The sequence below is a fragment of the Nostoc sp. FACHB-190 genome (genome assembly GCF_014696905.1).
In the GTDB taxonomy this organism is placed as follows: Bacteria; Cyanobacteriota; Cyanobacteriia; order Cyanobacteriales; family Nostocaceae; genus Nostoc_B.
This window is the reverse complement of the sequence record NZ_JACJQW010000002.1, coordinates 288,358-346,028: the sequence shown is the minus strand read 5'-3', so window position 1 is coordinate 346,028 and position 57,671 is coordinate 288,358. Positions and strand designations below refer to the sequence as shown.

51 protein-coding genes and 1 pseudogene (1 of these 52 running past the window's edge) are annotated in these 57,671 nt (G+C 41.1%); 31 read left to right on the top strand and 21 right to left on the bottom strand.

The annotated features are described in order from the left end of the window. The first annotated feature begins 64 nt into the window (after positions 1–64). Genes H6G28_RS04515 through H6G28_RS04505 form a run of 3 tightly spaced genes read left to right on the top strand, consistent with a single transcriptional unit; the run spans position 65 to position 2,711 of the window. The gene (locus H6G28_RS04515) at positions 65–430 is read left to right on the top strand and encodes a response regulator (protein ID WP_190589494.1); all 366 of its coding nucleotides are present in this window, start codon (positions 65–67) and stop codon (positions 428–430) included. A gap of 6 nt (positions 431–436) precedes the next feature. Next, positions 437–1,060: a chemotaxis protein CheC gene (locus H6G28_RS04510; protein WP_190589493.1), complete on the top strand. Its 624-nt coding sequence runs from the start codon at positions 437–439 to the stop codon at positions 1,058–1,060. 34 nt (positions 1,061–1,094) lie between these two features. After that, on the top strand, positions 1,095–2,711 hold the full coding sequence (locus tag H6G28_RS04505; protein ID WP_190669225.1) for a hybrid sensor histidine kinase/response regulator: 1,617 nt from the start codon (positions 1,095–1,097) through the stop codon (positions 2,709–2,711). Positions 2,712–3,010: 299 nt separating this feature from the next. Here H6G28_RS04505 and H6G28_RS04500 read toward each other — a convergent pair whose 3' ends face one another. The 4 genes from H6G28_RS04500 to H6G28_RS04485 all read right to left on the bottom strand — a co-directional run bounded on the left by H6G28_RS04500 (position 3,011) and on the right by H6G28_RS04485 (position 7,519). Beyond that, positions 3,011–3,502 (bottom strand): hypothetical protein, encoded by a 492-nt coding sequence (locus tag H6G28_RS04500; protein WP_190589491.1) that lies wholly within the window; start codon positions 3,500–3,502, stop codon positions 3,011–3,013. 129 nt (positions 3,503–3,631) lie between these two features. Further along, positions 3,632–5,182 (bottom strand): bifunctional aminoglycoside phosphotransferase/ATP-binding protein, encoded by a 1,551-nt coding sequence (locus tag H6G28_RS04495; RefSeq protein WP_190669223.1) that lies wholly within the window; start codon positions 5,180–5,182, stop codon positions 3,632–3,634. A gap of 594 nt (positions 5,183–5,776) precedes the next feature. Continuing rightward, positions 5,777–6,076 carry a 50S ribosomal protein L25 gene (rplY, locus tag H6G28_RS04490; protein ID WP_190589489.1) on the bottom strand — a complete coding sequence of 100 codons (300 nt, stop codon included), beginning with the start codon at positions 6,074–6,076 and terminating at the stop codon, positions 5,777–5,779. Positions 6,077–6,175: 99 nt separating this feature from the next. Next, positions 6,176–7,519 (bottom strand): adenylosuccinate synthase, encoded by a 1,344-nt coding sequence (locus tag H6G28_RS04485; protein ID WP_190669221.1) that lies wholly within the window; start codon positions 7,517–7,519, stop codon positions 6,176–6,178. A gap of 664 nt (positions 7,520–8,183) precedes the next feature. Here H6G28_RS04485 and H6G28_RS04480 point away from each other — a divergent pair. The 4 genes from H6G28_RS04480 (at position 8,184) to H6G28_RS04465 (ending at position 12,537) form a co-directional block, all read left to right on the top strand. Continuing rightward, positions 8,184–9,227 (top strand): adenosine deaminase, encoded by a 1,044-nt coding sequence (locus tag H6G28_RS04480; RefSeq protein WP_190589487.1) that lies wholly within the window; start codon positions 8,184–8,186, stop codon positions 9,225–9,227. A 373-nt stretch (positions 9,228–9,600) separates the two neighbouring features. Beyond that, entirely contained in the window at positions 9,601–10,773 is a 1,173-nt protein-coding gene (locus tag H6G28_RS04475) for a sigma-70 family RNA polymerase sigma factor (protein WP_190589486.1), read from the top strand. 80 nt (positions 10,774–10,853) lie between these two features. Continuing rightward, entirely contained in the window at positions 10,854–11,996 is a 1,143-nt protein-coding gene (locus tag H6G28_RS04470; RefSeq protein ID WP_190589521.1) for a DUF1822 family protein, read from the top strand. A 73-nt stretch (positions 11,997–12,069) separates the two neighbouring features. Further along, on the top strand, positions 12,070–12,537 hold the full coding sequence (locus H6G28_RS04465; protein WP_190669219.1) for a DUF4870 domain-containing protein: 468 nt from the start codon (positions 12,070–12,072) through the stop codon (positions 12,535–12,537). A gap of 69 nt (positions 12,538–12,606) precedes the next feature. Here the strand turns inward: H6G28_RS04465 and H6G28_RS04460 are convergent, their stop codons facing one another. Continuing rightward, positions 12,607–14,256, bottom strand: a complete 1,650-nt coding sequence (locus H6G28_RS04460) for a sensor histidine kinase (RefSeq protein ID WP_190669310.1) — start codon at positions 14,254–14,256, stop codon at positions 12,607–12,609. Between the two features lie 409 nt (positions 14,257–14,665). Continuing rightward, positions 14,666–17,827: a PAS domain S-box protein gene (locus H6G28_RS04455; protein WP_190669217.1), complete on the bottom strand. Its 3,162-nt coding sequence runs from the start codon at positions 17,825–17,827 to the stop codon at positions 14,666–14,668. A 198-nt stretch (positions 17,828–18,025) separates the two neighbouring features. Between H6G28_RS04455 and H6G28_RS04450 the strand changes: the two genes are divergently transcribed. The 3 genes from H6G28_RS04450 (at position 18,026) to H6G28_RS04440 (ending at position 21,535) form a co-directional block, all read left to right on the top strand. Further along, complete coding sequence (locus tag H6G28_RS04450; RefSeq protein WP_190669215.1) at positions 18,026–19,135, top strand: Gfo/Idh/MocA family protein; 1,110 nt, start codon at positions 18,026–18,028, stop codon at positions 19,133–19,135. A 169-nt stretch (positions 19,136–19,304) separates the two neighbouring features. Next, positions 19,305–20,570 (top strand): AAA family ATPase, encoded by a 1,266-nt coding sequence (locus H6G28_RS04445; protein ID WP_190669214.1) that lies wholly within the window; start codon positions 19,305–19,307, stop codon positions 20,568–20,570. Positions 20,571–20,581: 11 nt separating this feature from the next. Further along, positions 20,582–21,535, top strand: a complete 954-nt coding sequence (locus H6G28_RS04440) for a hypothetical protein (RefSeq protein ID WP_190669213.1) — start codon at positions 20,582–20,584, stop codon at positions 21,533–21,535. A 540-nt stretch (positions 21,536–22,075) separates the two neighbouring features. Here H6G28_RS04440 and H6G28_RS04435 read toward each other — a convergent pair. Then, complete coding sequence (locus H6G28_RS04435; RefSeq protein WP_190589480.1) at positions 22,076–23,320, bottom strand: DUF4912 domain-containing protein; 1,245 nt, start codon at positions 23,318–23,320, stop codon at positions 22,076–22,078. 494 nt (positions 23,321–23,814) lie between these two features. Between H6G28_RS04435 and H6G28_RS04430 the strand changes: the two genes are divergently transcribed. Both H6G28_RS04430 and H6G28_RS04425 read left to right on the top strand, forming a co-directional pair. Beyond that, positions 23,815–24,174: a VOC family protein gene (locus H6G28_RS04430; protein WP_190589479.1), complete on the top strand. Its 360-nt coding sequence runs from the start codon at positions 23,815–23,817 to the stop codon at positions 24,172–24,174. Positions 24,175–24,189: 15 nt separating this feature from the next. After that, entirely contained in the window at positions 24,190–25,506 is a 1,317-nt protein-coding gene (locus H6G28_RS04425; RefSeq protein ID WP_190669212.1) for a recombinase family protein, read from the top strand. 8 nt (positions 25,507–25,514) lie between these two features. Here H6G28_RS04425 and pcrA read toward each other — a convergent pair whose 3' ends face one another. The 3 genes from pcrA to H6G28_RS04410 all read right to left on the bottom strand — a co-directional run bounded on the left by pcrA (position 25,515) and on the right by H6G28_RS04410 (position 28,907). Continuing rightward, positions 25,515–27,848, bottom strand: a complete 2,334-nt coding sequence (pcrA, locus tag H6G28_RS04420) for a DNA helicase PcrA (protein WP_190589477.1) — start codon at positions 27,846–27,848, stop codon at positions 25,515–25,517. 109 nt (positions 27,849–27,957) lie between these two features. Beyond that, entirely contained in the window at positions 27,958–28,410 is a 453-nt protein-coding gene (locus H6G28_RS04415; protein ID WP_190589476.1) for a DUF4365 domain-containing protein, read from the bottom strand. Next, positions 28,410–28,907, bottom strand: a complete 498-nt coding sequence (locus H6G28_RS04410; protein ID WP_190589475.1) for a DUF4365 domain-containing protein — start codon at positions 28,905–28,907, stop codon at positions 28,410–28,412. Before H6G28_RS04410 ends, H6G28_RS04415 begins: the two co-directional genes overlap by 1 nt. Positions 28,908–29,088: 181 nt before the next feature. On the opposite strand from H6G28_RS04410, the gene glgA reads away from it, so the two are divergent. Next, complete coding sequence (gene glgA / locus H6G28_RS04405) at positions 29,089–30,567, top strand: glycogen synthase GlgA (RefSeq protein ID WP_190669211.1); 1,479 nt, start codon at positions 29,089–29,091, stop codon at positions 30,565–30,567. 302 nt (positions 30,568–30,869) lie between these two features. Then, positions 30,870–31,355 carry a hypothetical protein gene (locus tag H6G28_RS04400; RefSeq protein ID WP_190669210.1) on the top strand — a complete coding sequence of 162 codons (486 nt, stop codon included), beginning with the start codon at positions 30,870–30,872 and terminating at the stop codon, positions 31,353–31,355. Between the two features lie 21 nt (positions 31,356–31,376). Here the strand turns inward: H6G28_RS04400 and H6G28_RS04395 are convergent, their stop codons facing one another. The 3 genes and pseudogenes from H6G28_RS04395 to H6G28_RS04385 form a co-directional block, all read right to left on the bottom strand. Continuing rightward, a complete protein-coding gene (locus H6G28_RS04395; protein WP_190669209.1) occupies positions 31,377–31,676 on the bottom strand; it encodes a putative quinol monooxygenase in 300 nt (99 codons plus the stop codon). A 135-nt stretch (positions 31,677–31,811) separates the two neighbouring features. Continuing rightward, a pseudogene (locus tag H6G28_RS04390) lies at positions 31,812–31,988 on the bottom strand (class II aldolase/adducin family protein); the annotation flags it as partial. Between the two features lie 484 nt (positions 31,989–32,472). Further along, complete coding sequence (locus tag H6G28_RS04385) at positions 32,473–32,907, bottom strand: BON domain-containing protein (RefSeq protein WP_190669208.1); 435 nt, start codon at positions 32,905–32,907, stop codon at positions 32,473–32,475. A 428-nt stretch (positions 32,908–33,335) separates the two neighbouring features. Between H6G28_RS04385 and H6G28_RS04380 the strand changes: the two genes are divergently transcribed. Then, positions 33,336–33,680 (top strand): DUF760 domain-containing protein, encoded by a 345-nt coding sequence (locus H6G28_RS04380; RefSeq protein WP_190669207.1) that lies wholly within the window; start codon positions 33,336–33,338, stop codon positions 33,678–33,680. A gap of 152 nt (positions 33,681–33,832) precedes the next feature. On the opposite strand, the gene H6G28_RS04375 is transcribed toward H6G28_RS04380, so the two are convergent. After that, on the bottom strand, positions 33,833–34,327 hold the full coding sequence (locus H6G28_RS04375; protein ID WP_190669206.1) for a pentapeptide repeat-containing protein: 495 nt from the start codon (positions 34,325–34,327) through the stop codon (positions 33,833–33,835). Positions 34,328–34,478: 151 nt separating this feature from the next. On the opposite strand from H6G28_RS04375, the gene gcvT reads away from it, so the two are divergent. The 6 genes from gcvT to H6G28_RS04345 all read left to right on the top strand — a co-directional run bounded on the left by gcvT (position 34,479) and on the right by H6G28_RS04345 (position 42,361). Continuing rightward, positions 34,479–35,594, top strand: a complete 1,116-nt coding sequence (gcvT, locus tag H6G28_RS04370; RefSeq protein WP_190669205.1) for a glycine cleavage system aminomethyltransferase GcvT — start codon at positions 34,479–34,481, stop codon at positions 35,592–35,594. Between the two features lie 149 nt (positions 35,595–35,743). Then, positions 35,744–36,133 (top strand): glycine cleavage system protein GcvH, encoded by a 390-nt coding sequence (gcvH, locus tag H6G28_RS04365; RefSeq protein ID WP_190590401.1) that lies wholly within the window; start codon positions 35,744–35,746, stop codon positions 36,131–36,133. 159 nt (positions 36,134–36,292) lie between these two features. Next, on the top strand, positions 36,293–39,211 hold the full coding sequence (gcvP, locus tag H6G28_RS04360; RefSeq protein ID WP_190669204.1) for an aminomethyl-transferring glycine dehydrogenase: 2,919 nt from the start codon (positions 36,293–36,295) through the stop codon (positions 39,209–39,211). Positions 39,212–39,518: 307 nt separating this feature from the next. Beyond that, positions 39,519–40,478, top strand: a complete 960-nt coding sequence (locus tag H6G28_RS04355; protein ID WP_190590399.1) for an AEC family transporter — start codon at positions 39,519–39,521, stop codon at positions 40,476–40,478. A 324-nt stretch (positions 40,479–40,802) separates the two neighbouring features. Beyond that, positions 40,803–41,708 (top strand): M23 family metallopeptidase, encoded by a 906-nt coding sequence (locus H6G28_RS04350; RefSeq protein ID WP_190669203.1) that lies wholly within the window; start codon positions 40,803–40,805, stop codon positions 41,706–41,708. A gap of 110 nt (positions 41,709–41,818) precedes the next feature. Continuing rightward, complete coding sequence (locus H6G28_RS04345) at positions 41,819–42,361, top strand: late competence development ComFB family protein (RefSeq protein ID WP_190590397.1); 543 nt, start codon at positions 41,819–41,821, stop codon at positions 42,359–42,361. Positions 42,362–42,437: 76 nt separating this feature from the next. Here H6G28_RS04345 and H6G28_RS04340 read toward each other — a convergent pair whose 3' ends face one another. Next, a complete protein-coding gene (locus tag H6G28_RS04340; protein WP_524538606.1) occupies positions 42,438–43,217 on the bottom strand; it encodes a L,D-transpeptidase in 780 nt (259 codons plus the stop codon). 277 nt (positions 43,218–43,494) lie between these two features. Here H6G28_RS04340 and H6G28_RS04335 point away from each other — a divergent pair, with 277 nt between their 5' ends. The 3 genes from H6G28_RS04335 to H6G28_RS04325 all read left to right on the top strand — a co-directional run bounded on the left by H6G28_RS04335 (position 43,495) and on the right by H6G28_RS04325 (position 45,705). Continuing rightward, positions 43,495–43,644 (top strand): QAALIT motif small membrane protein, encoded by a 150-nt coding sequence (locus H6G28_RS04335; protein WP_190590395.1) that lies wholly within the window; start codon positions 43,495–43,497, stop codon positions 43,642–43,644. 613 nt (positions 43,645–44,257) lie between these two features. Continuing rightward, on the top strand, positions 44,258–44,914 hold the full coding sequence (gene sigG / locus H6G28_RS04330; RefSeq protein ID WP_190590394.1) for an RNA polymerase sigma factor SigG: 657 nt from the start codon (positions 44,258–44,260) through the stop codon (positions 44,912–44,914). Between the two features lie 167 nt (positions 44,915–45,081). After that, positions 45,082–45,705, top strand: a complete 624-nt coding sequence (locus H6G28_RS04325; protein ID WP_190590393.1) for an anti-sigma factor family protein — start codon at positions 45,082–45,084, stop codon at positions 45,703–45,705. Positions 45,706–45,785: 80 nt separating this feature from the next. Here H6G28_RS04325 and H6G28_RS04320 read toward each other — a convergent pair whose 3' ends face one another. Continuing rightward, positions 45,786–46,232 carry a gamma-glutamylcyclotransferase family protein gene (locus H6G28_RS04320; RefSeq protein ID WP_190669202.1) on the bottom strand — a complete coding sequence of 149 codons (447 nt, stop codon included), beginning with the start codon at positions 46,230–46,232 and terminating at the stop codon, positions 45,786–45,788. Between the two features lie 10 nt (positions 46,233–46,242). Then, on the bottom strand, positions 46,243–46,605 hold the full coding sequence (gene folB, locus H6G28_RS04315) for a dihydroneopterin aldolase (RefSeq protein ID WP_190669201.1): 363 nt from the start codon (positions 46,603–46,605) through the stop codon (positions 46,243–46,245). 815 nt (positions 46,606–47,420) lie between these two features. Between folB and H6G28_RS04310 the strand changes: the two genes are divergently transcribed. The 5 genes from H6G28_RS04310 (at position 47,421) to H6G28_RS04290 (ending at position 52,736) form a co-directional block, all read left to right on the top strand. After that, positions 47,421–48,530 carry a sodium-dependent bicarbonate transport family permease gene (locus H6G28_RS04310; RefSeq protein ID WP_190590390.1) on the top strand — a complete coding sequence of 370 codons (1,110 nt, stop codon included), beginning with the start codon at positions 47,421–47,423 and terminating at the stop codon, positions 48,528–48,530. A gap of 85 nt (positions 48,531–48,615) precedes the next feature. After that, complete coding sequence (locus H6G28_RS04305) at positions 48,616–48,948, top strand: P-II family nitrogen regulator (RefSeq protein WP_190590389.1); 333 nt, start codon at positions 48,616–48,618, stop codon at positions 48,946–48,948. 221 nt (positions 48,949–49,169) lie between these two features. After that, positions 49,170–50,582: a cation:proton antiporter gene (locus H6G28_RS04300; protein ID WP_190669199.1), complete on the top strand. Its 1,413-nt coding sequence runs from the start codon at positions 49,170–49,172 to the stop codon at positions 50,580–50,582. 221 nt (positions 50,583–50,803) lie between these two features. Next, on the top strand, positions 50,804–52,519 hold the full coding sequence (gene menD / locus H6G28_RS04295; RefSeq protein ID WP_190669197.1) for a 2-succinyl-5-enolpyruvyl-6-hydroxy-3-cyclohexene-1-carboxylic-acid synthase: 1,716 nt from the start codon (positions 50,804–50,806) through the stop codon (positions 52,517–52,519). Positions 52,520–52,589: 70 nt separating this feature from the next. Further along, entirely contained in the window at positions 52,590–52,736 is a 147-nt protein-coding gene (locus H6G28_RS04290; RefSeq protein ID WP_190669195.1) for a hypothetical protein, read from the top strand. Positions 52,737–52,988: 252 nt separating this feature from the next. On the opposite strand, the gene H6G28_RS04285 is transcribed toward H6G28_RS04290, so the two are convergent. Together H6G28_RS04285 and H6G28_RS37595 are read right to left on the bottom strand one after the other, a co-directional pair. Next, positions 52,989–53,657: a hypothetical protein gene (locus H6G28_RS04285; RefSeq protein ID WP_190669193.1), complete on the bottom strand. Its 669-nt coding sequence runs from the start codon at positions 53,655–53,657 to the stop codon at positions 52,989–52,991. 153 nt (positions 53,658–53,810) lie between these two features. Then, entirely contained in the window at positions 53,811–53,942 is a 132-nt protein-coding gene (locus H6G28_RS37595) for a DUF4351 domain-containing protein (RefSeq protein WP_313949889.1), read from the bottom strand. Between the two features lie 203 nt (positions 53,943–54,145). Here H6G28_RS37595 and menB point away from each other — a divergent pair, with 203 nt between their 5' ends. After that, positions 54,146–54,979: a 1,4-dihydroxy-2-naphthoyl-CoA synthase gene (gene menB, locus H6G28_RS04275; protein WP_190590386.1), complete on the top strand. Its 834-nt coding sequence runs from the start codon at positions 54,146–54,148 to the stop codon at positions 54,977–54,979. 125 nt (positions 54,980–55,104) lie between these two features. Here the strand turns inward: menB and H6G28_RS04270 are convergent, their stop codons facing one another. Together H6G28_RS04270 and H6G28_RS04265 are read right to left on the bottom strand one after the other, a co-directional pair. Next, on the bottom strand, positions 55,105–55,440 hold the full coding sequence (locus H6G28_RS04270; protein WP_190590385.1) for a hypothetical protein: 336 nt from the start codon (positions 55,438–55,440) through the stop codon (positions 55,105–55,107). 1,129 nt (positions 55,441–56,569) lie between these two features. Further along, positions 56,570–57,112 (bottom strand): DciA family protein, encoded by a 543-nt coding sequence (locus H6G28_RS04265; protein ID WP_190669191.1) that lies wholly within the window; start codon positions 57,110–57,112, stop codon positions 56,570–56,572. A 126-nt stretch (positions 57,113–57,238) separates the two neighbouring features. On the opposite strand from H6G28_RS04265, the gene H6G28_RS04260 reads away from it, so the two are divergent. Further along, positions 57,239–57,671 carry the beginning of a hypothetical protein gene (locus H6G28_RS04260; protein ID WP_190669189.1) on the top strand. Its footprint extends 791 nt past the window's final position, so the window shows 433 of its 1,224 coding nt (coding positions 1–433); it begins with the start codon at positions 57,239–57,241; its stop codon lies off the right edge, out of view.

The following is a 57,671-nucleotide window of genomic DNA, read 5'->3' as shown; positions in this document are numbered from 1 at the left end:
CTAGGCGAAATCACAAATTTACAATAAAGAAATATAAGCAAATAAATTTTTCAGGAACAGGCTGATGAGCTTAGTGTTAATTATTGATGATGCGGCTTTTTCTCGCAGAATGATTCGGAAGTTTCTGCAAGTAGATGGATATGAAATATTAGAAGCCAGTAATGGACGTGAAGGATTAGAAATAGTTCATCAATCTCAGCCTAATTGTGTGTTGGCTGATTTACTAATGCCAGAAATGAACGGGTTTGAATTTCTCCAGGCTTTACAAGATGAAGGCTTAAACATTCCCACAATTATCATTTCCGCAGATATTCAAGAAAGCGCCCGCAATCAAAGTTACAGCTTAGGAGCAGTTAATTTTATTAATAAACCACCCAAAGAACAAGAATTACGCGCAGCAGTACAGCAAGCTATTAAAACCAAGGAATAAATTCCGATGAATGTGACAGCAGATCAACTAGATGCTTTACAAGAATTAATCAATATTGGAGTTGGTCGAGCCGCCAGTTTACTCAATGAAATGGTGGATTCCCACATTCACTTAGAAATTCCTTTTGTAAAAATTTTAACAGCAACGGCAGCTTACCAAGAATTAAATAGCCGATTTAATGATACGAGTTTAGCATCTGTCAAACTAAACTTTACAGGCTCATTTTATGGCACTGCTGGATTAATTTTTCCTACAGAAAGCGCCTCAGCATTAGTGTCAGTTTTGACTGGTGAAGAGCCTGGATCAGATGATTTAGATGCAGTAAAAATTGGCACACTTACTGAGGTTGGTAATATTGTGATTAATGGTGTGATGGGTTCCATTAGTAATGTGTTAAAGCAACACATGAATTACGCTTTGCCTGTATATTTAGAGGATAAGATTGATAATTTATTATTACCTGCTAATGCTAGTGAGGCAACTAAAATTCTACTAGCGCAAGCCCGGTTTACAATTGCACAATTAGAACTGATTGGTGATATTATTTTAATTTTTGAAGTGGGAACATTTGATGCGTTAATCCATGTGATTGACGAAGAAATATCACTATTGGCGGACAATTCCTATTAGGTTGAACAGCACCAAATAAAAACAGTGTGAGCAGATGAACAGAATTGAGCAAGCCCAAGAAAAATATAGCTTGTTAGACCAAATTCCTTTGGGAACTTTTATATTAGATTCGGAACACACCGTTTTATTTTGGAATTGTGCTTTAGAAGAATGGACAAAAATCCCCAGATATCAGATTTTAGGCAACTCGATTAATGATTATTTTCCCCATTTGCATCAACCTCGTTATGCAATTCGCTTAAAGCAAATTTTTGAAGGTGGGCCGCCGACAATTTTTTCTTCACAACTGCATAAATATGTGATTCCTGTAGCGTTACCGCAAGATAAATACCGCATTCAACACACAACCGTAACGTCTGTACCTGCATTAGAAGGGAATGGGTTTTATGCCCTGTTTTCAATTCAAGATGTGACTGATTTAACTTTTAGAGTCCAAGAATACAAGCACTTACGAGATCAAGCTTTAGCCTTAGCCGCAGAACGTCAGCAAGCCAAAGAAGCCGCAGAGTCAGCCAACCGCATTAAAGATGAATTTCTAGCTATAGTTTCTCATGAACTGCGATCGCCCCTCAATCCGATTTTGGGTTGGTCAAAGCTACTCCGTAAACGCACCCTCAACGAAGCCGCCAGTCTTCGCGCCTTAGAAACAATCGAACGCAACGCCGAATTGCAGGTGCAACTCATTGATGATTTATTAGATATCTCTCGCATTCTGCGCGGTAAATTATCACTGAATTTAGAAAATGTTAACCTTGCTTCGACCATTGAAGCAGCCTTAGAAACAGTGCAATTGGCCGCAGAAGCCAAATCAATTCAAATTCAACTGCATCTTGATGCCAACATTGGACAAGTAAAAGGTGATAGCAGTCGTTTGCAACAAATTGTTTGGAATTTGTTATCGAACGCTGTCAAATTTACCCCAGATGGCGGCCAAGTGAATGTGTATTTAACCCAAGTAGGTTCCCAAGCCCAAATCCAAGTTCAGGATACAGGTAAAGGTATTAGTGGGGAATTTTTACCATTCGTATTTGAATATTTTCGTCAAGCAGATAGCAGCATTACGCGCAGATCAGGCGGACTAGGGCTAGGCTTGGCAATTGTTCGCCAATTAGTTGAGTTACATGGTGGCAGAGTTTGGGCAGAAAGTCCAGGGGAAGAACAAGGCGCAACATTTACAGTTTGTTTACCAGCCCAGCCAGCAAATCAAGAATTAGTCATAACCGAAAAAAAATTAGTGGGTAATTCCTATCCCTTTTCTTTGATTTCTCAGCCCCTGGAAGGCATCAAGCTGTTAATTGTGGATGACGATGTAGATACAAGGGAATTTATGGCATTTTTTTTGGAACAGCAAGGAGCCATCGTCACCACAGCTGCATCTGCCCAAGCCGCCTGGGAAGCCATCGCCCAGTCGCCCCCAGATTTACTCTTAAGTGATTTAGGGATGCCCGATGTTGATGGCTATGCGTTGATTCGCAAAGTGCGATCGCTGCCGGCTGATCAAGGTGGTACAATTCCTGCGATCGCCCTTACTGCTTACGCTGCCGAGACAACACAACAACTAGTCTTCGCAGCCGGATTTCAACTGCACATCGCCAAACCCGCCGATCCTGCCAAATTAATCACCGCCATTGCTGGACTAGTTCATAAGTAATAGGACTTATACCAATTCTGTATGAAGATGCACTGAATTAAAGAACGAACCACAAAGGGCGCATAGACGCGATAGCGGCTTCCCGTTCGCGTAGCGTCTCCCTTTGGGAGAAGGGTAGAACACAAAGAAAGAAGAAATATGAAGGTTAAATGCAGACTCACATAGAATTGGTATTACGCAGTGAGTGGTGATTCCGAGAATCTGTGCAGAAACCTTAAAACCTTCTCCTCTGCACCTCTGCTTCCTCTGCGGTCTGGATGATAAGTCTTTGACTGGACACGATATAAGTTCCCATCGCACTACCTCTGCCAAAATCTTAAATTAATCCCTCTAGCGCGACGGAAGCGGCGAGTTGGTCTTCTTTTTTGTTGTTTAGTGGATCTTTCACCTACTGTTTCCTCTCCCTCAATTAAACTTTGCGGTAGCTGAGTTCTCGTTTCTTCTTTGCTGCCCCACCAAGCAATAATCCAACCGCCACCAACAGCACCTATTCCCCCTAGTAAAATACTCATTGGTGCTGAATAGCCCAACCACACAAAGCCCAGCAAGAACAATAACCAATATTTCAGCCCCGCATCAATACCATCAGAAGAGGCTATGGTTGGCGCTTGGGGACTAGTTTTACTGGCACTAGTAAGCCAGCCCAAGCTAAATCCACCCAGAATGCCCAAGAAAATACTCAGGGAGGTCGGGGAACCCGTCAATATCAAGATGAACGTTAAAAATGACCCAAAAATTAATTGAGAAATAAAGTCAGGGGTGAAATTAAATAAGTTGTTATTTTTCGCCATGAGTTTACTAAGGGTGTAAATGTATAGGGGTGTACTTCTCTGCGAGACGCTCCGCGAACGACTGCGCTCAGTAACCAGGGGGTAGGGTAGGGAGAAAATTTTTACAAATACCTTTTACCCCCTTGCCCTTTAAACCCTTTTCTCGCGCAGAAGTTTTAATTGTGCCTCGTTTGCTTGAGTTGTATCCCAAGTATGGACGTAAGGTGTTTCTGCTGCACTAAAAGTTTCCACTTGCTTGAGTTGTGATGCTAATAAATCTACCGTAGCATCAGCAATATCACCAGTACGATGAATGAGACGTTCTCGAATTACTTCTACGGGCGCTGTACAGTGAACAATTTGCAGAGGCAGTTGGTACTGTTGCGCTTGGGAAATAGCTTCTTGTCGCTGTTGTTGTCGGTCATACTTAGCATCTAAAATCACCGTGAAACCTTGATTAGCTAGTATAGTTCCCAAGTTTAACAACCGTGCATAAGTTTTTTGCGTCATTTCCGGCGTATACAAATCATCACCACCCCGTTCCGCCAAAGAAATGCCGCCCAAATGCTTCCGCACTGCATCAGAGCGAATATGAATGGCGTTCAATTGTCGCGCCAAATATTTTGCGGTTGTACTCTTCCCTGAACCCGACAAGCCCGACATTAAAATTAGGCTTCCTTGTTTGGGTTGAGTATATTCCCAAGCCAGCTTGTAATATTTGGCGGCGGTTTGTGCTGCTTCTTGTTTAACTTCTGCTGGTACACCAGGATCATCTAATAAAAATGACGTGACTTTCGCCCGGACATAAGACTGTCGGTTTAAATATATTGGTAATACCTCTAAGCCTTCCCAGTCGCCAGTCTGCTCTAGATAGGTATTTAAATAAGCATTACTCAAGTCTGGACGTGCTTGCGCTTCTAAATCCATCACCGCATAAGCAATATCGAACATGACATCGACAAAGCGAAACGGTTCGTTAAACTCTATGCAATCAAATAAGAGAATTTTATCTTGCCATAGACAAATATTCCGCAGGTGTAAGTCACCATGACATTCTCGAATGCGGTGATTTTGCATTCTTGTGTGGAATAATTCTTGTCTGTCGGCAAAAAATTTATCAGTATAAGCTTTGCTGTCATCAAACTGCTGTTGTGTCTGGGGGCCACCGATATATTTTTCCGTTTGCTCGTAGTTTTCATCAAACGCCGCCCTTATTTGCGGAACTTCGCCAAAACTGCGAATGTAATCATTTGTCTCGGTTTTAGCATGATACTGCGCCACAACCCGACCCAATTCTTCTAAATGCGCTTCATTTAACTTGCCTTGGGCAAACAAGTTACTTAATAGTGTTTCTTGGGGAAACTCGCGCATTTTGAGTACATACTCTACAGGCTCACCTGCGCCGCCTAAATGATATTTTTCGCCTTCTTGGGTGATGGGTAAAACTTCCAAATATAATTCAGCCGCGCCCCGTTGATTGAGTCGTAATTCTTCCTGACAAAAATGCTGTCGTTTCTCCAAAGTCGAAAAATCCAAAAACCCAAAATTCACGGGTTTTTTCAGCTTATAGGCGTAGTTTCCTGTTAACAGCACATAAGAAACGTGGGTTTGGCTGAGTCGAATTGGTTCTGTTACAGGGTGGGGATAAAACTCAGGCTGTAACATCTGCTGAATTAAAGGTGGAAGAGTTACTTCTGTCATATTTTTGTTGGTAGAGGCTAGGGGCTAGAGGCTAGGGGCTGGGGGCTAGAACGAAGGAAAAAGATATGTTTATGTTTGTGAAAAAACTAACCTCTAATCTCTAACCTCTAAGAGAATGTCTGAAAACTTTTTGGTGTTGTACTTAAGACTTGTAGATCCCCCTAAACCCCCCCTTAAAGAGCTACCGTGTACACACAAGTCAAAAATTTGTAGTATGAAACCCTATCCCGCCTTGAACTAAAGTTCCAGGCTCATAGCCAAAGTCCACTTAAGTGGACTGGAATACATTTTTAGTTGAGTCATCTTCAGATGACTTGCGCTATGAGACTCGGAATTCATTCCGAGGCGGGACAGATACACTACACGAATATTTGTGTGTACACCGTAGCCTTAAAGAGGGGGACTTTAAATCCGGTTGGGGGATCAAGCGCAATATTTAATACTTCTCAGACATCCTCTAGACCCTAATCCCTAGCCTCTAGCCCTTTTTTCATCTAAATTAGTAGCTTAACAAAAAACCAGGGTTTTACCCCTGGCATCATCAGCAATTATTTCACAGTTAAACTATCTAGAAAAACAAATAATGCAATTGTTCTAGCGTTTTGCACCAGCATAGAAACTCAAGTGATAAGGTGTACCCTTAGCTGGGTGGACTTGAACTTCTTTTAAAACTGTTTTACCAGTCCATTGCAGTTCAGGAATGTTGAGTTCAATTTCGGTTTTGTTCACAGCTGCTTTTTTGAGCAGGCGTTCAACTTCTTTGGCATCAACTACCAAAGAAATAGATTCAGAACCGTTATGTCCGTATAAGTTGGCGGGGATTAAACCAGAACGACGTAAAGCATTTGGCTTACTGCCTTCTGGGCGTTTTTGAGATTCAACTGTCACAGTCATGTTATTTGTCCTTTGTCATTTGTCCTTTGTCATTTGTCCTTTGTCATTTGTCCTTTGTCATTTACTAATGACGAATGACCAATGACGAATGACTAAATACTATGCACTCAGCAAGGAGGCAGGTGTGCCGTCAGCGTGTAGTAATGCACGTTTGGGGCCGTGAATGGGGTCTTCTACAATTATGGTTTGATCGCGGCTTGCGCCTAAAGAGACGATCGCAATTGGGACTTCCATTAATTCTGCTAAGAATTTTAGGTAGTCTAGGGCTTGCTGTGGCAAGTCTTCTAAGGTACGGCAGTCACTTGTAGACTGCTGCCATCCTGGTAAGGTTTTGTAGATGGGGCGACAACGGGCAAACTGACGGGAACTGGTGGGGAAATGTTCGCAGCGTTCGCCATCTATTTCATAGGCGACGCAAACTTGAATTTCCTCTAATTCGTCAAGCACATCAAGTTTGGTGATGGCCATACAATCCATCCCGTTAATGCGGACGGCATAGCGACCAATTACGGCATCAAACCAGCCACATCGCCGCTTACGTCCGGTGGTTGTGCCGAATTCTGCGCCGCGATCGCACAAATGTTCGCCTAAATCTCCATGCAACTCTGTGGGGAAAGGCCCTTCTCCCACACGGGTTGTATAGGCTTTAGATACGCCAATTACCCGATCTATCATTGTCGGCCCTAATCCTGTACCTACGCAAGCTCCACCTGCTACGGGGTTAGAGGAGGTAACATAAGGATAAGTGCCATGATCTAAGTCCAGGAGTGTACCTTGCGCTCCTTCAAACAAGATGTTGCGTCTTCGCAGAATGGCATCGTATATTTTCAACGATGTATCAATTACGTAAGGACGCAAGCGATCGGCATAACCCAAATACTCGTCAATGATTTTTTTTGGGTCTAAAGGCGGCAGGTTGTAAAGTTTTTCTAAAATGACGTTTTTATAATTGATTGTCCACTCTAACTGGTCGCGCAGACCTTCTGAGTCCATCAAATCTAAAACTCTGATGCCTGTACGCTCTGATTTATCAGCATAAGTTGGGCCAATTCCTCGACCGGTTGTCCCGATTTTATGGCTTCCCCGCCGTTCTTCTGATGCCTTGTCAATCAACCGATGGTATGGCATCGTGACATGGGCTGTTTCAGATATCAACAGTTTGGCAGTGGAAATATTGAGTTTTTCTAGTTGGTCGAGTTCTGCAATCAAAACCTGTGGATCAATGACTGTCCCACAGCCAATGATGCACTCGGTATCTGGATACAAAATACCAGAGGGAATCAGGTGGAGTTTAAAAGTTTGGTTCTGAGCTACGATTGTATGCCCAGCATTGACACCCCCTTGGTAACGTACCACTACATCTGCGGAACGGCTGAGTAAGTCGGTGATTTTACCCTTCCCTTCGTCGCCCCACTGAGCACCTATGACAATGACGTTAGCCAAGCGTTTATATTATGAGGTAAAGTTTCCACAAATCGCTATTCTATACATATACGGCTAAATATGTCAAGTCACTCAAGAAACAAACTCTAGGAGTGGTGACTTGTTGCTAATACTGAAAATAATATCGAGTATAAATTCACACGTAATATTTTTGTCAAAAAAAGTGGGTAGTGATCGCACTTTCTCTAGCAGCTTTTACCTATTAATATCATATCTGTTATCTGTCAAATTACTTGTGATGACAAACGTTTAGGCTAGGAGCTATAGGAATACGGTTTGATTCCTGAATCTAGTTGTGTAGGTAGGGAGTAGGAAAGAAGCCTGATCTGGGTGTACCGATTTTTTCTCAGAAATCAAATATGAGTCCTATAGAACTAGAAAAATTTACTTGACTGAGATGAAAACTGCTGTAGTTATCATCCTTAATATCGTTAAGTTTTGACTTAAGACTTCTGTATACAGAAGTCTTAATTGTTCTGTACGGAATTTATTCAAAAATCAAATCAAATGCTGATTGCTTTTCTGCTAGTTATTAACTATAAAATTCGCAATTTTTGCCTAAATTCTAATAATTAACCGTAGCTTTACAGAATCTTACTCTCCGTATAGAGGTTTCTTTTTAATGTTTTTGTTACCATTAATAAAATTTTCTAAAGAAACTACTATGGCTTTACATGCTGAATTACACAGACATTTGGGCGGTTCCGTTGTACCGCGCGTTTTATGGCGATATTTTGAGCGACATTCTACAGAATTAATTTCTCGCTTTCCTAACTACGGGGAGTTTGAAGATTTTTATACCAGACCTCGTAACACTTTAGATGAATATTTGGAATTGCATACTTTAGTGGAAAGTGTGCAAACTGTGGAGACTTTGCCTTACTTTATTTATCGCTTGGTGCGGGGTGCTTATATATTTGAAAATTTGGCTTATCTGGAACTGCGCTATACTCCATACCTACGCACACCAGAACATCTGAGTCAATCACAACGAATTGACAAAATGGCAGAAATTGTCGATGTGGTGGGTAAAGCTAGTCATATTCAAGAATGTCCGATTGTGACGAGTCAAATTCTGTGTATGCACTCGCGCTTGCCGTTTGAGGTGAATAAGGCGATTATTGATTTGGCTGTGGAGAACAGACAATATGTGTGTGGAATAGATGTGGCTGGGGGTGATAGCTATTATGCCGATCGCCTGCAAGAATGGATTAGTTTGTATGATTATGCGCGATCGCAAGGTGTGAACACTACCGGACACCTTTACGAAACCACGGCTGGTTGTTACCCAGAACTTTTACCTTATCTCAAACGCATTGGTCACGGTATCCAAATTCCGTTATTGTCTCCAGAGTTACTTCCAGAAATTGCCAGACGCGGACAGTGTTTAGAAGTTTGTCCAACCACATACATTAAAACAGGTACTTTACAGGATATCCGCCAACTCAAATTAGTTTTTGACCGTTGTTTTGAAGCTGGGGTAGATATTGCGATTTGTACAGATAATGCTGGGTTACACAATGTCCGTTTGCCATTTGAATATGAAAATCTCTTGACTTACGACATTATTAGCTTTGCACAGTTACAAGCTTGTCAAGAAGCGGCTTTTCGCCACGCTTTTGCTTGGCCTTATACCCACCGTCCAGCATCACTGTTAAATGGCTTACTACAACCAGAAACTCCCAAAGTTATGGCGATGAAAGATTAAACTCTTCAATAGCTACAGGACTTACGCCAAAGGTTTTCAAAGTCACATTATTTAGGCCATCAAGGCAAAAAAATCCCCTAGTTGGTATAAACCAGCCAGGGGAATTAGTTATCAGGGTGCATCTACCAATTACTTGTTCTATTGCTACTCCCCTGAAACCGGATAAAATTTTGCTGATTTAGGAAATCAAGGCAAAAAAAATCCCCCAGTTGGTGTAAACCAGCCAGGGGAATTAGTTATCAGGGTGCATCTACCAATTACTTGTTCTATTGCTACTCCCCTGAAACCGGATAAAAATTGTCCAAAATTTCCTAGCCTTGTAGTAAAGTTTGTGCAGGCTTCGTTATTTTATCGGTCGACTTGTAATTTTTTTATGCAACCTCGACAAAGCATTATTGAAATTTTTTCAACTTTTGTGCAGTTTGAAGGCGATCGCTTCAGTCGGTGGGCGACGGAATCACGCTTGCGTCGCAGCATCCAAAGTTGTCTTCAGCAAATACCAAAAGAAAATTCGGAATATTTTTGGGTGCTGTATTGGTATAAGTTTTGGCAAGATTCAGCCGCCGCCGCTTTAGCGAGACAACATCTCACAGCTTATTTACAAGAACCTTGTTATTGGATATCGCAAAAAACCAGTGCAGCTTTCACCAGTAGCCAGTTTAAATTGGCGGATTGTTTCCAAATTGCGATCGCTCAAGTTGAACTTGTCTTAAAAAATTTTAATCCTTCCCAAAGCAGTACCTTAAAAAACTACGCCAGTCTGATTTTTAGTACTGCTATCCGCGAAACTTTGCGCCAGCGTCAAGAAGTTGATATCTGTAGCGATTGGGGTTTGTTACGCAAAACCAGTCAAAAGCGGTTGGTAGAATCTTTGCAAAATGCTGGTTTATCTCCTGAGACAATTCACGCCTATGTTTTGGCTTGGAATGGGTTTAAAACTTTGTATGTTCCCAGCAAAGCAGGTAATTCTCGCCAATTATCTCGCCCAGATGATGCCACTTGGGAAGCGATCGCCAAATTCTACAATTCCCAAACCAGCCAACCTGCTAATTCTCCAACTCTGGAAAAATGGTTACTCAGTGCGGCAAAAGCTGTCCGTAAATATCTTTATCCCACCCCCGATTCTCTGAATGTTTCTCTAGGCGGTGATGATGGATTTGAGTTATTGGATAATTTACCGGGGACACAAGAATCGTTAATTAACGAAATCATCGCCCAAGAAGAAGCCCAAACTAAAAGCCAACAGCAAGGCGAGATTAACCAAGTATTATCAACTGCGATCGCTCAATTAGAAGCCCAAATTCAGGAAATATTGCAACTATACTACGCAAAGCAACTCAATCAAGATGCGATCGCCAAACAATTAGATATCAAGCAGTATACTGTTTCCCGGCGACTGACGAAAGCTAAGGAGGTTTTGTTGCGGTCTTTAGCTAATTGGTGCCAAGATAGCCTGCATATTTCTCTGACATCAGACTTACTTAAAAGTATGAGTGCTGTGATGGAAGAATGGCTACAAAATTACTACAGTCCATCTTCTAGCTAAATTCTTTGTAGCCTGTGCGGGAAAGAGAATGTTCCCTAGTAGCGCCAAAACAAGCCAAACCTTTCCCTGGAGAAACCGCTATGACTGTTACTTTTGCTAATTCTACAGACTTAATTTTAGAGATTTCCGAATTTACCCAAGGTAGTCAGGCTTTTTCTCATCCCACTGCGGAATATCAAGCTTATTTGAATGAACTTTGCCTGAATGCTGTCTTACCTTGGTTACAGGAGGACTTTACACCACAGGCAAAGGTTTGGCCAACTACCACTGCATTATCCAGTTTTTGGGAACTGGTAAATGGAACTGCTGTTACAGTAGATGCAACAAGGTTTATCTTAGTTCCCAGTGAAAATATTGATTTCAGTGAATTACGTGTACCCCAAGAATGGATAGATTTACCGAGTTGGGTGGGAGATTATTATTTGGCGGTGCAAGTAGAAGCAGATGCAGGTTATGTCAGGGTTTGGGGTTATTGTACTCACACCCAACTCAAGCAGCAGGGTAATTATGATCCAGGCGATCGCACCTATTCTCTCAATGCTAGTGAGATAATTACTGATATCAGTGTTTTAGCTGTGGCGCGGGAATTTTGTCCAGCCGAAGCAACACGCACCACTGTTGCGGTAATTCCCACCCTACCACAAGCCCAAGCCCAAAACTTAATTAACCGCCTCGGTAATGCGGAAGTCATCACCCCTCGGTTAGCGATTCCTTTTCAACTGTGGGGTGGGTTAATTGAACATAGCGGTTGGCGACAAAATTTATATGAACGTCGGATTAATTTACCCGAACAGCGTTCTGTGTTGCAATGGTTAGAAAGTGGTGTATCGCAACTTGCTCAAGCAATTGGTTGGGAACGATGGAATTTAGAATTAAGTGCGGCGGCGCGGAGTGTCGAAGATAGAGCAACTGAGGCAAATATATCACGGCAGTTAGCGATCGCCGGACAAATCTACGAACTGACAATTATCCCCCAAGGCGAACCAGACTCACCTTATTGGCGGTTTGAGTTGCGTAACGCCACAGTCGGCGCAGCCATTCCCGGCGGTTTTAAACTGCGCCTGCTAACAGAAGACTTACAGCCATTTCCCAACAACGAAGATATAGCTACAACCGCAGTCGAACAACTGTTTGTTGAAGTGGCTTTAGAACCAGGGGAAGGTATCGTCTGGGAAGTAGAACCTTTACCCGAAAATTATGAGCGAGAAATACTTAAATTTTAAACTTTTCTCCTGCTAGTTTAACGGTAGTGTGGTAAGTAGAGATTCTATTTATCCATCTCCTCATTCACAAGCCATGAGAAAACAAGTCCAAAAACAAATGCGTACATGGGCGATGTTATGTCATATTTCGGCTTTAGTCGCATGGCTATTGTTATTTGGATTAGTTTTTCTGGGTATTCCCTTGTATTTACCATTGAATATTCTATTACCCTTGGTCATTTGGCGACTGAAAAAAGCTAAATATCCTTGGATTGACTTTCAAGGTAGAGAATCTTTAAACTTTCAAATTTCCTTAACTTTATATACTTTAGTGGTGATTATTTTTTCTTTACTACTCGTTTTGGGTAGCTGTGGTATTGCCATCACAACTAATGGTGCAGTCAATGAAGTCAAATCGGTGTTAGATGGGTTACTTCTGGTCTGGACATTTTTAATTATTGCCTTATTTTTATTACAATCATTTTTAGTTACATTTGCTGGTATCAAAGCTTATCACGGAGAACATTATCGCTATCCTTTGACTATGCGAATTTTAAGATGAAAGTAATAAATTAACCCTGGGAACTATATTTTATTTAAAAAAATACTACACCCAGATAAAGCTTCTTTCCTATTCCCTATCTACACAACTAGATTCGGAAACAAAATCAGATTCCCATATATGCTTGATAGGAAGCTCAATCACAAATTCTGTACCATTACCTGATGAAGAATTACAGATAATATTTCCTTTGTGCTTATCTACAATAATTTGATAACTAATAGATAATCCTAAGCCAGTACCTTTACCCACAGGTTTAGTAGTAAAAAATGGGTCAAATAGTTTACTTTTAACTTCCTCTGGTATACCAAAACCGTTATCTTTAATGCGAATAATTATATATTTTTCGTTTTTAACTTGTGTTTGGATCTGAATATAACTAGTCTGTTGTTTAATTTTTTGCTTTAATTCTTCAACTTCCTTTTCTCTTAGGGCATCAATAGCATTATTTAATATATTCATAAACACCTGATTTAACCCACCTGCATAACATTCAATCTGAGGTAAATTCTCACAATAGTCTTTAATGATTTTAATTTCTTGCTGACCAGTCTTACCTTTCAGGTGATACTGTAAAATTAACAAAGTACTGTCAATACCTTCATGAATATCTACAGGTTTCATTTCGGCTTCATCAAGACGAGAAAAGTTACGTAATGTTAGTACAATCTCGCGGATACGATCAGCACCAACTTCCATTGATGATAAAATTTTAGGCAAATCATCCAAAATAAATTCTATATCCAACTCTTTAAATTTAGTATTTATTTGCGAATTAGTAACCGAATATTCTTGTCGATATAAATTCATTAAATCCATTAATTGCTGAGTATATTCCCGCGCATATTTTAAATTACCGTAAATAAAATTAACAGGATTATTAATTTCATGAGCCACACCAGCAACTAACTGACCAAGAGAAGACATCTTTTCAGTTTGAATTAAATGTATTTGAGTACTTTGTAGTTCTTGCAAGGTATTTTCTAGTTCTATATTTTTCTGGTTTAATGTTTCTGTCCTGGCTGCAACTTTTGTTTCTAGCGCCAAATTAGTTTCTTCTAAGGCAAGTTGAGCAATTTTTTTGGCTTTTAAATATTCTTTTAATAATCTCAATACTAAAAGCCATGAAGGGATCAGCAATATTAAACTGATAATAGAACCTAAAATTGCCCAAAATATTTTTTGGCGATAATAAACAACTTGTTGTTGTAATTCTAATGCTATATTCAATCTTCTTTTGGCAACACCATCAGCATAAATTTGCTTTTGATTTTCATATTCACGGCTAGAAAGTAGTTGTTGTGCTGCTTGTTGTTTATTATCCTTCACTAAATCAAAAGATTGATATTCCATTTTCACTAACTTCTGATTAGCCACATCAATTTTTTTAGCATCTTCACTGTTATATGCTTGAGGTGCTAATTTAATAGATTCTTGAATAGCTCCATCTAGTTTTTGTTCAAATTGACGATATCGTTTTTCCCACATTGTGTTACCTGTGGCAGCATTCATCCTGGCCGACATGGTTAATACTTCATCAAGATAAACAATTTCATCACTTAGTTTTTGTAATCTAAATTCATTTTTAGTAATATTATTAAAATTATAATATGCTTGCCAATTCAGCCAAATTTGCGGAATAAATAAAAGTAAGGTTAGTAGTACTGTGATAGTGACTAAGTGTGAGGGAGAAAATTTCAGTTTAGTAGGCGCATACATTCGTCTATACACAATATTTTTAGATAAATTTTGGGATGGATTATGTATTGTAAACCATGTCATTGCATGATTACTCTACGGTAATCTAATTTTATAGATATTGGTTTTTCGAGTATTTGTCCAGGTTTGTTGAGAAATATATTCTGATTTTTATATACAAAAGAATAAAAATTAATTTTTATAAAGTTTCGGTAAAATTACTAATATGAAAAAATCTATTTTAATTAATCAAACAAAATATAGCAGTTCTCGACTCAGCGAGGTATAAGAAAAATAATTAACCGCAGATGGACGCGGATAAACGCGGATAAATTTGTATTTTACCCAAGTGAAAATCACTATAAAATACATTAGATACAATGTTGTAGCATTTCACTGTTGTACTAGGCTCAAATTAATTCGAGGAATGTCAAGTGATTAATGTAGCGATCGCATCTAGTAGTAGTTGCGGTTCAATTGGTTTAGCGAGGTGTGCTTGAAATCCCGCCGCGAGGATTTGACGTTTATTTGTCTCCCCAACAAAAGCAGTCAAAGCGATCGCGGGAATATCTCGGTTAAATTGGGGTACTAGATGACGCACTTGATGAATAAAAGTGTAGCCGTCCATGTCTGGCATTCCAATGTCACTGATTAGCAAATCGAATGGTGTTTTAGCTAACAAAGGTAGGGCTTTAATCGGAGATAATACTTCTTTGACAAGTGCGCCTTCTTGTTCCAGTATCACCTTCAGCAGTTCGAGGGAATCGGCCTCATCATCAACCACCACCACGCGGAGATTTTCTATACTCAGTTTTTGAGAGTCGGAATCATCAGGAGTATGGAGATTTAATGCAGACATTAAAGGTAACTGTACCGTAAAGGTTGCCCCTTGTCCTTCTCCGGCACTGGCAGCATTGATACTCCCCCCATGTGCTTCAATAATTTTACGTGCGATCGCCAACCCCAACCCTAACCCACCAAAATTCCGAGTTGTGGAACTATCCTGTTGTTGGAATAACTCAAACACGAATGGTAAAAATTCTGGTTGGATGCCTTTACCAGTATCACTCACTTGAATTTGTGCATGGTTATTAATACAAGTGAGTTGCACTGTTACCTGTCCACTGTGGGGGGTAAATTTGATGGCATTTGAGAGTAAATTCCAGATGACTTGTTGTAATCTGCCTGCATCCCCTCTGACATAAGCCTTTAATGGCTCTAGTAACACATCTAATTTAATCGCTTTTGCCTGTGCTGCTAAATTCACAGTTTCTAAAGCCGCAGCGATTGGTTCCGATAAATTCACAGCCCCAAAACTGAGGGAGAGTTTACCACGAATGATGCGGGAGATATCAAGAAGATCATCAATTAGTTGCGCCTGTTGTTTGGCATTCCGCTCAATCGTAATTAAGCCATGCTGGAGTTTTTCGGCATTCATCTTGGGTGATTGCAGCATTTTTGCCCAACCCAAAATCGGGTTTAAGGGCGTTCGTAATTCATGAGAGAGAATCGCCAAAAATTCATCCTTGATTTGATTGGCGCGTTCGGCAGCTTCTCTGGCGGCTTGTTCTTGTTGGAGTAATTTTTCTCGTTGGGTTTCTATGGCTTTGCGATAACTAATATTCTTAAATAAAATGGCAACTTTACGGTTTTCTGCCCGTTCAATGGGGAAGGCATAAACCTCAAACCAGCGATTCATAACCTCAGAGCCATTTTCAAAGCGCACAGGTTCACCGGTGAGGGCAACTCTGCCATAAGTTTCAAACCAAAATTCTTCTAAATTAGGAAGAAGTTGCCGGGCTGTTTTACCAACTGCCTGTCGAAGTCCGGTTTCTCGCTCAAAAGCAGGGTTAATTTCTAAAAAGCAATAATCAACTGGTTTGTTGTTTTCATCAAACAACATTTCAATTACACAAAAACCGTCTTCCATCGTCTTAAACAGGGTGCGATAACGTTCTTCTGAACGACGCAAGGCTAACTCGGATTTTTTGTGTTCGGTAATATCGCGGTTGGTTTCTAAAACTAGTTTCTGTCCGTTCGTCTCAATTAGTTGCTGACGGCTTTCTACAATTACCTGCTGTCCTGTATGAGTAGTATGCTTTAACTCTCCTGTCCATTGGCGATCGCGTTCTAAGATGGTAAGCAGTTCCGCTAATGGTAAGGGGTAAATTGTTTGAAGCAGAATATGGGTATTCTGCCCCATGACTTGTTCTCTTGTATAACCGTACAGTTGCTCACAACCCTGATTCCAACTGATAATGCCTTGCTCAAAACTCCATACCAGTATCGGTTCATAAGATAACTCAATCAGCAAGTTGAATTGACGTAGTTGTTCTTCGGTGCGTTTGCGTTCAGTAATTTCTTCACACACAGTACTGACACCAATCACACGTTCTCCGTCCTTCAACGGCAAAAATTTTTCTAACCAAACCCTTTCTACGCCCGGTTGTGCCGGAGTTTCCCCGCGAATTTCAACATTCAGTAATGGTTCTCCTGTGTCAAAAATCGGACGGATTAATTGTTCGGCAGTATCGGCAATGTCAGGTAACAACTCGCGGATGGTGCGCCCAAGATGTTCTTCTACAGAAAACCCATTAATTTCCGCCAATTGCTGGTTAATTCGCACAAAACGCAGGTCAGGATCGAGAACATTTAAGCCAATGGGGGCAGATTGGTAGATAGTCTCAATTTCTGTTAGTTGCTGTTGCAAGGTTGCCCGACTTGATTCTAATTCGGCTGCTAGTCGCTGACGTTCTGTAATGTCTGCCACCATCCCAATTAGGCGAATTAATCTTCCTTGCTGGTCAAAAAATCCGCGTCCACTTTCTTCTAAGGTGACGATTTGTTCATCTGGGCGCAGGAGTCGATAGGTAATTTTGTAGCTGCTATTCTCAGGTTTGAGTGTTTGTATAATTCCTTTGAAGCGATCGCGATCATCAGGATGGACACGCTGAAAAAAATTTGCGCCTGTATCTTGTTGCGCTGATGATGGGCTTAACCCTAAAATCACACCACATTGAGGCGATCGCTTGACTGCATCGGTGATTAAATCCCATTCAAAAGTAAAGATCCGGGCAACTTCCATTGCTAATTGATTGCGTTCTTCACTCTCCCGCAGTGCGGCATTTACCTGTTCTAATTCGGCAGTTCGTTTGGCAATGCGCTGTTCTAGTTCCTGGTTGATGTTTTGTAGAGTAACTTCCGTCTGTTTTTGCTGGGTAATATCTCGCGCTACGCAGTAAATCACACCCCTGCTAATTTGTGGTGATGCTGTCCACTCTAGCCAGCGATCATCGCCATCCTTTGTCCGGTAGCGATTCTGGAAATTGAGTGTGGGTATACCTGCCTTGATTTTCTCCATTTCTGCCAAGGTGGCAATATGGTCATCTGGATGCACAAAGTCCAAGAAAGGACGGGCTAAAAATTCTGCTTCTGAGTAACCCAGGATTTGAGTAAATGCTGGGTTGATTCGCCGAAAGTAGCCATCCAGACCAACTACCGACAGCAGATCAAGCGATCGCTCAAAGAAAAAGGCTTCTTCGGATAATACCAATTCATTTACAGGTGAGAAAATATGATCTTCAGCAGTCATAACATAAATCACGCTGGAGACACAGCGAAATAAAAGCCAAGCCAAAATCTAAAACAAGTATTCATTACAGAGCGATCGCTGACGTTTCCTCTGTAATGAAGGTCATCACTATCGTATTATATGGTGATAATTATTCAAGATGATTAATGTAAATAGTCTTGCTATTGTTAAATTTAATTTAGAGGTGCAGAATTAACCATGAATCAAAATGTAGTTGGTGTGGCTGTAGTTGGGACTGGATTTGGTCAAAAAGTTCATATCCCTGGGTTGATTGCCCATCCTCGAACTAATGTAGTTGCTGTTTATCATCGGGATATTCATCAAGCCCAAGTTATTGCTGATGCCCATAATATTCCTCATGCTTGTACTAATATTGCCGATATTGTCAACATCCCAGAAGTACAAGCAGTTAGTATTTCCACACCTCCATTTTTACATTATGAAATGGCTAAAACTGTACTAAAAGCAGGTAAACATTTATTATTAGAAAAACCCACAAGTTTAAATGCAACTGAAGCTAAAGAATTATATCAATTAGCAATTACAAATCAAGTAACTGCGGTAGTAGATTTTGAATTTCGCTTTGTTCCCGGCTGGCAATTATTTGCAGATTTATTAGCATCAGGTTATGTCGGTAACAAACGCCTGATTAAAATTGATTGGTTTGGTTCTTCTCGCGCTGATACTTCTCGCCCGTGGAATTGGTATTCGTCTCAAGCCCAAGGCGGTGGTGCTTTGGGGTCTTTGGGTTCCCACGCCTTTGATTATATTTATTGGTTATTTGGGCCTGTCCGCAGATTAAGTGCTTATTTAAGTACCGCCATCCCCAACCGCCTTGACCCCAGCACCAATCAACTCAAGCCAGTGGAAACCGATGATAATTGTTTGTTGTCCCTGGAATTAGCCGATGGCACACCTTGTCAACTGAATATTAGTGCGGTAGTTCACGCACCGCGCACTCATTGGTTAGAGGTGTATGGCGATCGCGGTACATTAGTCTTAGGCAGCGAAAATCAAAAAGACTACATCCACGGTTTTCGCGTTTGGGGTTCCCAAGTCGGACAACCACTCACAGAAATTGAAATTCCTCAGTCGTTAATGTTTACCCAAAACTTCACCGACGGACGTATTTCTGCATTCATCCGCGTAGTAGACCAATGGCTACAAGGAATTGACCAAAAACAGTCAGTTGTCCCATCTTTACGAGAAGGGGTTTATTCCCAATTATTAATGGATTTATCCCATCAATCTCATCAAACTAGCAGTTGGATTGATGTTCCCAACTTAGATGCTTATCTGCAAAATTAAGATTAGCCGCATTCACATAACTTATGCAGATGTTGATAGATAATGATTTTTTCCCAATGATTACCACTGCATAAGTTTTCATCAGCCATAATAGAACATATTCGAGAGGAGATGAGCAAGTATCTTTTTATTTTCAAGCATTAATCAATACTAAAAAATAGGAGTTTTTATGTTTTTGCAGAGAATTCGAGTTCCTGATTTTCGTGTTTTAAAAAATGTTGATATTTCTTTTGAAAAAGAATTCACCCCTAGTATATTTCCACTGGGTAGCTTGAATGGTGCTGGCAAAAGTACACTATTGCAATTAATTTTTGTGTTACTCCATTGTTCTATTCATAAAGATAGAATAATTTTTCTAAAAAATTTAATTGAAGGTTTTAAGATTGATAAAGACTCTGATAAGCGAGTTTTAGCAATAATTGATATTTGGGATGGCAAACAAAATATAGAACTTGAGTTTTTTACTTGCAAAGAATCTTTTATATTAGATAACTATGAACAAGAAAATAATGATAATGAAACCAATGAAAATATTTTTTCTGTAACAGATGTCTATGATGAAACAAACAAGGCGAAATCAGAATCTAGTTTTGAGGAAATGCTCTCTTTAATAAATGATAAAAACCGGAGAAAAGAATATTTCAATAAAATATTTTCAAAATATCTTAAGAGTAGTAAGACAATATATATATGTGATATATCTTCTGACAATTTTGATTATGACAAAGAAATGTTACTGTGCCATTTTGATAATTTAGATATAACCGATATAAAACATATAAAATCATTTTTTATTAATTTATCAGATAAAGTATTCTTGGCAGCACATATTTCACAGATTTTTCTATTTCTTTCAGCTAAATCTAGGAAATTATTATTTAATAACCAAGGTGAAAATAGTTATTATGTGAACTTAAAAGAGGATAAAACTCAATTACCTAATTTTTTCACCTATGATTTTATGGCTATGGATATTCTGATTAAATCTTTTACTGATGCTCGTGATCAAGATTTTAGACAAGCTATAGAAACAGGAAGTTACGGAGATAATTATAAAACATTATTAAAGGATTTAAATTCTGTATTAAATAATAAAAAAATCAACCTAAACAAAGATTTTACTGGCGTTAATTTTAAAAGAGATAACGATAATGTAGAACTTTACCCAGAAGATTTAAGTCACGGTGAACTCAAAAAATTATGTATCTATGTATGGATTAAATCTAATAAAATAGAAAATGCAATTGTTTTAATGGATGAAATTGAAATAGCATTTCATCCAGATTGGCAATATCAAATAGTTAGGGATTTAGAAGAATGGTCGCCTAGCAATCAATATATTTTAGCAACTCATTCTTATGAGCTATGTCAAGCAGTTACCCCTGCTCATGTTAAAGAATTACCACCAAAACTTATCAAGCCAAACAAATTATAAAATAACTAAATATGGGTCTTAGTGAAGCAGAGCTAGAAGAGCATTGTCGATATATTCTAGAAGATAGAAGAATCCTCAACAAAATAGTTATACTGTGTGAAGGCGAAATTCCAAAAACGTCAGGTAGATTATCGCCTCAATCGTACAGAAATATGGATAAAATGCCTGATGCTAACTTTTATCATGCTTGCGTTCCAAGATGGTGGAAGCAGTATAGACCTCAGTTTATCAATTGCGGCGATCGCCAAGATGTATTAAATACATTTTTTAGTATTTTAGACTTACATAATCAAAATCCTGCCAACTCTTATCTCAGTCCCCATCAGCTATTTGCCATTGTAGATTTAGATATTCAAATAGCCAGCATAAAAAACGATTACGCTTTTACAGATACCGATTCTATTTTCTACAATTTATATGAGAAAGCTAAAATTAATGAAGGGAATTGTATAAATCATCGTATATGGGTGACTGGCTTAGTTCACAAAGAAGCATACTTTTTAACACCTGATATTCAGTCAGTCTTGGACAATTACTCAAATACACCTGTCTATCAAGATTCAGTTGTGAATATTGAGCAAGTTTATCTTGATATAGTTGATAGTTTGCATGAAGATATAGATTTACAAAATAACTTAGAAAAAACATTTAATCGAATTAACTACTGTTCAAATTTAGATTTTGATGATATCAAAAATTTTCAAACTTCTTGGAAAATAAATTTTATAAATAGTCAAAATAATTTCGATAAAAACATCTTAAGTTTAGCTTTACTGACAATTGCTAAAGCCAAAAAATATTGGAAACAGATTCAACCGCCTCAAGGATGGACTAGTTCAGAACGGGCGTTTAGAGATGGATTAACGCTAGAGATAGGAAAATTTTATTCAGAACAAGAATGTGATGCTAAAAACCACATTCCTTTTTTCTTCAAAATTCTATATGGTTTGATTGAGCAGGAGTAATCCCAAATCGATATGAAGAAGCGTATATGTTTGATAGCGCCAGACTTCCAGTGTGATACCATTTCACGAAATTACTGATAGAAATCGCTTCCTCTGCAACTCTGCTTCTGGTCGCCGAGCGTTCGCGCAGCGTCTCCGTCAGGAGAAGTCGAGGCGCTACTTGCATATCCGTATCATTTTTAAAGTGAAATGGTATGAGGGGTTTATTTAGCGCGTATGAAATTCCACGGCCAATACGGTTCGGATAAGAAACTTACTTGTGTAGGCAAGCAAGGGTGCAGGGGTGCAGGGGTGAAAGGGGGAACGAAGCTACGCTCTCCCCTGCACCTGAAGCTCCTCCGCCCCCCTGCTCACCTCAACAGATACATTTGTTAACCAAACCGTATTGATTTCACGACTGTTTGTCAAATTTTGATGTCATAGTTACCAAAAAAATCGAGGCTCAGATCCCCGACTTCTTCAGTTACGAAGATAATAAAAACCCGCTATAGAAAGACTTACTATAGCGGGTAATAATTCAAAATTCTAATTGTGGATTATTTAGAAAATCCATTCGGGAATAGCTTCTTCTTTGGTATTCGTATTGCGAGATGGTGTTTCACGATTGAACTTCATGTGAATTGAGCGTGTTTGCTCACCATCAGCAGCCACAGCCAAAATTGGGTAGTCAATTAAACCATCTTGGAAGGACATCTGGAAGCGGAATGTCCCATCGGGATTCAGTTTAATTTCACGACCGCCGATTGTTACAGTCGCATCAGGTTCAGTTGCACCGTAAACAATCAATTCCGCATCAGCAATTAACCAGAACTGGCGGGGACGAATGGGTGCGGCGGAAGCTGAGAAGCCAACACCAGACATTCCTGCACCAGACATGGTTAAACCAGACACGGTGGGAACAGCCCACATACCAACACCAGATGGGAAGACGTAGGAACTGATAGCCTGTTCGGGGCGTACAGAACCAGCTACGTGCTGCATAGAACCAAACAGAGAACCTGCAACCCGTTGTGCTTCGGCAGATTCGGCTAAACCAAAGATGTGGTCGTAGATGGGGTTTCCATTTGTACCAGTTGCTGTTGGCAGTTTCTTAGCTGGTGGTACTAGTTCGTACAGAGTTCTACCGCGCAGGTCTTCTTCAAAATTAACAGTGATGAAGACATCTTCAATCCAGTCAGATGGGTACACAGGAGGAATGTGTACTTGAGCAGAACGCGCCAAAACTAACCAACGACCATCAAAAGTCCGATAACCAATATCGATAACATAATCGCGATCGCTCACAGGAATAGGTAAATACCATTCTCTGGCTAGTTCATCAACAGGATATTCTTGGATGCTGTGGGGGCTTTGATAATCAAGACTGATGTCGGTAACATCATAAATCCGCAGTGCTAATTGCTGTCCGCCCTGACGACGCAGTTCTTCTTTATGATCATTGGGAATATCCCAATAAGTGTAAGCCCATTGGGGATCACGGGGTAAAAGTACAATCCGGCTTTCACCATAACCACCCGGTAGATCGGCGAGTCCTTCATCAACATCAGCCAGAGAGCCACCTGTACGGTCTTCTTGACCCAGTTCAAATTTTGCTGCTTCCACGGTTTCCTGTGCCTCAAGTGAACGAGATGGACTAAGGGACGCTTTGCTGCGCTGCACCTCTTGAATTGCTGCCAACAACTGTGATTTACGCATTCGGCTATAGCGGGAGACGCTATACTCACTGGCAACTTTACGTAGTTGTCTCAGTGTCATCTCCTCTAGCGGTGGGCGTTCTTTTGCCATTAATTTGGCCTCCAGTAGTTTGAAAGGTAATTATCTCTCTGAGTTAGAGAATGTTTGATAAAAAAGTCATTCTTCTCAGATGAATTTCTTATTCCTGACTCCTGGTTTTGCCCAGTTTTTAAAGTTTTTTAATTCGCTTTTAAAATGAGGGTCACTCCCTTTCAATTTCCTTGAATGCTTGGGTAAGCATTTTTCGGGATCGGAGGAGTCGTTTTGTTAAGTAAATATTAACCAGTAACCCTCGGTATTGATCAAGGGGTCTAAAGGTACTTTTTTCGGGCTTTTACGAATTTAATAGCTTTGGCGGGATCATATTGTTATGATTTAATGACATTTGAGTTTTCTACTCCTCAGTATTGTCAAATTTTCATGACTTTTGGAAGGCTCAAGCTATCAAACCCTTGCCCAGATGTGATCTCATCTCCAATTCTGGGATTTAATCTAGTTGCACAGCTAATACGTCAAAATCTAAATAAAAGCGAACTTTAGTAACTATGCAGATTACCCAAAGCCTTCATACAGCCATTCTCGTTACCGACTTAGAACGCGCTGAAAACTTTTACACTCAAGTGTTGGGATTATCAAAAATTGACCGTTCCCTAAAATATCCTGGTGCATGGTATCAAGTCGGCGACTATCAAGTTCATCTCATAGTCGCATCCACAGTACCAACCGATAACCCCAACGAAAAATGGGGACGTAATCCCCACATTGCTTTTGCAGTAGCTGATTTAGAACAAGCTAAACAAGAACTGCTAAGTCAAAATTATCTTATTCAAGCCAGCGCCTCTGGTCGCTCCGCCATCTTTACTCAAGATCCCGACGGAAATGTGATTGAGATCAGTCAGCAGTGATTGAATGATTAACTGATGAAAGTTATTGCCTACATTTATTGTGACCCTCTCCTAGACTCTGTTCCACAAAACATTAATTGGCAATGGGAGGTAGAACGGATTTATGAAGATTTGGCTAAGAGAAATGCTGATGGATGTACTGTCCGATCGCAATTACAACAATTACTCACAGACTGTCAAAATGAACCAGTAGAGTATTTGCTGGTTCGTCGTCTGGAAGAATTAGGTGATACTGTAGAGGAAGTCAGCGATCGCTTAAATGAATTAGAAGCGATGGGTGTAGCTGTAATTGCGACTGAACAATCCTACACATCAGAGCAATCCCAGTTTCGGGCTGAATTACTCAAACTAATCCAAGAAATTCAATATCAACAAAGAAGTCGGCGTATCCGTCAAGGACACGCTCGGAATCGTCTTGAAGCCGCACCGCCACCCGGAAAAGCACCTTATGGTTATCGCCGTGGTCAAGGAAAATATATTATTGACCGCAGCACCTCCCCCGTTGTGAAAGACTTTTTTGATCACTTTTTACTCTACGGTTCCTTGCGGGGCGCAGTGCGTTACTTAGCAAAAAAATATGCGAAGAAAATTTCTGTTACCACTGGGCGACGCTGGTTAACAAATCCTGTTTATCGGGGAGACACAGCTTATCTCAACGGTGAAATTATCTCAGATACTCATACAGCGATTCTTTCTAAAGAAGAAGCAGCCCAAATTGACCGACTATTACGCCGTAATAGCCGCTTACCATCTCGAACTGCAAGTGCGCCCCGTTCTTTAGCTGGGTTAGTTGTCTGCGGCGAATGTCAATCTCATACAACAGTCACTCGCGTTACCCGTCGCTACCAAGACCAAGAGTATCTTTATTTACGTCCGATTAATTGTCCTCGAAGTCCCAAGTGTCGCGCCATTCCTTACCAAGACATTTTAGAATCGACGATCGCTAAAGTTTGTCGTGATTTACCATTAGCAGTAGCCGGGATGAATTCTCCAGAGTTGGATACTGTCAAGAATAGTTTAGGCGATGCGATCGCACGTCAACAAGAAATATTAGCTCAGTTACCTGCTTTAATTGAAACTGGTATTTTAGATGCAGAAACAGCAAAACTCAGAGAATACAAACTCCGCACAGAAATTTCTGCACTCCAAGCCAAGTTAGCCACACTTCCCCCTGTCAATCTGCGTTCTGTCGCCCAAGCCGTTTCTATTCCACAATTTTGGTTAGATTTGTCAGAAACAGAACGACGCTTTTACCTGCGAGAGTTTATTCGCCAAATTGAAATTAGCCGTGAAGATAAACAATGGGATTTACGAATAGTGTTTATTTTTTAGTAAGTCATTTAAGGCTTTCCATCAACTTTTTGCAACTGTGCTACTCTGGGGTCAATAATTTTTTGACCTAAACTAGCAAATTTAATCGCCACAGATATTTTATTTCCTGAACCGAAAACGTGAGTTATTTCGCCAATTCCAAAGGTTTTGTGTAGGACTTGATCCCCAACTTGCCAATTGTGAGATCCTTCTTGTTTTTCGTTATTTGTTGCAGCATTCCTAGGATAATTTTGCCGAACTTTACTTTGACTAGTTAATAATTCTGGGGGTAATTCGTCCAGAAATTGCGATCGCAGTGCGGGTTCTCGTGAACCATATAAACGGCGTTCACGGGCGAAGGATAAATGTAACCGTTCTTGGGCGCGGGTAATTCCTACATAACACAAGCGGCGTTCTTCTTCTAAGGATGCGGGATCATTCATTGAACGATAGTTAGGAAATAACCCTTGTTCTAATCCCACCAAAAAGACTACGGGAAACTCCAATCCTTTAGACGCGTGTAGAGTCATCAAAGAAACGGCTGTTTGTCCTTCTTTTAAATTATCCAAATCAGAACTTAAGGCGGTACTTTGCAAAAAGGCTGTTAAGGAAACATCCTCATTTTCTTCTTGAAATTGCAAAACGGCGTTATAAAGTTCCTGGACGTTTTGAATTCTGTCTTCTGCTTCATCTGTACCTTGACTGTGCAAGTCTTGGACATAACCAGATTCTTCTAACAAACCCATAACAATTTCCGAGACTGGAACCGTTGCGACTTGTTCTTGATAACGGCCAATCATTTGTCCAAAATTATTCACCGCTTTTGCTGAACGCCCAGCTAATGTATTAACAGATGTTTCATCGCTGAGAATTTCCCATAAGCTGACACCTAATTGCTGGGAGGCGTTAATTAAGTTATCAATGGTGGCTTTACCGATTCCCCGTCGGGGAGTATTAATCACCCGCAATAAACTCACTGTATCAGCAGGGTTAGCGATCGCTCTGAGATAAGCTATCACATCTTTAATTTCTTTGCGGTCATAAAATTTCATTCCGCCCACAACTGTATAAGGAATTTGATTCCTCACCAACAATTCTTCAAAGGGGCGAGATTGGGCGTTAGTGCGATACAAAATTGCAAAACTACCCCAATTTAATTCGGGATGTTGATGTTCTAAGGTACGAATTTGCCGAATCACAAAATCTGCTTCCGCCAGTTCATCATCAGCTTTGTGACAATGAATTTGTTCACCACTTCCCCGCGTTGGTTTTAGGACTTTATCAATTCGTTGGGTGTTATTTTCAATTAATTCATTGGCAGCCTGTAAAATATTTTCACAAGAGCGATAGTTTTCTTCTAACTTCACCATTGTGCGGGTATCTTCATCCGGTAAACCATCACCGAAATCATTTTGAAATTCCAGCAGAATGGTAAAGTCTGCCATGCGGAAACTATAAATTGATTGGTCAGCATCGCCTACGACAAAGACTGAGCGATTTTGCCAATTCCATTCACTTTTTCTATCTTCTCCATTAGTTACTAACAACCGAATCAAATCATATTGCGTGCGGTTGGTATCTTGATATTCATCAACTAAAATATGACAGAATTTGCGATGCCAATAACCTAAGACTTGCTCGTTTTGTTGAAATAATTTGGTAGGGACAAGAATTAAATCATCAAAATCTAGGGCGTTATTTTCTGCTAGTTTATCTTGATAGGAACTGTAGACTTGAGCAATTACTCGTCCGCGATAATTTGGCTGTTCTTTTTCAAAGTCTTGGGGTGATAAACCTTGGTTTTTGGCGTTACTGATGGCGTAGCGAACAGAACGCGGCTCAAACTTTTTATCGTCGAGGTTTAATTGTTTGGTGACAATTTCTTTAACTAAAGATTGGGCATCTGATTCGTCAAAAATCGAAAAATTTCGATTCCATTTGCGCCCTTTTTCATCTTGATATTTCTCAATATCAAAGCGCAAAATCCTTGAAAATAAACTGTGGAAAGTACCGCACCACAAATCTTTGATGGTTGTGCGGTAAACTTGCGATCGCAGTTTTGTTTGTTCGTGTTCTGGTAATAAATCAAATTTTGTCCCGTGTTGCGTCATCGCCAATTGTTCCGCAAACAGCTTTTGAATGCGTTCCTTCATTTCTCGTGCAGCTTTGTTGGTGAAAGTCACCGCCAAGATATTTTCAGGATTCACACGGTGTTTGAGAATCAAGTTAGCGATACGATAAGTCAAAGCGCGGGTTTTCCCGGAACCAGCGCCAGCCACAACTAACAACGGGCCACAATAGTGTTCTACGGCTTGACGTTGGCTAGGGTTGAGGTGACTGAGAAAGTCAATAGTTGTAGTCATGGCTTGTGAGGTGTGCGGGTTTGTCGCTGCTAGTCATAAGGTATTTTAGCAGCGTCACCTGTCAAGTTTTTATTTGGGGCGATCGCACAAATATCAAGCCAGAGTATTTTTATGCAGCAAAATGACTCTTTGCATCGTACCAAGCATTTACATCGTCAACAATCTGTCTAATTCCATTCTCATCTAGAGAATGCCATTGTAGAGATACTTGGTTAGAGTCAGCAATAACATGATTTAGCCATTTGTAATATCCTTTGTCATCCTCCATCGTAAACAAGAATAAAAATAGCGGAAACGGCACATTATGAAGATATTCAGTTGTTTTTTGGGTAATAGATAGTGAAAAATCTTTTAAATTTCTGATAGCTGTGTCTTGTGCTTTAACTTCCACACCAAAAACTCTTCCAGTCGGCAGGTTATCTCGTAGTATCGTTACAAGAATATCAAAGCCATAATCAGCCGACTTCATCCTTTCAATCACTAAATCGTTGCGACGAGTCAGGTACATAACTGCAAGATATTCGGCGCGTTCTGCAATAAAATTTTGTAGATTCTGCTTCATTACTTCCTCCATTTCGGATCGCAAAAAATTGATCGGAAGGTTGCGTGGTGAGGAGAAGTCCAGTATGCTTTCACCTCATCCCATAGTAATGCCAATACATCGGGGTTGAGGGGATAATCTGTACACAAACTGGAAAACCCTGTGGTACTTTCGCCGTTACCTGACAAAATATAACCCTGCTCTGCTTGCTCATCAATACCAATAACATAAGTAGGCGCAGGATAGGCTGCAAGACGCTTCATATCGCTGTCATTAACTTTGACTCTTAATCGGCGATCGCTTTGAGTGTAACCTTGGGATGTTGACTTTACTTGCACAAAAAAGAAAGGTATCAAAGACTCATCATGAAAGAGTTCTACGTAAAAATCGATTGCTCGCTTTTTTTCTCCTAAAAATCGCGGATGCTCAAATAAATAACCACGACTAGGATGTTTACGTGTGATGAGAACTCGAAAAATTGATTCGCCACGTTCTCCGATAACTTCTCTTGTATCCACTACACTAAATACCCCTCTAATCTCCTCAGTATAAGTCTGCCCGCAGATGAAATACCCCGACTATCTACCGCTTGTATTAAGCTTTCGTGATTAACATTGGCTTACTTACTTGTCAATGAGTACATATTGCATATACTGAACAGTATAGTTAATATAAATTTTTGTATAGCGAGGACTAGGAATGTACATAGTACAGATTGCCTCGGAATGCGCTCCTGTAATCAAAGCAGGCGGTTTAGGGGATGTTGTTTACGGACTGAGTAGAGAATTAGAAGGCAGAGGAAATTGCGTCGAGATCATACTACCCATGTATGATTGTATGCGCTACGACCATATTTGGGGTCTGCATGATGCCTACAAAGACTTGTGGGTTCCCTGGTATGGTGCAGCAGTTCACTGTTCTGTATACTGCGGTTGGGTGCATGGTAGGCTGTGCTTTTTTATTCAACCCCACTCCGAAGATAATTTCTTTAATCGCGGCTGTTATTACGGTTGTGATGATGACAATATGCGCTTTGCCTTCTTTAGCAAAGCCGCTTTAGAATTTTTAAATCAAAGCAATAAGCGCCCTGATATTATCCATTGTCATGACTGGCAAACAGGCTTAATTCCTGTTTTGCTGGCTGAGATTTACAAATACAATGGTATGGAATATCAGCGAGCTTGCTACACCATCCATAACTTTAAGCATCAGGGAATAGGCGGTGTACAAACTCTCTGGGCGACAGGTTTAAATCGAGAAGATTACTATTTCCAATACGATAAGCTGCGTGACAACTTTAACCCCTTTGCCTTGAATTATATGAAAGGGGGTATTGTTTACGCCAATGCAGTCACCACAGTTTCACCCAACCACGCAGAAGAAGCGCGATTTACAGAAGTGGGTTGTGGTTTAGGTCATACACTGCATTTAAATCAAGATAAATTCTCTGGGGTACTTAACGGTATTGATTACGATTTTTGGAATCCTGAAATTGACCGTTACATCCCCAATAACTATACCTACGAAGATTTTGAACAAAAAATATATAACAAAAAAGCTTTACGCGAAAGGCTCTTGCTTGATGCAGCCGATAAACCAATCATTGCTTATATTGGTCGGTTAGATAATCAAAAAGGTGTGCATTTAGTACATCACGCGATTTATCATGCACTCAATAAAGGCGCACAATTTGTATTACTGGGTTCAGCCACAGAATCAGGAATCAATGCTCATTTCCGTCATGAAAAAGCATTTTTAAATAGTCACCCCGATGTGCATTTAGAATTGGGCTTTAATGAAGAATTATCCCATCTCATCTATGCAGGGGCAGATATGATTGTGGTTCCCAGCAATTACGAACCATGCGGTTTAACTCAGATGATTGGTTTAAAATATGGTACAGTGCCAATTGTGCGTGGTGTTGGTGGGTTAGTCAATACGGTATTTGATCGAGATTACGACCAAAATCTACCACCAGAAAAACGCAATGGTTATGTATTTTATCAAACAGATAATTACGCCCTAGAATCGGCAATGAATCGGGCAATTGATTTGTGGTATCAGTCACCTGATGAGTTCCGCCAATTAGCGATTCAAGGGATGAAATATGACTACTCATGGAACATTCCAGGAGCCGACTACTTAAAGATTTACGAATGGATTAGACATCGTTGGTAAGTCAGCATAAACAGATTTATCTTGGTTTAATTTAATACAATTTTCATACTAAAAGGTGCGGTTTGCTATGGCGATCGCACCTTTACTAATTTATACATACCTACATATAAATTGATAAATATTTGTTGCTGATTTTGTGGATTTTCTAGAAATTTCAAACTTGTCTTGTTAACAATTTTTTATATAACGTGAAATGTCAAAGTTACTCTTTAGCTAATTGGATCTCTTAGGATAGATGTCAGAATTTAAACACAAGCTATAAATCAAAATATCAGGTTTGATTCATATTTTGAGAGGTAACTATGCTCCACCATATTTCCATTGCTGTCAAAAATCCTCAGCACGTAGCTAATGTTATGGCAGAAATTATGCACGGTCGAGTGGCACCATTTTCACCTAATCCCGGTGGGTATATGATGTTCGTGGGGGATGAGTTTGGTACTGGAATTGAATTTTATCCCTTGGGTAGTGAAATTATCCCTGATGTATGGCAAGGACAAGCAGGATTTCAAATAAATGAACATCCTGCAAATTACACGTCAGTTCATGCAGCAATTTCTGTTCCCGTCAGCCTAGAAGAAATTGAGCGTATTGGCGCACAGGAAGGTTGGCGAGTGCTTGCTTGTAGCCGTAATGGTGTGTTTGATGTGGTGGAATTTTGGATTGAAAATCGTTTGATGTTGGAACTCCTGACACCGGAGATGGCTGCGAAGTATCTGGAAGTAACCAGTCCGCAAAAATTAGAACAGCTGGCTAATTCAGTGGCGGGTGTGAATGTGGGTGGATAAGGGAGATAAGGGAGATGGGTATTACGCTAAAAGATTGTAGCGGCTAATATCTGGTGCAGCAGCTAATAAACCTTCTAGTTTGCCTAATGCTGCTTGGATATGAGGTGTATTTAAATGAGTTTCCAATGCTTCCGCAGAAGTCCATTCTTCAACAAATGTGAAATCTGTTGGGTCAGACTGGTTTTGCAGAAGTTCGTAACTAATTACACCTGCTTCTTGTCTGGTAGGTTCAACTACACTGAGTAGTAAAGCTTTGAGTTCTTCTACTTTATTTGGTAAGGCAATAAAACGAGCCACAACACGCAGATTTTGATTAGACATTTTGTACCTCAGTTAATAGTTAATAGTCATTTACAGCACTTTTGTTAAGTAGTGAGTCATAAGTAAATTTCGGACTCATTACTCATTACTTTTTTCAATCAGTTGCTGTACCTCATAAACATCGAATCTGCTGTATTAATTGTTATTGTCTCCCTCAAGTCCCAGTTGTCTTACAGCTACCATATAACGGAAGATGTAGTCTATCAACTCTATGTAGTTACGGGCTGTTTGCCAAGAAGATGCCCAGACTGTGATACCGTGGTCACGGATGAGTAAGGCGGGAATTTTGGGTGAATTAATTGTAAAGCGATCGCTAAAATATCATTGAAAAATCTAGCTATAAACCTTAAAAACCCTACCTGTTATTTTGGTTTGTCTGTCAATGCGTAAGTCCTATCCTCTTTTTAAACCGAACGATGAACTGAATTTTCTCCGTTCGTTGTCAGGTAATCCCTCTATTTTATTAAGTATTTATACTTATTCTTCCCTACATCTGTTTTTTTAGCCATAGGTAATTCCTGAAAAAATAGTACAAAGTAACTATTTTTTGAACTCCAAAATCGGGGTTAATACTCTATTTTTTTCAAAATGAGAATTGCTGGGATAAAATACAGTAATTATCCCTGTCAAATACAAATTAGTTGAATCTGGTAATGATTCTTTACCAGGACTTACTCAAAACGCTCAATTCTCCTACTAAATATAATTAGCCTGCGTGGTGCGCCAATCGCAATAGGCAGGCTTTGTTTGTATAGCCCCAGACTTCCAGTCTGAGGGGTTTACATACAGGCTAAAGTTAAATCTTATTAGGTATTAGCACTTTCGCTTCTACTTTGACACTCTTCACACCTTTGACTTCCTTAACTAATTTTTCAGCTTTTTTTAACTCTGCATTCGATGTCGCCGTCCCTTTAATTACGATATTCCCCGCTTTAGCTTCTACCTCTAATTTATTATTTGGTAACTCGGCTTTCAGCTTTTTAACAACTTCACTTTTTAATGCACCCTCAGATTTTGTAGTTACAGGAGTATTTTTAGTTACTGCTGTTTTCTCAGTTGTATCTTTAGGTGTTTTATCTGTAGTTTGAGTAGTTTGAGAAGCGGGTTTTGCTGATGCTTGGGAAGTTGGGTTATTAGTAGAACTTTTAGCAGCATCTTGATGATTTTCTTGACAACCAACAGCACCAACTAACAAAATGCTACTGATGATCAACGGCAATAATTTTTTCATATCTGTCTCCAAATTGAATACTTGCAACGGTCAATAGAGATAGATGCGATTCTGAAGAGAAAACTTAACAACAATCTAATAGGCTATAGCAAGTTGCCAGCTATTAAGCAATATAGATGCCTAAGATATTTTTTCGACTGGTATCCTAAGCAATTTGATAAGGGTTTTATGATGTTATCAAATTAATTAGATATTTGCCTATATTTTGTCAAAAATTTATATTTTTATAGAATAAATCACTAGTTATTTTTGATACATATATATAGAAAATAATATTTTTATTCCTACATAGAACCTACTTCTTTCTAGCCAAGCAAGATTTATCAGAAGTAGAATAAACCAGATGTGAGATGTTCGGTTACTTTGAATCTATATATTGCAAAAATCTGATAAATTCAAGATATCGCAGCAACAAAATAAATCATCCTATGAGTAATCTTTCTCCTCACCAGCCAGACAACTTTATGCCGGAAGATATTAAAAATAATCAGTTTTGGCAATATCTACAATCTCTCAATCGAGATACAGTTGTCCAACTATCTAAACCAGATTCCCCAGAAGTATTACACTTAATTCAACAGACAATTGTGGCAATCTTAGGCAATTTGCCCCATGACAGATTTAATACTATGATTACTACTAACCGCGAAGAATTAGGCAGATTACTAGGTTCAGCTATGGTAGATGGCTATTTTTTACGTAACGCCGAACAAAGACTGCAAATAGAAAAAACTTTTCATTTAGCAAATGAACAATCTACAAATCCTGAATAATTGTTCTGCTGATTAATTAAAACCCTCCAAATATTTGGAGGGTTATTTTTATCAATATGATTTATGTTGTAAAGTGTGAAGGGGGTATAAGATTATAGGTGTTCAAAATCCTTACACCCTCACACCCTCACACCCATTCTTCACCGACCAATTTACCTACAACCCAAAGACTCCCGTGTATCTACACCTGTTTTAGAATTGACACCACTAGCTTTAGCACAGAGTTTTTTCACCTGTGTCCCGTCTAACACGGCATTCGTAAAATCTGCACCTGTAATCTCAACATTATCAAAGGTCGATCGCAGCATCATCGCATCTGTCAAAATTGCATCAGTCAAATCAGCATTTTTGAACCTAGTCAAGTAAGCTATACCATTACTAAAATCTACACCATGCAGATTTACACCTTCTAGGATAGTGCCGTTAAACACACCGCCGCGTAAGTCAGCATTGCTAAAGTTAGCATTCTCCAAATCAACGTTGGTAAACTCACTACCCACTAAACTTTGACCAGAATAATCCTTTGCTATCACTTCATCCCCAGCCGAACGGGTAATACTCGAAGAACTAGCAGCCTCCGCCGATAAGGGGAATAACAATAAAGCCATTGCTAAAACAACACTCGCTAGTATGCGCCAATTTTTCATAACTTATTCTTAACAAAACTCAATACTCCTACAAATAACATTACTAGGTTAAAGTCTGAAGGGTGAAGTATGAAGTCGGAAATTTTATACTTCAGACTTCAGGCTTCATCCTTGACTTAGGATATATAGCAGTTGAAGAGCATAACTACCTGTGGCTAATCAAGAAAACATCGCCGCATCCTTGGCGCGAACTCCTTTATATCAACTGGGTGTAGAACTTAAAGCCCGCTTCACCAGCTTTGGTGGTTGGGAAATGCCTGTACAATACAGCAGTATTACCAGCGAACACGAAGCTGTGAGAAATGCTGCGGGGATGTTTGATATCTCCCACATGGGCAAATTCACCTTGGAAGGTAAAAAAGTCATTGACCAACTCCAGGGTTTAGTCCCTTCTGACTTGAGTCGCTTACAAGCGGGTCAAGCGCAATATACAGTATTGTTAAATCCCCAAGGGGGAATCATTGACGATATTATTGTTTATTATCAAAGTGAAGAAAAAGTAGCGATCGTTGTTAATGCAGCAACCACAGCCAAAGACAAAACCTGGCTATTGCAAAACCTCAACTTAGATGACATTCAATTTCAAGACCTCTCACCCGAAAAAGTCTTAATTGCCTTGCAAGGGCCACAAGCTGAGAAATATCTCCAGCCATTTGTAGAACAAGACCTACAACCAATTAAAGCCTTTGGTCATTTACAAGCAAATATACTCGGTCAACCAGCCTTTATCGCCCGTACAGGTTACACCGGCGAAGATGGCTTTGAAATTATGGTAGACCCAGAAGTAGGCATAGAATTATGGCGTAATTTCTACAATGCTGGTGTCGTTCCCGCAGGACTAGGTGCTAGAGATACCCTACGCCTCGAAGCCGCAATGGCACTTTATGGACAAGACATCGACGATAACATCACACCTCTAGAAGCAGGTTTAGGCTGGTTAGTTCACCTCGATACCAAAGACGACTTTATTGGTCGGTCAGTCTTAGAACAGCAAAAAGCCAACGGGGTGCAACGCCGACTTGTAGGTTTACAAATGCAAGGGCGTAACATCGCCCGTCACGGCTACCAAGTTTTATCCGCAGGTCAAGTTGTAGGAGAAGTTACCAGTGGGACGATATCTCCAACACTGGGTTATCCTGTTGCTTTAGCATATATTCCCAGCAAACTAGCAAAGGTTGGTCAACAGTTAGAAGTGGAAATTCGCGGTAAAGCCTACCCCGCATTAGTAGTCAAACGCCCCTTTTATCGGTCAAAAACAAAAGGATAAAGTGACATCACATTTTTTACTTCATCCTTTGCTGCTTTTTAAGGAATAATGTGTTGTGAACTACTCAAGCTACAGTAAACCTGATTATTAAACATGACCAGCATTACTGTGAGAACAATAATTTTAGTGAGAATTGGAGGGTAAGTAATATGTCTCAATATCCTGATGATTTAAAATACCAGGATAGTCATGAATACGTACGGCTAGATGGTGACATTGCTACCATTGGCATTACCGAATTTGCCGCCAGAGAATTAGGGGAAATTGTATTTGTAGAACTGCCAGAGATTGGTCAACTTTTTGCTAAGGGTGATGAATTAGGCACAATTGAATCAGTCAAAGCCGTTGGAGAAGTTTTTTCACCCGTAACCGGTACAGTGGTAGAAATTAACCCTGTTGTGGCTGATGATCCCGAACTACTGAACGATGACCCTTATGGCGAAGGTTGGTTACTGAAAATACGTGTTGATGACCCCAGTGAACTAGATGATGCCTTAACTGCCAGTCAGTACAGCGCACTGGTAGAAGGACAAGAGTAAAAAGTGTGAAGTATGAAGTGTGAAGTATGCAGACACCCTTTGGGTGGCTTATCGCAGAGTAATTTCAGCCTTCATCCTTCATCTTTTTTATTTACCGCCGACTTGTTAAAAGTATTTTTTATTGCAAAATATTAAATAGTTGCGTCCGGAGTTCGATTTGTGGTATTCCATGCCCCTCAAACCCAGTCTACCCTTCCTGAAAATACAGCGTACTCTAATTTTTTAGAACGACATATAGGCCCCAACACCAAAGACATTCAGCAAATGTTGGAAGTTCTGGGTTTTGCCAGCCTAGACGAACTCATCGATCGCACAGTACCACAAGCCATCCGATCGCAGCAAACACTACAATTACCCGACGCACAAAGTGAATATGCCGCCTTAGCAAAGTTAAAAAACATTGCGGCTAAAAATCAAGTGTGTCGTTCCTACATCGGTATGGGATATTACGACTGCGTTACCCCGCCTGTAATTGGTCGTAATATCTTAGAAAATCCTGGTTGGTACACTGCATACACCCCCTATCAGCCCGAAATTGCCCAAGGCAGGTTAGAAGCACTGCTGAATTTCCAAACCATGATTATTGACTTAACAGGTTTGGAAATTGCCAACGCTTCCTTACTCGATGAAGCCACCGCCGCCGCCGAAGCCATGAGTCTGAGTTATGGTGTCAGCAAAACGAAAGCCCATAGCTATTTTGTTTCCCGTGACTGTCATCCCCAAACCATTGATGTCTTACAAACACGAGCAAAACCTCTAGGAATCAATATTATTATCGGCGACCATCAAACTTTTGATTTTGCTGAACCGATTTTTGGCGCAGTCTTGCAATACCCAGCCACCGATGGCACTATCTACGACTATCGCGCCTTTATCGAAAAAGCCCATACAGTCGGGGCGTTAGTTACAGTCGCCGCCGACCCCCTCAGCTTAACTTTACTCACCCCGCCCGGTGAATTTGGTGCGGACATTGCTGTAGGTAGTACTCAACGCTTTGGTATTCCCTTGGGGTTTGGCGGCCCTCATGCTGCTTACTTTGCCACCAAAGAAGAGTATAAACGCCAAGTTCCAGGGCGCATTGTTGGGTTATCTAGAGATGTCAACGGTAAGCCTGCATTACGTCTAGCACTGCAAACCCGCGAACAACACATCCGCAGAGAAAAAGCCACCAGTAATATTTGTACCGCCCAGGTACTATTGGCGGTAATGGCTGGTATGTACGCCGTGTATCACGGGCCAGAGGGACTGAAGAATATTGCCGAAAATATTCACCAGTTAACTGTAATTTTGGCAGCAGGCTTAAAGCGTCTGGGTTACAAAATTAGTTCAGAAAATGTCTTTGATACGTTACGAGTAGAGTTAGGTACACAAAACCTCGAAACTATTCTTGCAGGTTGCCAAGGTAGGAATATCAACTTACGAATTTTTGATGAGACTGCTGTTGGTATATCTTTAGATGAGACAACTACAGCAGAAGATTTAATCGACCTGTGGCAGATTTTCGCTGGTCAAGATGAATTATCTTTCTCTGTAGAAGAATTAACAAATTCCACTACCGATATTTTGCCACGCCGTCAAAGCAGCTACCTCACCCATCCCGTATTTAACCGCTATCACTCCGAAACAGAGTTGTTACGTTATCTGCACAAACTAGAAACCAAGGATTTATCCCTAACAACATCGATGATTCCTTTGGGTTCTTGTACCATGAAACTAAACGCAACCGCCGAAATGATTCCGGTGAGTTGGGAGGAATTTGGCAAGATACACCCCTTTGCACCACCATCACAAACACGCGGTTATCAAATTCTGTTTCAGCAACTTGAAGCGTGGTTAGCGGAAATTACTGGGTTTGCGGGAATTTCTCTACAACCAAATGCAGGTTCCCAAGGAGAATACGCCGGACTGTTAGTCATTCATGAATATCATGCTAGTCGCGGCGAAGCACACCGCAACATCTGTTTAATTCCCACCTCCGCGCATGGAACCAACCCAGCAAGTGCGGTGATGTGTGGGATGAAAGTCGTAGCCGTTGCCTGTGATGCTGACGGTAATATTGATGTAGAAGACCTCAAAGCCAAAGCCGAAAAGCACAGTAGTGAACTGGCGGCGTTGATGGTGACATATCCTTCAACTCACGGTGTATTTGAGGAAGCCATTCAAGAAATTTGTCAAGTTATACACCGTCACGGTGGACAAGTATACATGGATGGGGCAAACATGAACGCCCAAGTCGGGTTGTGTCGTCCCGGCGATATTGGTGCAGATGTTTGTCACTTGAATTTGCACAAAACCTTCTGTATTCCTCACGGTGGCGGTGGCCCTGGTATGGGGCCAATTGGTGTCGCATCCCATCTCGTACCCTTCCTCCCCGGACACGCCGTAGTTCCCATAAATAAACCCACTCCCCACTCCCCACTCCCCACTCCCCACTCAACAGGCGCAGTCGCCGCCGCACCTTGGGGTAGTGCCAGCATCTTGGTAATTTCTTGGATGTATATTGCCATGATGGGGGCGGCTGGTTTAACCCAAGCAACGAAAGTGGCAATTCTCAATGCTAACTACATTGCCAAGCGACTAGAAAACTACTATCCAGTGTTGTACAAAGGCAAAAATAACTTAGTTGCCCATGAATGTATTTTAGATTTGCGATCGCTCAAAAAATCCGCCAACATCGATATCGATGATGTTGCTAAACGATTAATGGACTATGGTTTCCATGCGCCGACAGTCTCCTGGCCTGTGGCGGGAACTATCATGGTAGAACCCACAGAAAGCGAATCAAAAGCAGAATTAGACCGTTTTTGTGATGCTTTGATTGCTATTCGTCAAGAAATTGCCGAAATTGAATCAGGCAAAATAGATATTGAAGATAATCTTTTGAAAAACGCACCCCACACCGCCGAAAGTCTCATCGCTGGCGAATGGACTCATCCCTATTCCCGCGAACAAGCCGCCTACCCCGCACCTTGGACGCGCGACGCAAAATTCTGGCCTAATGTCGGTCGTATTGATGCTGCTTTTGGCGACAAAAACTTTGTCTGTGCTTGTTTACCAATGGAGGCCTACGCAGAATAAATAACGCCGTGTGCGACTTTCTCTCAAACCTAACCCCCAACCCCTTCCCTACCAGGGAAGGGGAGCAAGATTCAAAGCCTCTCTCCGTTTCGGGGAGCCAGCGCGTTGCGGAGGTTCCCTCCGTTGTAGCGACTGGCGTGAGAGGTTTGGAGAGGGGTTTCAAGAATAAGTCGCACATCGCGTTAAATAATAATGTAAGAGGCTGTGCTGAATTTTAGATTTTGAATTTTAGATTTGAGATTCAATCCAAAATCTAAAATCCAAAATCCAAAATTTCTTGACACCTCAACCAAGGTGCCACTCTATCATGATTGAAAGTTTGATTCATGCTTACACCCCGCTTTTCCTGTGGATTGGGATAGGATTATTAGGTTCTCGATTAACTTCAGATAATTTTCTCAAGTGGCTGGGGAACAGCTTGTATTGGGTGGGAGTGCCATTACAACTTTTTGTTTTAGCACGTCATACTGATTTATCTCACGGCTTCCTCATCCCTGGAGTTGCAGTTGCAGTATTACTGCTGAGTTTGGTTTTAGCATTGTTGATTTGGCAAGCTATACGGTGGTTCCGACATCATCAACAGCCAGCCTCAGAATCAGCCGTGGACATGCCATTGATGCAAGCCAGTTTAGGCAGTTTTATTCTCGCTACCATTTTAGGGAATACTGGTTTTGTTGGACTCACCCTCACCCAAGTCCTTACTAGTCCAGCCAACAACGACTGGGCAGTATTATTCAGCGTTACCAACAACGTCATCGGCACTTATGGTATAGCAGTCTTAATTGCCAGCTATTTTGGTAAAAGCACAATCAATCAGCACTGGTGGACTCAGCTACGCGATTTAATTACAGTTCCTAGCTTGTGGACATTTTTTCTGGGCTTGAGTACTCAATTTATCCAATTACCAGCAGTTGTTGAGTCAGGATTAGAACAAGCTGTTTGGGTAGTCATCGCCTTGGCTTTGTTACTCGTCGGTCTGCGTTTAGGTACAATTACAGGCTGGAAAAGTATTAAAATTGCTTCTATTGCCAGCGTCCTGAAAGTCTTTATTGTACCTGTATTAGTGGGATTGATCGCCACCTTTTTTGGTGTAACTGGTGAACAACGTTTAGTACTAGTGTTAATGTCAGGTACACCTACTGGTCTTTCTGTATTAATTTTGGCAGAAGTTTATGATTTAGATCGCAACTTATTAGCCAGCAGTATTGCCTTGACATTTATTGGCTTATTTATAGCACTGCCTTTGTGGCTTTTGTGGTTTAGTTGATTTTGATAACCACTTTAATAATTTTTGATACAACTTCTATTTGAGTAATCAATCTTAGGACACTATAATGTATCGGCAAAACAAGGGTTGGCAACAACAACGCTTAACCATGTTTTAGCTTACTGTTTGCTTGACTGCCTAGAGTATTTCATGGAAACAAATGATGATTATTGGCGATCGCATCCAAATCGGTATAGCTTATTCATTAGAATGTTTATTGACATAATATTATGGTGTTCAAAAATAATTACATTGCGGACAAAGCCCTAGCAATGATCATTTAGGCTAGATGTTCACAAAAGAAAGGAATTATATTATATTTCTATGATTATCGAGAATCATACTAAAAGTTCTCAGAGTCGGCTAGTAACTCGCCACACAAAAAATCTTTTCTACGGGATATTTATCTCTTTACCTCTGGGATTGGCATTACCAGCAGCAGCTTTACAAGTACAGTTATCTCCAAGTAATCCCCAGTTGGGAGACACCCTGTCGGTAATGATTGATGTTACCCAAGAAAATAATCAGCAGCCAACGGTAGTGGTAGGGGAGAAAACTTACCCAGCCTTTGCTGTTGCGCCCAACAAATATCGTGCCTTCATTCCCACCACTCCCCTAGAACCAGCAGGAAATCGAACCTTAAAAATTGCGGGAGATGGTCAAGTTAAGAATTTAACAGTCAAATTGCGATCGCGCAAATTTCCCATACAACGCATCACCCTCCCACCAGGGAAATCCGCCGATGGAGCCACCGAACATGAACTCAAGCGTGTCGCTGCCTTCAAAGCTTTGCAAACCCCTGAAAAATATTGGGACGGCAAATTCCTCGCACCCAGCAAAGCCCGGATTAGTACAATCTATGGCGTACGTCGTTACTATAATGGTAAATTTGCAAAGGATTATTATCATCGGGGTGTAGACTACGCCGGAGCCGCAGGATCACCTGTAACCGCCCCAGCATCTGGAAGAGTTGCTTTAGTGGGTACAGTTTCACAAGGCTTCCGAGTTCATGGCAATGTAGTCGGGATTGATCACGGTCAAGGAGTAACCAGCATATTGTTACATTTAAGTCGCATTAACGTTAAGGAAGGCGACTTTGTGAAAGCTGGTCAATTAATTGGCGCAGTTGGTTCAACAGGCGCGTCTACAGGGCCGCACTTGCACTGGGGCTTGTATGTCAATGGCCAATCTGTTGACCCTGTACCCTGGCGAACACAGATTTTTCAATAAAAAATGTTAACTAATAACCTGTGTGCATAATTTGTAGATTATGCACCGATAATTGGGCAAGATAAATTGGATTTGTACCGTCCTTACCTTACTTGGGTGGCTTAAAAAAGATGAGCGTTATGAGTATTGAAAAAATTGTAGAACAAGCTCTTCAGGATGGTTATCTCACACCAGCAATGGAAGCAGAAGTTGGGCGAATTTGTGATAACGCATCGGAACTCTCAATAGAAGAGTATATGGCCCTGGATCGATTAATGGGAGCTTTATTAACAGGTGAAGTAGTGGCGGTACCTCGCAAACAATTTATCAACGTCATGGAAGAATTGGTGTTGACAGAAGCGATCGCCCGTGTTGCCGAAATTGAAGCCACCAGCGAAAGTTCTCTGGATGTGGGTGATATCGCTGCCTATGCCCTCAACCGCCTGCCACCTTTATATGCCACAACAGAAGAAGGTGCTAACTACCAACGACAACGTGCCAGGGCCGAATTACAAGAGTTGATTTCTCAGCAAGTCGGCGAAGCAATCGGTCGCAACCTCGACCAACCCAACATCGGAGATAACAGAACACCATTTTTGGTAAAAAGCAATGAAGTGCTGCGTCAAGTTAGTAGCTTACTCCAAGTCTACGCCCCTAGCTTCGAGCAGAAATAAATTTTGGTCAATAGTCAATAGTTGATGGTTAGGATGTTTTAACACAAACTCTTGACTATGGACTTTTGACTCTTGATTAATCACGCACTGTTACCAATGTGCCGACTTTAACTTGGTCATATAACAAACGGACATCAGAATTACGCATTCTCAAGCAACCGTGAGAAATGGCAGTTCCTAACAAATGGATATCTGGTGTGCCATGAAACCCAATTTCATTGCGTCCATCTGTCCAAAAGCCAATCCAACGCTCCCCCAAAGGGCTGTCACTACCAGCAGGAAACACTTTACCAGTAATGGGGTGTCGCCAAATCGGGTCATGCTGCATATTCATGACTTGAAAAGAACCCGTAGGTGTTTCCCAGCCTTTTTTCCCTATAGCAATTGGATAACTAGCGATAACCAAATCTCCTTGATAAACATAAGTGCGGCGATCGCTTAAATCAACCACCACTTGCATTTTCATCCCCCCCAGTTTACTAGCCGTTTTTTGTTGAGTGGAAAACTGGGTAAAAAATGATTTTGGTTGGGTATCAGTATTGCGACTTTCTTTTGATTCTGACTCAGCGCCAACAAATCTTCTGTTATTAGGTATAGCCGTATCCCTAGCTACATTTCGGATGACTATACCTGACTTACGATCAGAATCCTGTTTTGGAATAGATTCATCAGCAGTTGTAGACGCGCCAAAGGCTGTCTCTCCTATACTCCCAGGAAACTTCCGATTAGGGGCAGAATTATCCGACTGTTGTTGTGTTGTCGTCACTCGCCAATGGACAGCTAAAGACAAGATGGCTGCGCCAAAACAGAGAAACATTGCTACACGCGTTATAGATTCATTTCTTATCATTGCGATCGCCTATTATTTATCCCTGACAGATCCATCTCTTGGAATAATTGAATGCGCTCATCATCCAATTATCAATAATTCATAAATACTTATCTGTTTCCTTATATATTCGCCAATCTTTCTGGGCAAACTTAACTTAAGCAAATGTCCCAGCAAATAAAACTTCTGGAGAGAAACCTTGATTCCTGTAAAGACCGAACGCAGGTTTCCTCCGTTCAGGCTTGTTTCTAGAACTCTCCAAGTACGGTAATCAATTATTAATGGTGTGGGTGGGAGATAATTCATGTTTGAAAAACTATTGTTAGCAGTCACAATCACATTTTCCATTAATTTCTTTCTTCAAGTTCGGATCACAAATCCAGCGAACACTGATGCTATTTATCAAGAACATCCAGAAAAAACTACAATTCTGGTAACTAGACCCAATAAATAACATGAGTTTTCCAGGATGCCAGCAGAAATTCATAATGTCTGACTCATAATTAATAATTATGAATTTCTGCGAGCTTCATCATCTCCGGCAACAATCACCAAAAACAAGATTCTACTCTACCCTTAGTGAAGTTACCACAATCTTTAAAACAGTCTAACGACTTCTTCAAACTCAATTCAGTATTCAAAGTAGAAGCTCAGAAATTTAGCTATTCGTCTGTCAACAGATTTAGATTTTTGCCGTGAGGGTGAGGGGTGAGGAGGCAGGGGAGCAGGGGGCAGGGGAGCAGGGAGCAGGTGACAGGTTACAGGTGATAGGTGATAACAGATTTAATCTGATATACATAAAAAACAAAATTTGTCAAGGGTAAATAGTCAGTTGCTATCAGCCGCACAATTATAGGTAAAACACCTATAAGTATAAATGTGGCTTGATTCAACAGCAAACCCTATTTTTTGGTGGAAAACTAGAGTTCAGCACCATTGTTGTAACCAGGAATCTCACCAAAATTCGGGGCTTTTGTGTTCCAGTCATTAATCCGGCACTTAAATCAGGAACATACTGTCATTTCATAGGTCTAATAGTAAGGGATGATTTAAAGCGAATACGATCTATGAGTCAATCGATTGCTGTATCCTGGTCAACGGTTGATGCGAAATATTCAGAAGCATCGGTGCAAGTTGACAAGCTCTCAAACCACGATTTAATTTTGCGCTGTCAAGCGGGATTGCGTCCAGATCGTGCTGCGTTTGCAGAACTCCTGCGTCGCTATCAAACCCAAGTAGATAGGGTTTTATACCACTTAGCGCCCGATTGGGCAGATAGAGCCGACTTGGCTCAAGAAGTGTGGATTCGAGTCTATCGGAATATTAACCGATTACAAGAACCTGCTAAGTTTCGCGGCTGGTTAAGCCGGATTGCTACTAACTTGTTTTACGACGAATTGCGTAAACGCAAGCGGGTTGTGAGTCCATTGTCCCTAGATGCTCCCCGTGCGGTAGATGATGGCGAAATGGATTGGGAAATTGCTGGTGATACTCCAGGGCCAGAAGAGGAGTTGACCACCAGAGAATTTTATGAGCAACTGCGAGAAGCGATCGCTGACTTACCAGAAGTTTTTCGGACTACAATCGTCTTAAGAGAAATTGAAGGCATGGCTTATGAAGAAATCGCCGAAATCACAGGGGTTTCTTTGGGTACGGTAAAATCAAGAATAGCTAGAGCCAGATCCAGACTGCAAGCGCAATTGCAAAATTATCTAGATACCTAAATTACAATCTCTTTCCTTTGTTAAATGCGATAATTTAAACATTGATTAAGAATTGTGAGGAATCAAAACGTCTGCTGCTGCCGTCAGGAAAAATCAGGAATTGATCAATGAATTTCTGAGAATTACTAGCTTGCTTTACCCGTGTATGGATTAGTAATAATGTTAAGATGACTACTGATTCTCAGTTTAACGACCGTTCCCACTCACAACTTACTGGAGATTTGTCAGCAGGGATGGATCAACATACCAATGAATCAACGGGTACTACAGATATGGTGAAGCGCGATCGCTTCGAGTTATTGAGTGCATACCTCGATGGTGAGGTAACAGCTACAGAACGCAGGCAAGTAGAAGAATGGTTGGCTAATGATGCCTCTGTTCAATGCCTGTACGCTAGATTATTAAAACTGCGGCAAGGTTTACGGACTTTACCAGTTCCAGACACCGCACAATCACCAGAAGTCACAGCCCAAAAAGTCTTCTCTCGGTTGAGTCGTCGCTCACGCCTAGCCTGGACATTTGGTGGTGCGGCTGTTGCAGCTTGTTTTATTAGTGTAGTTTCGGGTTTGCTACCTGGAAGTGAATCTAGGACACCGCAACTGGCACAAAAACCCCCAGCAGAAATCGAATCTCCATCAGCCGCTAAAACATCTACTACCCCCACAGCACCCCTGATGGTGGCGATAAATAACCCAGTGATTGAAATTCCCAAAGCAGCAGTCACTACCCCAGAAAGCACTATTGACTTCAACCAGCCGGAACTGAACAACGTTCAGCCAGACTTGAATTAATCCCAAGTCAATCAATTTTGGATTTTAGATTCTTTCCCTGAATATTTTGGCTCTTGAATTTTCAATCCAAAATTTAAAATCTAAAATTCAGTGAGTGCTAAACCACAACCACTCCACCAGCCATCAGCCAAAAAAGTGCCGTTGAACTGGTGAACAAGTTCTAAACTCATTACATAAACCCAAGCCCAACCCAGAACTTCGCCTTGGGGTGTGTACACTTCAACTCTTTGGCGATTGTAAAGATTTTCTGAGGTGGGTCGATGGGGTTGGTAATCTTCCAGGTAATCTAGCGATTGTAAAACCTGTGGGTCAGCGAAAGAAAGCAAATAGCCGTGGACTTGATTTTGTCCCGATGTCATCCCTGGGTAGCCCATAGGCAAAGCAAATAGCTTGCCTAATACGACTGCCCTTTTGGTATTTATTACCTTTTCTGCACAATATTTTTGATAATTAGCTTCACCGGGTTTTAGTGTACCGTAAACAAAAACCCGTAATTCTTCAGTAGATATTAATCTATTATCTATCACCTGTAACCTGTCACCTGTTACCTCTAGTCAGTTCAATTCTAATTTTGCCGCCAAAATCAGGAATAGGCGCGGCGGGTTTAGTAACAAAGACTTGGACTTGTGTGACGCGATCGCTCTGTTGCAAGATAGAGTCAGCGATTGTACCTGCTAACTTTTCTAGTAAAGCAAATTTAGATGTTTTAACTAAGCTTTGAATAGTGCTAATTACACTGCGATAATCAAGAGTATCTGCGATCGCATCCGTTTCAGCAGCTTGGGCAAGATCCAACCACAATTTAATATCCACCTCAAACCATTGTCCTAAAACTTGCTCTTCTGGCAAATATCCAGTGTAGCCATAGCAGCGAATTCCCGTTAAATGAATACAGTCCATAGTCTTCCAGATAAATTTGCCATACAGAATTTAACAAACATAGGACTTACATACAATGGTGAACCATCCCAATTAGAAGCACCATATATTTATAGAAGTCAAAATTTAAAAGTCAAGCAAAAAATGGTAATTATTCGTTCTATGCTTATAGCGTTTCTCATTCTATTGAGATACAAGCAAGAATAATTAACCGCCGATGGCAACAGAGAAATTTATACTTCAGCACTAGCCTGCTCTATTTATCATCCGGCTGATTTTGTCTAGTTTTTGGGGTTATTTAATCAGCTAAATTTATCGCTTATCCCAAGCAATCAGCTTTTACACTTTTCTCCAAAAATGGTATCAAATACTACTATTTTCTAGAGATCGCCAAACTTTTCGGTCTACTGACATTGTTCTGCTACTCCCGACCGACGGCTTCGCAGTTTTAGTGATCTAAAAACCATAGAAGAATATCTATACATACAAAAACTTTTTTTTTGATCACTCGGTAAATATTACTACCCAGAGTAGCGTAAAGTTAAGAATATCAAAATGATTTAACTATTACGATTTAGTTTTTCAAAGTTTGAAGTCGCTCGGCAATCTGTTGTCGAGACTTTTTTGAGTACGCGATCGCAGATGTTAGATTCCATTATCCAGCCGACTTTTATCTATAACCCATCCTTTATATGAAAAGGGTCGGTTCTAGTTCGTTTGATATACCGTTCATTGACCTCAATGATGGCAATCACCAATCTCATCCGGTTTAATAACCTCCGGTTCATTTAGTTCATTTATTGCAATACTCGTCATCCGAGGAGAAGGAGGCATTCGTGGATTTTGTGTCGTTGTTCGTGACGGACTTCATTGCCCAATTGCAGTCCCCAACACTCGCCTTTTTGATTGGTGGCATGATCATCGCTGCCCTCGGTAGCGAATTGGTCATTCCTGAGTCGATTTGTACGATCATCGTCTTCATGCTGCTCACCAAAATCGGTCTAACTGGTGGAATTGCGATCCGTAATTCTAACCTGACGGAGATGGTGTTACCCATGATCTTTGCTGTAATAACAGGGATTACGATTGTATTCATCTCGCGCTATACGTTAGCCAAGCTGCCAAAGGTCAAAGTCGTTGATGCGATCGCAACCGGGGGATTGTTTGGAGCCGTGAGTGGCTCTACAATGGCTGCCGGTCTGACGGTACTGGAAGAACAAAAGATGGCATACGAGGCATGGGCTGGCGCACTCTATCCCTTTATGGATATCCCCGCGCTGGTAACAGCAATTGTTGTGGCTAATATTTATCTCAACAAGAAGAAGCGTAAAGAAGCAGCCTACTCTCTTGAGCAGCCCGTTGTGGCTGGCGATTATCCCGATCAAAAAGATTATCCCAGCAGCCGGCAGGAGTATCTCAGCCAGCAGCAGGATGCTGGGGATAACAAAGTCAAGATATGGCCAATTATCGAGGAAAGCCTCCGGGGGCCTGCCCTATCGGCAATGTTGTTAGGTCTAGCTCTGGGACTGTTCACCCAACCGGAAAGTGTCTATAAAAGCTTCTACGATCCCGCCTTTCGTGGCTTGCTTTCAATCTTGATGCTGGTCATGGGGATGGAAGCTTGGTCAAGAATTGGCGAACTGCGTAAGGTAGCCCAGTGGTATGTTGTGTATAGTGTGGTGGCACCGTTTGTACATGGGTTAATTGCCTTCGGTCTCGGCATGATTGCCCACCAAGTCGCGGGATTCAGCATGGGCGGTGTTGTGATTCTAGCTGTCATCGCCTCCTCCAGTTCCGACATCTCAGGGCCGCCCACATTGCGAGCTGGTATCCCATCAGCCAATCCCTCCGCCTATATAGGCGCGTCCACAGCCGTCGGTACGCCAGTTGCGATCGGCTTGTGTATACCGTTCTTCCTCGGACTTGCCCAAGCGATCGGCGGCTAATCCCAGATGGATTGAGGTCTGTCGGCGCTTCCTTGATCGGGCAGACCAAGTAAATCAATGTACATCATTTCAGGAGGTAAGCAACATGGCCAAGCGTGCCAACAAGCTCGTCATCGTTACGGAAAAGGTTCTGCTGAAAAAGGTCGCCAAGATCATCGATGAATGCGGGGCGACCGGTTATACGGTTGTGGATACTGGCGGTAAAGGCAGTCGCAACGTGCGCTCTACAGGTAAACCCAACACTGCCGATACCGATTCAAATGTCAAGTTCGAGGTACTCACCGAAACCAGGGAGATGGCAGAGAAGATTGCGGATAAGGTCGCAATCACTTTTTTCACCGATTATGCGGGCATTATCTATATCTGTGAAGCAGAGGTACTGTACGGGAGACATTTCTGTGGGCCAGAGGGCTGTTAAATCGAAATGACGCGCCACGAAAGGAGCAAGCCATTGGAGCGAGTTTCTGTGGGTCAGACATCTGTTGCACCGAGACAAAGCGACCCCAAAGGCCGAGGTCATGACCTCGGCTTTTGAGTGGCCGCGTTTCCTGTCCGCAGGACGTTTACCCTGGTGCAGAAGTCATTTCCCCCGCAGTTTTATAATTTCCTCAAACCCTTAACCTTCATTCCTTTAAACTCATGATCTTGTCCAACATTCTGCCTCCTTTCAGTGGGGGGATGACCGCTCTCTTGGCTCCGATACCATTCCTGGCGACCGTTGTTGCTGAGGATTCACCGATTATTCTGTCTGGCGTATTGCTGACACTGGTGGTGATTTATCTGGCCAGCAAGTTCGGCGCAGAGGTCGCTAGACGCTTGGATTTTCCACCAGTTCTGGGGGAACTGGTCGCCGGTGTGATTGTTGGCGTTTCGGCATTGCACCTAGTGATCTTTCCTGAAGGGGGGCTGTCTGCCTCTGACTCGGTGGTTATGACGGCGCTGCAAAAATTGAATCAATTGGCACCGGATGCCCTGACCCGAATCTTTGAGTCGCAAAGTGAAGTGATTTCGGTTCTAGCTGAAATCGGCGTGATTATTCTGCTGTTTGAAATTGGACTGGAATCCGATCTGCGGCAACTGAAGGAAGTGGGAATTCAAGCCACGGTTGTCGCCTGTGTCGGAGTTGCGGCACCTTTTGCGGCAGGTACGGCAGGGTTAATGATAGTCTTTCATGTCGCAGCCATTCCCGCGATTTTTGCAGGAGCCGCGTTAACGGCAACGAGTATCGGCATTACTTCTAAAGTGCTGTCAGAGTTAGGTCAACTCAAATCCAAAGAAGGGCAAATCATTGTTGGCGCGGCGGTGATTGATGATGTCCTCGGCATTATTGTCTTGGCTGTAGTCGCCAGTTTAGCCAAAACCGGTGAAATTGATGTTGCCAATGTCATTTACTTGATTGTCGGCGCTACGGCATTCTTGATTGGATCAATTTTGTTGGGGGGTGTCTTTAACAAAAGTTTTGTGGCGATCGTAGAGCAGCTCAAAACCCGTGGAAATATCGTCATTCCAGCATTTATCTTCGCTTTCTTTATGGCATTTTTAGGCAATGCCATTCACCTCGAAGCGATTTTGGGTGCTTTTGCAGCAGGTTTGGTACTTGATGAAACCGATGCCCGGAATGAGTTAGATGAATTAATCAAACCGATCTCTGATTTGCTGGTACCCGTCTTCTTTGTGACAGTGGGAGCGCGTGCCGACCTCGGTGTTTTGAACCCAGCAGTACCGGAGAATCGTGCAGGACTATTGATTGCTGTCTTTTTGGTGGGAGTAGCGATTATCGGCAAGCTGATCACAGGTTGGGCCGTGTTTGGACAACCAGGCATCAATCGAGTAGCGATCGGGGTTGGGATGATTCCACGAGGTGAGGTGGGTCTAGTGTTTGCCGGCATTGGTTCAGCTAGTGGCATCTTGGATAAGCCCCTGGAAGTGTCAATTATTATCATGGTAATTTTGACAACTTTTCTGGCTCCACCTTTTTTACGGGTTGCCTTTGGTTCATCCACGAATCCCATCCCAGAATCGACCACGCCTGTAGAAACAGCAAGTGAGTAACGGTTTTACGAGATTGCGGCTGTTGACACCAAAATTGTTTGTGGGGATTGGGTGTAAAGGTGAAAGGGTGTAGGGTTTAAGGGTTTTGAACACCTCATACTATTCCTACTCCCCACTCCCCACTCCCTACTCCCTAGTATCTTTGATTGCAACTTGGCATCACACTCTCGTACCCTGTTCCCTTTAAAATTGAATATTGTCTGATAGCTACCTGGGATTTGATGCTGGTCGCCTATAAGAATGTTAATCAACTTTGGGCTTTTGTCTTAACGGAGACATTAAAGCGACTGGGTTTAACTTGTGCTGTAATTTGTCCTGGTTCTCGTTCTACACCTTTAACAGTTGCCTTTGCTCAACAAGTACCAGATATTGAAGCTATATCTATTCTCGATGAACGTTCTGCGGCTTTTTTTGCCTTGGGAGTAGCTAAAGCCACCGGAAAACCTGTAGCACTGGTTTGTACTTCGGGTACAGCAGGGGCAAACTTTTATCCAGCCGTCATAGAAGCTAAAGAAAGCCGCGTACCACTTTTAGTATTAACAACTGATAGACCACCAGAACTGCGAGATTGTCATTCTGGTCAAACCATCGACCAAGTGAAATTATATGGTAGTTATCCCAACTGGCAAACTGAGTTAGCCTTACCTTCGGCAAATACAGAAATGCTGGCTTATTTGCGGCAAATGGTAATGTATGCCTGGGAGAGAATGCAAATATCAACGCCAGGGGTAGTACATTTAAATATTCCCTTCCGTGACCCCCTTGCGCCAGTTCCCGATGGTACTGACTTTCAGTTTGACCCAGAAGAATTCTTCTCAGCCGTTACCAATAATATTTCTACTCCCCATACCACACTGCCTACTCCCCCAGCATGGCAAAATTGCGATCGCGGTGTAATTATTGCCGGAGTTGCCCAACCACAAAATCCTGAAAATTATTGTAGAGCGATCGCTAAACTTTCCCAAACGCTGCAATGGCCTGTTCTGGCTGAGGGACTCTCACCACTGAGAAATTACGCCGACCTCAACCCCTATTTAATTTCCACCTACGACCTGATTTTACGTAATCAGCAATTGGCAAAGCAGTTAGCACCCAAAATGGTCATTCAGGTAGGAGATATGCCTACCAGTAAAGAACTACGGACTTGGTTAAATACGACACAAGCGCAACGCTGGATAATTGACCCCAGTGACCAAAATCTTGACCCCCTCCACGGCAAAACCACACATTTACGAATCAGTGTCGAAACTTTAGATATTAGGCCAAGTGACAATCAAAATTCGCCATCGGAATATCTGCAAAATTGGTGTATTGCAGAAGCAAAAGTCAGGACTGCCGTTGACCAGACGATGACGACAATGGAGAATTTATTTGAAGGGAAAGCAGCTTGGTTGTTGTCTCAAACATTACCCCCAGTAACACCGTTTTTTATTGCCAATAGTATGCCTGTGCGAGATGTAGAGTATTTTTGGCGACCGAATAATTTAAGAGTGCGGACATATTTTAACCGTGGTGCGAATGGGATTGATGGCACATTATCCACTGCGTTAGGAATTGCCCATCGTCAACAAAGCAGTGTGATGTTGACAGGAGATTTAGCATTATTACATGACACCAATGGTTTTTTAATCCGCAATAAATTTGTCGGTCATCTCACAATTATTTTAATTAATAACAACGGCGGCGGTATTTTTGAAATGTTACCTATCGCCAAATTCGACCCACCTTTTGAAGAATTTTTCGGCACACCCCAAGATATTAATTTTGCTCAATTGTGTGCTACATACAGTATACAACATGAATTAATTACTTCTTGGGAAGAGTTACAGGTAAAACTCAACCCGTTACCGACTAAAGGAATCCGAGTATTGGAAGTGAGGACAAATCGGAAAGCTGATGCTAAATGGCGACAGGAAAATCTAGGAAAGTTTGCGTGAGCTATTGTGATTTAAATGTGTTAAAAGTTAGGAAAATAACTCATATTTCATAAATTAAAAGAAAGAAGTCATGATAAATGAAAAAATTCTCATTGGGAAAACAGTTGAAGAAGCTACTGAATATGTAAAAGGCAATGGTTACGAATTGATCATAGTAAAAGACAACTGGATGATACAAAATCTAGCTACTAGAGGAGTATATAGCAATCCTAAATGATACATGAGAGTTCAATAAGCCTCAAATGCTTATAAAACAAGGATTTTTGTCTACGTATTTTCTCACAATTGGGGTAGGATTGCTATATGTAGTTGTGGTAGATAATAAAGTAACCAAGCTTAAAGATGTTCATCATTAAGGTTTAGTTGAGATAACCAGACATTTTCATATTCTGAAGTGAATCTCAGTAACCGAACCATGATTAAGCAATCAGTACAGAAAATCAGTCATCTTGCAATTATTCAAAAATCATTAAGCAAAACCTCCATCTAATTTTGCTCTTAAGGCGCAAATATAAAGAATGGCTGGAATGACTCTTTTATAATTAGGGCCTGTCAATTGCCATGCAGTAAATAATCCTGCACCTATCCAACCAACTGGGCCAATAATCACAGCTATTGCACTTGACATTGTTGTGTAGGCAACAAAAGGTAAAGTAACTCCTATTATTCCTGTTAGTGTACCCAATGTTGTTGAAGCTAGTAAGTAAATACCAAAACCAGACAATTGAGCACCTGTTAAAGCCAAAAAAACACTAGTACTTCCTAATAATTCACCGCCTTTATCAAATTGTGATGCTGTTTTTCTTAGCTCCTGTTCCATTTCTCGCTTTTGTTCGGGTGTCATTTTTTCCAAGATGCTTGCCATCACCTTCTGTGCAATTTTTACCTCCATATCACTAGCAGATTCATATTTACCACATTTAATTTTTAACTTTTTAGCAGCTTTCTTAACTATTTTGTGATAACTGGGTTGATCATCACATATTTCGTTAAATATATAAATTGCAGCATCTTGACTTGCCTCCCATAGACGATTAACAATAGCATCGACTGTTGGTTTTGAGGCTTTAAGAATATCTGCCAATGCTTTCCTATCCTCTAATGAAGCGCGATCTAGTAAAGATTTAAGGTCATTCATATTTTTATACCCTTTAAGATAAGCAATCCTACTAATAGGATTCCCAGCAGTATTGTTTATATCTCAGGGCTGAATATAAAAAGGCTAAAAAGCTACTTCATCAAGGAAACCATTTCTCGCTGTCGTAATCGTTTTACTGTAGTGATATCGCTCTCAACTAGTAGCGTGTGCCTGTAACCATTCTTCCAAATCCGCGCTCGCTACAAAATCCAATAAAGCTTCACCCAATGCTTCTACCTGTTCTAACGATAACGCCTGAATCTGGCGCTGAAGTTCATCGGAAATTACACCTACTCGTCGGTTTAGTTGTCGGAGAATGAGCGTCGCGCCTCTTCCTCTCTTACTTCTCGAATAGCCCGTGGTTCTTCTGAAATCAATATAATTTGTTTTTTATACTTCACAAGTCAGACTTTTTGACAGAGAAAATTTTAGCGATCGCTTCTCAGTCCGCGATAAAATTCTCAAGCACGATAGCGCAATTCATTCTCATGCAAGTTAACTGGCAATCTGTCAAAACCTACGAAGATATCCTGTATCACAAAACCGATGGTATTGCAAAAATCACCATCAACCGTCCCCACAAACGCAATGCTTTCCGCCCAAAGACAGTCTTTGAACTCTATGATGCTTTTTGTGATGCCCGTGAAGATACAAGTATTGGGGTAGTTCTGTTTACTGGTGCTGGCCCCCACACTGATGGCAAGTATGCTTTTTGTGCTGGTGGTGATCAAAGTGTGCGCGGACAAGCGGGTTATGTTGATGATGCGGGGATTCCTCGCTTGAATGTGCTGGATTTACAGCGATTGATCCGTTCAATGCCAAAAGTAGTAATTGCTTTAGTCGCGGGATATGCGATCGGTGGTGGGCATGTTTTACATTTGATTTGCGACCTCACCATTGCGGCTGATAACGCTATTTTTGGTCAAACTGGCCCCAAAGTCGGCAGTTTTGATGGTGGTTTTGGGGCTAGTTATCTCGCCCGCAGTGTAGGACAGAAAAAAGCGCGAGAAATTTGGTTTCTCTGTCGGCAATATGATGCTCAACAAGCTCTGGATATGGGTTTAATTAACTGTATTGTGCCTGTAGAAGAATTAGAAAATGAAGGTGTTCAATGGGCGCAAGAAATTTTACAAAAAAGCCCCATTGCCATTCGCTGTCTGAAAGCTGCATTTAACGCCGATTGTGATGGGCAAGCAGGTTTACAAGAACTGGCGGGGAATGCAACTTTACTTTATTACATGACTGAAGAAGGTGCAGAAGGTAAGCAAGCATTTTTAGAAAAGCGATCGCCTAATTTTCGCTCTTTCCCTTGGCTACCTTAAAAATGGCAAAAATCGCACCTCCAGCTATACCACAATTGGTATCAGGTGCGATTTTTCCAAATGTCAAAGTTTACAGCACTAGCAATTTTTAAGAGAAATATTTTTTTAATGTCTATAAACTGAGTTTAATAAGAAATAGTTGCTAAATTAGCACTTACTGTTTTAGCCTCAGTCTCTTCAGGAATTAAATTAGCTATTTCTTCTATAGGCACAACTGTTATATTGTCTGCCACAGAAACTAGAGAATGAACACCATCTAAAACAGGTGTTCCATCTGGCAAACTCCAAGAGTCTTCTAAAGTTTCCCAAGAAGGAGCAAAAGGTGGGATCGCTAAGGCGCAAGCTTTCCAACTGGCTTGCACATGCGCTCCCAACTGTTGACAAGTTCCGCCACGGCGACCTTCTGGTTTGTAATGACGACAATATCTACAGGCAGATGTCAAAAATTTTATCGGTTTCATTTGAGTTCATCTTTCGTGCTGTTCAGGGCTGGTTGATATGTTTATATTTTGCTCCTAGATATAAATACGTAATATTGCCAACAAATGATTATTTACTCTAGGTTCTAGCGATCCCAACAGAAAAATAAACTTCAGGATGTTTTTAGAATCTTGTTATATTTGTAAATGATTGGTAAAGTATTTACCTACTAGTTTTTAGCTCAAACAAGCTAGGGATCAAGGCTAAAACTAAAAGTTTAGATTTAAGCTGGGTTTAACTTTAATTTTTTTTGACACCTTATATAGCTAGTTAACGATAAAATTGTGTATTTAATGTAGCTATTTGAGTTGAAACTTACATAGTTCTTACTGAGATGGCATCAGGGAAAATTGCTAGACTGAGAAATAATGTTTACTCAATTCAGTCCTGAGTTGCGTTAAAAATAAAAATTGTGATGTGTCAATCAGTACTCAGAACGGAGATAACCAGGGAAAGTTTGAGTATGGACGTTACCTAAAATCCTGGTAAAAATTTTAGTTAAACTCCTAGCTATAGGAATACGGTTTGATTCCTGAATCTAGTTGTGTAAGCAGGGAGTAGGGAATGGGGAGTCGGGAGTAGGAAAGACGGCTGATCTGGGTGTACTGATTTTTTTCATAAATCAAATATGATTCCTATAAATGTAGGCTGCTATTTCCAATCCAAAATGGGATGCGATGTTATGGCATTCCTATTTGATATTTGAGCAACACAGATAAGGGAGACAAGGTAGACAAGGAAGAGAGATGTTTATAAATCATTGAGGATTGCTATGTCAGCCCAAGTTTTATTTCTGGGGAGAAGTCTCAACTTATAACTCCAGTTAATAATTTCTAACCGTTTATGGAAACGCCAAAAATTAACTCTAGATTTCTTAAGTATTTTCCAGGAAACCTATAGAGAATATGAAATTTACAAAAGCTTTGCGATTTTTTTTGTAAAAATATCAACTTTATTAAATATTGTTTACATATTAGGACTCATATTTGAGCCAAGTGGCGTGTGTACTGATTCAAAATCCTTACACCCCAAACCCTTTCACCCTTACACCCAATCTCCACAGATAATCTTTGTGCGTAAGTCCTGACATATTCAGGAGTGAGGCAGGTTTTAAAACTGCTTAGATGCACAAATAGCGCAAACTTGCCAGCGATGGAGTTCGCCTGGAGGTGTAGGAGAATGACATTGGGGACACAAAGGTAAATTATGCGATCGCATTTGCATTTTTTTCGCCCATTCCCCAAAAGCTGTTTGAGGAGTTTCCTGTGCAGGTGCAGCATCAATTTGAACAGCACCCGCCTTTCCCAGATAACTAGGATGTTCTTGGGGTAAATTTGTGGTTGGTTGGGGTTTGGCTGATGAATTTTGCCAGCCAGCCGTAGAGAAGCGAATATCAACCAACGGCGCAGGTAACTTTGGATTTAAATTTAAAAGAATAATTTGGCGTTTGAAAGCGAGATTTTGCGCCCAAGCCGCACTGGAAGTTGCCACACGCAAAACATCTCGCTGAATCATGATTGGTTGGGTATGTTTAGCGGCTACTGCACCTACCACCTCTGCCCAAAAATGCAGCACTTTTTGAAATGGCTGTTCTTGCCATCTGGCTTGCTGTTCTAAACAGCCTAAAATATCATTGACTGATTTCAAAGACATCTTTACTTCCAAGTGCTGAAATTCAAGATAGTTCAAGAAAGTCTATAGTGATGAGAAATTTTTCGCTACCATTAGCACAAATTATCTAAAGTTAAACTAACAGTCTAGGTTTGAGGCAGACAGGTAATGAGTCAAAACTCGCCGATAGATTCCGGTATTCAATTATCTAAAACACCTGAGTTGAAGCCAGCACTAGCCGCAGCCCTGGCCAGTTTAGAAGTGCAGCTAGACCAAGAGTTGGCTAGATACCGTCGTTCACGTATAGCAGCCAAGACAGCTTATCAAGCCCAATCAAGCAGTAACGTTAACACTCAACTCCAAAATACAACAGCAATCACGGCATTAACTGGCAAAACTCAGCTACCTGTCACAGAAGTTAAACCCAGTATACCGCCTGCACCTGTGACGGAAGTGTCTATCGAAAAACCGGTCACAGTAGCCAAGACTGAAACAACAACTCCGCCCCAGCCAACATCTTCTCCAGATTCCCAGCAAACTCAAATTCCCCTACCATCGCCCCATGCCACTAGCAGTATAGTGCCTGCGGCTTTCAAGACGA

Excerpts from the sequence above, each read along its gene's own strand:
- H6G28_RS04285 (WP_190669193.1), bottom strand. The coding sequence starts at position 53,657 with ATGAATGACCTTAAATCTTTACTAGATCGCGCTTCATTAGAGGATAGG.
- H6G28_RS04475 (WP_190589486.1), top strand. The coding sequence starts at position 9,601 with ATGCAACCTCGACAAAGCATTATTGAAATTTTTTCAACTTTTGTGCAG.
- H6G28_RS04435 (WP_190589480.1), bottom strand. The coding sequence starts at position 23,320 with ATGGCAAAAGAACGCCCACCGCTAGAGGAGATGACACTGAGACAACTA.
- H6G28_RS04265 (WP_190669191.1), bottom strand. The coding sequence starts at position 57,112 with ATGTCTTTGAAATCAGTCAATGATATTTTAGGCTGTTTAGAACAGCAA.
- H6G28_RS04270 (WP_190590385.1), bottom strand. The coding sequence starts at position 55,440 with ATGAAACCGATAAAATTTTTGACATCTGCCTGTAGATATTGTCGTCAT.
- H6G28_RS04505 (WP_190669225.1), top strand. The coding sequence starts at position 1,095 with ATGAACAGAATTGAGCAAGCCCAAGAAAAATATAGCTTGTTAGACCAA.
- H6G28_RS04415 (WP_190589476.1), bottom strand. The coding sequence starts at position 28,410 with ATGAAGCAGAATCTACAAAATTTTATTGCAGAACGCGCCGAATATCTT.
- H6G28_RS04350 (WP_190669203.1), top strand. The coding sequence starts at position 40,803 with ATGATTATCGAGAATCATACTAAAAGTTCTCAGAGTCGGCTAGTAACT.
- glgA (WP_190669211.1), top strand. The coding sequence starts at position 29,089 with ATGTACATAGTACAGATTGCCTCGGAATGCGCTCCTGTAATCAAAGCA.
- H6G28_RS04385 (WP_190669208.1), bottom strand. The coding sequence starts at position 32,907 with ATGAAAAAATTATTGCCGTTGATCATCAGTAGCATTTTGTTAGTTGGT.
- H6G28_RS04515 (WP_190589494.1), top strand. The coding sequence starts at position 65 with ATGAGCTTAGTGTTAATTATTGATGATGCGGCTTTTTCTCGCAGAATG.
- H6G28_RS04445 (WP_190669214.1), top strand. The coding sequence starts at position 19,305 with ATGTTTTTGCAGAGAATTCGAGTTCCTGATTTTCGTGTTTTAAAAAAT.
- H6G28_RS04375 (WP_190669206.1), bottom strand. The coding sequence starts at position 34,327 with ATGAAAAATTGGCGCATACTAGCGAGTGTTGTTTTAGCAATGGCTTTA.
- H6G28_RS04430 (WP_190589479.1), top strand. The coding sequence starts at position 23,815 with ATGCAGATTACCCAAAGCCTTCATACAGCCATTCTCGTTACCGACTTA.
- H6G28_RS04450 (WP_190669215.1), top strand. The coding sequence starts at position 18,026 with ATGAATCAAAATGTAGTTGGTGTGGCTGTAGTTGGGACTGGATTTGGT.
- gcvH (WP_190590401.1), top strand. The coding sequence starts at position 35,744 with ATGTCTCAATATCCTGATGATTTAAAATACCAGGATAGTCATGAATAC.
- H6G28_RS04345 (WP_190590397.1), top strand. The coding sequence starts at position 41,819 with ATGAGCGTTATGAGTATTGAAAAAATTGTAGAACAAGCTCTTCAGGAT.
- H6G28_RS04355 (WP_190590399.1), top strand. The coding sequence starts at position 39,519 with ATGATTGAAAGTTTGATTCATGCTTACACCCCGCTTTTCCTGTGGATT.
- H6G28_RS04460 (WP_190669310.1), bottom strand. The coding sequence starts at position 14,256 with ATGTATGCGCCTACTAAACTGAAATTTTCTCCCTCACACTTAGTCACT.
- H6G28_RS04395 (WP_190669209.1), bottom strand. The coding sequence starts at position 31,676 with ATGTCTAATCAAAATCTGCGTGTTGTGGCTCGTTTTATTGCCTTACCA.
- H6G28_RS04335 (WP_190590395.1), top strand. The coding sequence starts at position 43,495 with ATGTTTGAAAAACTATTGTTAGCAGTCACAATCACATTTTCCATTAAT.
- H6G28_RS04470 (WP_190589521.1), top strand. The coding sequence starts at position 10,854 with ATGACTGTTACTTTTGCTAATTCTACAGACTTAATTTTAGAGATTTCC.
- H6G28_RS04500 (WP_190589491.1), bottom strand. The coding sequence starts at position 3,502 with ATGGCGAAAAATAACAACTTATTTAATTTCACCCCTGACTTTATTTCT.
- H6G28_RS04300 (WP_190669199.1), top strand. The coding sequence starts at position 49,170 with ATGATCTTGTCCAACATTCTGCCTCCTTTCAGTGGGGGGATGACCGCT.
- H6G28_RS04510 (WP_190589493.1), top strand. The coding sequence starts at position 437 with ATGAATGTGACAGCAGATCAACTAGATGCTTTACAAGAATTAATCAAT.
- H6G28_RS04400 (WP_190669210.1), top strand. The coding sequence starts at position 30,870 with ATGCTCCACCATATTTCCATTGCTGTCAAAAATCCTCAGCACGTAGCT.
- rplY (WP_190589489.1), bottom strand. The coding sequence starts at position 6,076 with ATGACTGTGACAGTTGAATCTCAAAAACGCCCAGAAGGCAGTAAGCCA.
- menB (WP_190590386.1), top strand. The coding sequence starts at position 54,146 with ATGCAAGTTAACTGGCAATCTGTCAAAACCTACGAAGATATCCTGTAT.
- H6G28_RS04425 (WP_190669212.1), top strand. The coding sequence starts at position 24,190 with ATGAAAGTTATTGCCTACATTTATTGTGACCCTCTCCTAGACTCTGTT.
- sigG (WP_190590394.1), top strand. The coding sequence starts at position 44,258 with ATGAGTCAATCGATTGCTGTATCCTGGTCAACGGTTGATGCGAAATAT.
- H6G28_RS04440 (WP_190669213.1), top strand. The coding sequence starts at position 20,582 with ATGGGTCTTAGTGAAGCAGAGCTAGAAGAGCATTGTCGATATATTCTA.
- H6G28_RS04455 (WP_190669217.1), bottom strand. The coding sequence starts at position 17,827 with ATGACTGCTGAAGATCATATTTTCTCACCTGTAAATGAATTGGTATTA.
- pcrA (WP_190589477.1), bottom strand. The coding sequence starts at position 27,848 with ATGACTACAACTATTGACTTTCTCAGTCACCTCAACCCTAGCCAACGT.
- menD (WP_190669197.1), top strand. The coding sequence starts at position 50,804 with ATGCTGGTCGCCTATAAGAATGTTAATCAACTTTGGGCTTTTGTCTTA.
- H6G28_RS04480 (WP_190589487.1), top strand. The coding sequence starts at position 8,184 with ATGGCTTTACATGCTGAATTACACAGACATTTGGGCGGTTCCGTTGTA.
- H6G28_RS04325 (WP_190590393.1), top strand. The coding sequence starts at position 45,082 with ATGACTACTGATTCTCAGTTTAACGACCGTTCCCACTCACAACTTACT.
- H6G28_RS04465 (WP_190669219.1), top strand. The coding sequence starts at position 12,070 with ATGAGAAAACAAGTCCAAAAACAAATGCGTACATGGGCGATGTTATGT.
- H6G28_RS04380 (WP_190669207.1), top strand. The coding sequence starts at position 33,336 with ATGAGTAATCTTTCTCCTCACCAGCCAGACAACTTTATGCCGGAAGAT.
- folB (WP_190669201.1), bottom strand. The coding sequence starts at position 46,605 with ATGGACTGTATTCATTTAACGGGAATTCGCTGCTATGGCTACACTGGA.
- H6G28_RS04290 (WP_190669195.1), top strand. The coding sequence starts at position 52,590 with ATGATAAATGAAAAAATTCTCATTGGGAAAACAGTTGAAGAAGCTACT.
- H6G28_RS04495 (WP_190669223.1), bottom strand. The coding sequence starts at position 5,182 with ATGACAGAAGTAACTCTTCCACCTTTAATTCAGCAGATGTTACAGCCT.
- H6G28_RS04305 (WP_190590389.1), top strand. The coding sequence starts at position 48,616 with ATGGCCAAGCGTGCCAACAAGCTCGTCATCGTTACGGAAAAGGTTCTG.